Raw genomic sequence first — 52039 nt, forward strand, 5'->3', positions numbered from 1 at the left:
ATCAGTTAAAGGTTAATGAGTTCTGACCCTATAACGAACAGAAAACATCCACCTCTGTCAGTTCGGACCGCAGCATTCGCAAAACCGACCTGTCGGTCAGCTGGAATGTGCTGGATTTTGCCATTGGCTATATGCGCGCCCACCAGCAGGCCGATATGGCCCTGATCGTGGCCGAACGTCGCCGGCAGGTTATTCACAGTGTGGTCAATGAAACCCGTGCCGCCTATTGGCGTGCCGTGGCGGCGGATCGGGCGCTCAAAAGTTTTGATCAGGTGCTTGATCGCGTGCGCGGGGCGCTTGGCCGGTCGCAAAAGCAGATCGACGAAGGCATTGGCGGGCAGCTTGAGGCTCTGAGCTATCAGGAAGATCTGCTGGTTACACTGCGCGAGCTTGAAACCCGTCGCCGGCAATTGATCGAGGCGCGGACCGAACTGGCCGTTCTGATGAATATTCATCCGGACAGCGATTTTACCCTGGTGGACAGTGCCACCGAGGCCCATCCGCTGCCCGCCATTGCCATGAGTTCGGACCAGCTTGAGCTTGAAGCCCTGCATAATCGCTCCGAGTTGCGTTCGGAGGCCTATCAGCTTCGTATCAATCAGCGGGATTCAAAAATCGCCCTGATTCAGATGGTGCCGGGGTTGAATTTTTCTGCCGGGATCAATCATACCACTGACAGTTATAAGGTGAATTCGCGCTGGTATGACGGGGCGCTGAACCTGTCTTGGAATTTGATGCAGGTTTTCAAGGCACCGGCCAATATGAAACTTGCCGATAGCCAGATCGAACTTTCCAAAGTGCGAAGCCTGGCATTGAGCATGGCGGTGATCAGCCAGGTCAATATTGCGCAATTGCGTTATCATCATGCGCTGGATGATTTCAAACTGGCCGACCGGATTTCCGGTGTCCAGGACCGGATCGTGAATAGTATGCAGGCGCAGCGTTCGGCCAATACGGTTGGTGAAAGTGATGCGATCCGTGCTGAAGTGCGTTCTTTGCTGTCCGGCTTGCAACGCGATATGGCCTATGCCGATTTGCAGGCTGCTTATGGGCAGGTTTTTGCCTCGATCGGGGTGGATCCCTTACCCAGGGATGTGGCCGATGATTCGGTTGACAGCATTGCACAGGCCATTCACACCGTTATGAGACAGTGGCAGAACGGCGAATATGATGCCCGGGGCATTGCGGTTGCTGACGACGTGCAACAACAGCCAGCAGAACAGCAAACCGTCATGACCGGAACGGATAAACAGGCGATGCAATGATTTTTGCCCGACATATGGCCCCGCCGAGAGGCAAATTGTCCGGCCTTTTAAAGGTGATCCGGCGGGTATGTGGTGTAATGGTAATGGGTGGCTTTATGCTGCCCATTGCCGTGCTTGCCCAACAGAATGATCCCTATGGCGGTGGTGCTGCCGTTCCGTCTGCATCCGGGGCGTCAGGCACGGGTGATTCTGGTGGCAATAGTGCCTCTTATGGGGGGGATGCCATGTCGCAAGCGGGCGATGACATGTCATCGGCACGGGCCTTGGTGGCGACGCGCAACCGTGCCGTATTATCGGCCGAGATTTCCGCCCGTATTGCCGACATGCCCAAGCGCCCCGGCGAACGGTTTGCCAAGGGCGATGTTCTGGTTGTGTTTGACTGCGCGGCCTATCGTGCGCAGCGGGCTGCCGTGGCCGCCGATTTGCGCCAGGCCGATGCGCAATATAAGGCGCAAAAACGCCTGGCGGAGCTGCGCACCGTGGGCGAACTGGATGTGGTGATGGCACAGGCGGCAATGGAAAGCGTCAAGGCGCAATTGCAGTTGCAGGATGTGTATCTGAACCGCTGTAAAATTACCGCCCCCTATGAAGGGGCGGTGGTTGATTGGCAAAGCCAGCCCTATCAAACGGCGACACCGGGCGATCAGTTGATCGATATTGTCGGTTCGGGGGATTTGGAACTGGAATTGATTGTGCCGTCGCAATGGCTTGGCTGGCTTTCGGTTGGTCAGGGGGTCATGGCCCATATCGATGAAACCGATAAAGATGTTCGGGCAAAGGTCGCCCGCATTGGTGCCCGGATTGATCCGGTCAGCCAAACGGTGAAAATATATGCGGCCCTGGAAAGCTCAAAGGGTCTTCTGCCCGGTATGAGCGGCCGGGCCGTGATGGATGGCAGGCCGGATCACTGACAGATGACGGGCTGGGCAGGTTAAAGACAGGCGCGATTTCCCTATGGTAGAAAACTCTGCACCATCCGAGACCCCGTGGGCACTGTTAATGGGGATCGAACGTTCAATCCGTCATGCGCCGGATCTGGTATCGTTTCGCTTCGCCGTGGTCAGTGAACCGCGCCGTTTGATTGCCTATCAGCAGGCGGTGCTGGTGGCAAAAAACGGCGCGTCGGCTTTTCGGGTGATTTCGGTCTCGAATGTGCCAACACTGGACCGCAATGCCCCCTATATCCGTTTTGTCGAACGGGTGTTAAAGGCCCTGGGCAAACAGGACAGCCTGGAAAAGGCCAGTGTGGTGTCCGCTGCCCAACTACCGGAAAATCTGCGGGGGGACTGGCCCGAATTCTGGCCTGAAGCGGTGCTGTGGCAACCGTTAAAGGCCCCGGATGGCCGGGATATGGGCGGATTGATTTTGGTCCGCACGCACCCCTGGCAGACGGCAGAGCTGGTTTTGCTTGACCAGTTGGCCGATACGGTGGGCCATGCGTGGCATTCGCTGCAAAAACCCTCGGCCCGGTTGCGCAAATCCCGCCCCGGGTTGCGCAAGGCTTTGGGTCTTGTTGCCGTGCTTGTTACGCTGGCGGTGTTGGCCTTTCCGGTATCTCAAAGCGTGATTGCCCCTGCCGATGTGATTGCCCATGACCCGGTCCCGGTGGCGGCACCCATTAATGGTGTGATCCGCGAGGTTAATGTGCGGCCCAATGCCGAAGTTGCGGCAGGGGATATGCTGTTTTCCTTCGAGGATGCCGAACTGCGCGCCAATTATGATGTTGCCCTGCGCTCGGTTGACGAGGCCCGGGCCGAACTGCGCCGTGCCGCGCAGCAGGCCTTTGGCGATGCCAAGGGGCGGGCCGAAGTCGCGCTGAGGCAGGCGCGCTTGGCCCTGCGTGAGGAACAGGCGCAATATGCCGCCTATCAGCTATCCCAGGTGGAGGTGCGTGCGCCCATAGACGGCATTGCCGTGTTTGGCGACCCCAACCGCTGGCGTGGGCGCCCGGTTTCAACTGGCGAACAGGTGATGTCGCTGGCCCGGCCTGATCAGGCGGAACTGGCAATTTTTATTCCGGTTTCCGATGCCATCAATCTGGAACCCGGTGCGGAAGTGCGGCTGTTTCTCGATGTGGATCCGCTTCATTCCATTCCGGCGGCGCTGGAACTGTCATCCTATCAACCTGTTAAAACGGCTGATGGCGTTTTGGCCTATCGTGCCATTGCCCGTTTTGCCGACGAAACCGCGCCGCCGCGCATTGGCCTGAAGGGCTCGGCCAAGCTGTTGGGCGACAAGGTGCCGCTGGTGCTGTTTTTACTGCGCCGTCCCCTTGTTGCGTTGCGCCAGAAAATCGGGTGGTAGGCGATGGTTGCGCTGGCAGGCGGGAGGGCCGCAGGGAATATGGCCGGGGACATGGCAGAAACGGGCAGGGAGGAAGATTTCCCTTTGCCGCCCCTGCGCCAGGACCTGAAATTGTTGCCTGCTGAAAATGACGAATATGGCGCGCCGGGCTGGACCATTCATGACCCGGTGCGCAACCGTTATTTCCGCATTGGGTATGCCGCGTTTGAAATACTGCACCGCTGGTCGGCGGGCATGGCATCGGCCCTGTGCCAGCGCATTGAAAATGAAACCATCCTTACCCCCGATTTTGCCGATATTCGCAATCTGGTCACGTTTCTGCATGGTAATGGTTTGCTGATGCGGGCCGGGCCTGAAGCGATTGCCGAATTTTCCCGAATTGCCAGGGCAGGCAAACCGCCCTTCTGGAAATGGCTGGTTCATAATTATCTGTTTGTGCGTGTGCCTTTGTTCCGGCCCGACCGGTTTTTATCCCAAACCCAGTGGCTGGCCGATTTTTTTGCCTCCCGCTTTGTGACATGGCTGGTTCTGGTTGTCGGGGTGATCGGCATTATCATGACCATTCGCCAGTGGGATGCGTTTTGGGCAACCTTTATGGGTTTTGCCAATTTTCAGGGCATCGTCTGGATGGCTGTTACCTTAACGGCGGTCAAGATTTTGCATGAGCTGGGCCATGCCTATACCGCGCGGCGATATGGCTGCCGGGTGCCGACAATGGGGGTGGCGTTTTTGGTGATGTATCCGGTTTTATATACCGATACGTCCGATGCCTGGCGACTGACAAATCACCGCGAAAAATTGCGGGTGGCGGCGGCGGGGATCCGGGTGGAACTGATGCTGGCCCTGGTGGCGACTTTTTTATGGCATGTGGTGCCTGCCGGGCCTGCCAGAAGTGCGGTATTCCTGATGGCATCCGCCACCTGGATTACGACCCTGGTGATCAATTTAAGCCCGCTGATGCGTTTTGATGGCTATTATCTGCTGTCGGATTATTTGCGCATTCCCAATTTGCAAAATCGGGCCTTTGCCATGACCAAATGGTCGCTAAGGCGGGTTTTATTTGCAATTGATGTGCCCGCGCCCGAACCGGCGACAGCCCATCGTCGCCGGGTTTTGATCACCTATTCCATAGCCGTGTGGATATACCGGTTTTTTCTGTTTCTTGGTATTGCCCTGGTGGTTTACCACCTGTTTTTCAAAGTGTTGGGCATTGTTTTGTTTGCAGTGGAAATTCTGTGGTTCATTCTGCTGCCGATTGTAAACGAGATGAAAATGTGGTGGAAACTGCGTCATCGGGCGCGCTGGACGGTGGCCAATATTATTGTGATGATGCTGTTGGCGGGCGGAATTGTGGCCCTGCTGGTGCCGTGGCGCACAACCATTGCTGCCAGTGCACAATTGCAGGCGGCCGCCGAAGCTGAAATCATCAGCCCGGCGAATGGCCGGATTAACGAGATATTTGTCACCGACGGACAGCGCGTTGCGGCGGGAGAAGTTTTACTGCGGATGCGCTCGCCCGAACTGACCAGCAAACAGCGCGATCTGGAATTGCAATTGCGCGAGGCGGAAATTGTGCTGGCCCAGTCGCGCAGCAGCAACGAATTTTTGGAAGATGTTGCCAGCCAGATGCAGGAAGTGTTGCGCCTTCAGGCCAGTCTGACGGCGATAAAGGCCCGCCAGGCGCAGCTTGATGTGCGTGCACCGATCAGTGGCACCGTGCGCGATGTGGTTGATGCGGTTTATCCGGGGACCTGGATTGCCAGCCGCAAAAATCTGATGCGAATTGTTGACCAGGCGGGGACGCGGCGTTTGGTGGGATATGTTTCGCAGCGCGATGTGATGCTGCTGCCCGAAACGGCTGCGGCGCGTTTTTATCCCGACCAGATTACCCGGCCGGTTTTGAACGTGCAAATTGACCGGGTGGACCGTTTTAATTCCCCAACGCTTGATACCCCGGCCCTGAGTGCCAGCAATGGCGGCCCGCTGGCAACCCGTCCGGACAATAATGGTGCACTTGTTCCGGATGATGCCATTTACCGGGTTTCGGGCTATGTGACCGGGACGGAGGACATCAGGGACGGTCAGGCCCACAGGGAACCGGCAAAACTTGAAACCATTTTGCGCGGCACCCTGGAAATCGAGGCCCCGGCCCAAAGTCTTGCGGTGCGCATGTATCAGGCCGTGGTGGCGGCCCTGATCAGGGAAATGTCGTTTTAAAGAAAAGGCAGAAGGTCGGGGTGGGATCGACCTTCTGCCAGATCATGTTTGCGCCAGTAAAGGCTGCATCTCAAATTGTCTGCGGTGCAGTCGCCTGGCGGAAAGCGGGTTTTCTGCAGCAATTACGCACCCGCCGGGAGGAGGTCCGGGTCACGTTTGCGCGGAAATACCTGTTCTTGGCCCAATGACAGCTGCGGCAAGACGCGCGAGGCATAACAGGTCGCCAGGCCTTCGGCTATGCGCGTTTGGCGTACCCCCTGTTCTTGGTTCGCGAATGCTGGACCAAAGTGCCGGGGTGTTATGTGATCACCCGGATGGGGGCGTTATTCAGCCAGGCCAAAACCGCCTCAACCGTCTGCCCGTAAAAGACCTGCCATGTATGACGCGTGACATAGCCCAGATGTGGGGTCAGCAGCAGGTTTTTGCATGCCCGTAACGGGTGGTCGGCAGGCAGGGGTTCTTCGTCATATACATCAATGCCGGCCCCGGCGATGGTACCGTCATTGGTCGCTTTGATCAGGTCGGGGACATTCACAATCGGCCCGCGCGATGTGTTGATCAAAAAGGCGGTTGGTTTCATTTTGGCGAAATCGGATGCGCTGATCAGGTTGATCGTGCGGTCTGACAGGCGCTGATGAATGGTGATGAAATCGCTGTTTGCCAGCAAATCATCCTTGCGGGCATAGGTGACACCCATTTCGGTACAGCGGGCCTCGGTCAGATTTTCTGACCAGGCAATCACCTTCATGCCAAAAGCCTGGGCGATGTGCGCCACTTTGCCGCCAAGGCGCCCCAACCCGATAATACCGAGTGTAGAGCCCGCCAGGTCCTGCCCCAGGCCAATTTGCCAGCCACCCTGCTTCATGGAGGTATTTTCCGGCACAATGCCGCGGGCCAGGCCCAGCATCAGGGCAAAGGTCAGTTCCGGTGTGGCGGTAGACGGGCTTTCGGTGCCGCAAACGGTGATATTGTTGCGGGCAGCACCCTTCATATCAATCGCATCATTGCGTTTGCCGGTGGTGACAATCAGTTTCAGGTTTGAAAGCCGGTCCAAAAGCGTGCCGGGAAGGGGCGTGCGCTCGCGCATGATGCACAAAACATCAAACGGCGCCAGGCGCGCTGCCAGGTCATCCTCGTTGCGGATCGTGTCGTGAAAAACGGTAATTTCCGCCTGCTTTTGCAGGGCTGACCAGTCGGCCGATTGCAGGGCAAGGTTTTGATAGTCATCAAGAATGGCGATTTTCATGGCTGATCCGCTTTATGGAATTTTTGCAAGGAACGTTCCTGCCTCTATGAACCGATGAAATCGCGCCTTTGTCACGCTTTTTTGCAATCCGCGGTTCCCTGTTTGCGGGCTCCGACATCAAGGAAATGCCGGCGCCCGTGATGTATTGCGCGATTACAGGTTATCGGCAATTTCCTGCATCCAGATGGCAATGGCAATCGCCCCGCCATCGGGCACGCCAACGGCACGTTCGCCAAGGTAACTTGCGCGGCCCAGTTCCGGTTTCATTTCGGCGGTGCCATCCGCCCCTTTGCGCGCCGCATCGCAGGCTGCCTGCCAGGCTTCTTTGCCGGATTTTCCGGCTTTGGCTGCCTCATCAAAGGCCCGCGCCGCAGGAAGCAGCGCATCTAGCATGGTGCGGTCGCCTTCTTTGGCTCCGCCCAGTTCGGCAATCGCGTTGGCCCCGATGTCAAAGGCTTCGGCCCATTCCCTGGGGCCGGGATTGTCACATTCCTGCAAATGCCGCCCGGCACGGATCAGGGCATTGGCATAAAACGGGCCGGAACTGCCCGCAATTGCCTTGCGCAGCGCATTGCCCGTGGCAATCAGCGCGGTGGCCGGGGTGGCCCAGGCTTTGGCAGGCAAATCCAGCATGGCATCGGCACCGCGCTCCAGGCTGGCCCCAAGGTCGCCATCCCCCGCCTTTGTGTCCAGGTCGGTCAGATGCGGTTCCTCATCTTTGATTTTTTGCGCCACAGCGCGACCGATTTTCTCGATTTTTTCCGCCAGCGGACCGGCTTCGGGATAGTTGATTTCGTCACTGCTGCCTTTGGGGTCGGCGATTTCGCGCCGTTTGTGGCTGATACGACCGGAACCGGGCCAGGCCCGGGCCGATGTTTCGGCATCCAGCAACGCGCACCGTTCATCATCGAGTTTTAATAGCGAGAGCGAACAGCCTGGCATATCGAGCGCGCTTAACAGGGTGCCGCACCAGATCCGCTCGATGGTGATATTCTGGTCGCGCAAATAATTAACTGCGCCGCGCGTCATGATCGACAGCTCCAGTGCCGATGTTGCCCCCAGCCCGTTGACCAGAAGGGCCACGCGGTCTGATGTGGTGATGTTGCGATCATCAATGATGGTTTTGAGGATGGTTTTGCAAAGGTCGTCTGCCGGGGCGATTTCGCGGCGTTCCACGCCCTTTTCGCCATGAATGCCAAGGCCCAGTTCGATTTCGTCGCTTTCAAGCTCAAAGCCCGGTCCCTTTGCACCGGGCAGGGTGCAGGCTCCCAGCGCAACTCCCATCGATCCCAGCGCGCCTGCCGCCTTGCGGGCAATCTCTGCGACGTCGGAAAGGGATTTGCCCTTTGCGGCTGCGGCACCGGCAATTTTGTGGATCAAAACGGTTCCGGCAATGCCGCGCCGGCGCTCTTCGCTGACGGTTTCACGCAGCGACACATCATCGGCAACAACGACAATTTCAACCGGAATACCCTCTGTCTGGGCCAGTTCGGCCGCCAGACCAAAATTAAGCCGGTCGCCAGTATAGTTTTTAACCACCAAGACCGCCCCGGCGGGCCCGGCACAGGCACGAATGGCATGTAATACCGCATCGGTCGAGGGGGAGGTAAAAATATCCCCCGCCACGGCAGCACTTAACATGCCCTTGCCGACATATCCGGCATGGGCCGGTTCGTGCCCGCTGCCTCCCCCGGAAATAACCGCGACAGGGCGCTTTTCCGCCTCCGGCAGATCGGCCAGCAGGGCGACATTGGCATGTTCCAGCAATGCCAGTTCATCCGAACTGTCCACCACCCCTTCGAGCATCTCGCGAACAACATTCTTCGGGTTATTGATCAGCTTCTTGGACATGATACCTCACCTGCCTGTGTGTGTTTCCCGTTTAAGACGTTCTTGTACCGAACTTAATCCGTAAATGGCAGATGACCAGTGGGGATATGGACAGTCTCTCCCATCCGGGCGCTTTTTGCGGGGTGAGAGCAGCGGTTTTCAGGCCGCGTTCGATTGTATGGAAGGTGTCTGCGAAGCCGAAATTGTGTCCGTCGAACCGTTCTCCAACCAGGAGTGTTTTGTTATAAGTTATTGACTACGCTTACATATCAGCGTTGCAGAATAAAAACTGTACGCGTGCCGACGATACGTCCATAACACCACGAATGGATGCACATGAGAGTTTTTAAAAAATGGATTGGGTTCCGATCGCTTTTGGTACGTTCAAGGTTGTCGCACTCTGTGTCGCGATGTTTTTTGCCATCAAATGGCACTACGATCAGGGCAAAAAGGGCGACCGCAAAGCCCTTTTGCGCTCTATTGCCAAAATGGCAGCACTGTTGATTCTGGCGGCGGTTGCGGTGGCGCTTATTACCTTTGGGCTTGTCCGGTGGTTCGGGCTGGATATGAGTTACTAATACAGCGTTATGTGCTTGCTTAAGGACTGAAGGGAAAAGGCTAACTTTCTGCCTGCTTTCGTCCGAGGAAAATGACCGACGCAATCGCGGCCAGAATCAAGGCGATTGAGGTGGCGCTGTGAAACAGGAACCAGGGGTCGCCACCTGTTGCAGAAAAAGCCTCGCGCGCGTTCTGTTCCAGCGGTCGTGCAAGAATGAATGCAATGACGAAGGGAAGGACGGGTATGTTGCTGCGGCGGAACACGTAGCCCAGAACGCCGAAGCCCATTGTTACCCAGAGGGCGAAGAATGAGGTCTGCTGGACGTAAATTGCCGTTAAAGTGACCAATAAAACCATAGGCAACAGAATTGGTCCGGGGATTCGGGCGAGTACGCCCATTGCGCGCATGAAGCGGCCACCGAAGGTCCAGTTCAGGATGTTCCCGATCGACATCAGGGTGAAAATGCCGAAGGCTGTAACCAGTTCCGGGTTCACCTGGGGCGAGGTAAAATGGAAAACTTGAGGGCCCGGATTGAAGCCGCCGATGCTGTCGGCCGCAAGGATCAGAAAAACAGCCGCCGCGTTACCGGGAATGCCGAGTGACAGCACCGGGATCAAATTGGCACCGGAGACGGCAGAGTTGGCGGCCTCGGTCGCGGCGATCCCCTCTGGTGCACCCTCGCCAAAGGGCGTGTCGCCAGGTTTGCCGCGTTTGAAATGCCGCCGTGCGCCAAGGCTGTAGCCAAGCGTCGCGGCAAGGGTCGAACCGATACCGGGAAGTGCGCCGATGATCGTGCCAATGAAGGCAGAACGCGCGACATAGGGGGCGATACGGCCGATATCGCCCGGCTGGAGGTCGTCCTGGGCCGGGTCGTGCGGTGCATCTTCTTTCTTTTTGCCAAGGCGGCTTGCCTGCCAGAGACCTTCGATCCCGATCAGGATTTCCCCGATGATCAGAACGCCCAGGATCACCGAGACCAGTGAAAAGCCGCTTGAGAGATCGTTGTTTCCGAATGTCAGCCTTGGGGTCAGGGCCTGTCCCGTCCCGACAAAGGCTGTTGCAAGTCCCAGCGCCACCGCAAGCAGGCCCTTGCCCCTTGAATTGCCCATTACCGCCGCGATGAACGAGATCGAGAGGATCAGAAGGGCGGTTTTCTCGGGCAGGTCAAGATAGGCTTCAACCGCGACAGCAAGGAAGGGCGCGCAGACAAACAGTACAAGGTCCGAGAAGGTATCGCCTGTTACCGATGATAGCTGCGCGATGCGCAGGGCCCGGCGTGGCTGACCGGCCTTTGCCATTGGATGACCATCCAGCGTGGTCATTACGGAATCCGGTGTGCCGGGCATGTTGAACAGGATCGCAGGTACTGCACCCCCGACTGTTGCCCCTTTCATGATGCCGATCAGGAAGCCGAAAACTGGCAACAGTGCATCGGGGGTGAAGCCGAATACCGAGATCAGGATTGGCAGAGCGATCGCCATCGCCATCGGCCCGGCCAGCCCCGGTGTCGCCCCGACCGCGATACCGGTCAAAAGGCCGCCACAAACCATGATCGGGGCAGCCGGGATGGCGATCCCGCCGAGTGTGAATAGCGGGTATCCGTTGAACACAGCAAGGATACCAAGCCAGATATAGTGAAGAACCTCGGTCATACGTCACCATTTGGCGGCAGCAGAAGGTCGGAGAAGGGTACATCGAAGATCAGGATCAGCAGTGCCGTCACCGCCAATCCCACGAGCAGCGCACGCCAACTCAGTCGACGCTCGATCAGTGACATCAGCATCGTGACAAGGAAGGTACCCCCGGTAACGAAGCCTGCATATTTCCAGGGCACGGTGTCTCGCAGATCGCGGTAGCTGGCATCGGTGCTGCCAAGCAGATGAACCAGGCCGACGAGAGCCGGTCCCGTCCAGCGCATCAGGATCACCGATACAAGGAACAGTGCGGCGAACAGCCCCACAAACCGCAGATTGGCCAGTGAGAGATGCGGAACATCATCCTTTCCGTGACCTTCAAAAGCGATAAGAACGCCCGCCACGACCATCAGAACGAAGGCTGCGGTAGGGGCAAGTGCATCACCAATGGAAACCCGCCCGCGCAGTTTTACGATCAGGCCGGTTGCGGTATCATCCGGCACCCAGATGAAGATCGCCAAAAGTGCCAGCAGGACCACGCCAAGGCCAAGCATCACGTCAGTATTCATACGTCGCATGTCCACTGCCTTTCCGGGCCGAACCGCGCGTGCCTGTCACCGGGGCCTAGTTGGCCGAGGCGGCGGCAAGCAGGTTTTGGGAATCGGACATCAGATTGGTTAGCGTATCGTTCAGCGCCGTGCCGGTCAGAACGGCCGGTCCGCCGAAATTCTTGACGACAAGCGCATGGGCCTGGGTGGAGGGATCGTTCAACACCTCGGCAATCGCATCGCCGAGCGCCTTGCGGGCATCGGGATCAAGGCCCTTTGGCGCGATGAACATGAAGTAACCATTTAACGTATACTTGCTGCCCAGATCGGTAATCAGCGGGGCGTCGGGTGAATCCGCCAGCCTGTGTGACACGGCGCTCGCGACATTGACCATTTCGCCCTGTTGCACGGGCTTGGATTGGGCACCGCCGACCCATCCGATGTCGAGGTCGCCGCCGCGCAGCCCATTCATCACGCCAGCGCCACCTTTGACTTGCACGATATTGAAATCGATCCCGTTTTCCTTGCCTAAAAGGTAGGTCACATCGGCCCAGCGGTCGGTTGCAACCCCAAAACGGATCGGCGTGCCTGCCTTGGCCGCCGCCGTGATCTTGTCCCAACTGTCAAAGGCTCCCCCCTTCATGGCGACAAGCCCGGTCTGGAATGCCACGGTCGAGGCAAGCGGGGTAAAATTTTCGGTGGTCAAGCCAGGCTGGTTTGCTGACAATGCGCTGTAGGTGAGCGTTTCAGACACCACCATACCGATCGCAGTGCCGTCGGCAGGTTCGCTCTTGAGCTGCTTGGCAAGATTGAGGCCGCCATTGCCGGTGATCTGCTCGGGCAATATCTTCCAGCCATACTTGTTCTCAATTGCCTGTGCGATCAGTCGGGCCTGGGTGTCGGCCCCGCCGCCAGCAGAGAAACCAATCATCATTTTGATGGGGCCCGGGGGCGTCCAGCTTTCGGCATTTGCGGCAAAGGATAGCGATAAAAGTGCTGCCGCCAGTGTCAGCGGTTTTAGAAATTTTTTCATTTTTTCCTCCCTGATTGCCATTAGGTTTGCAGAGGAAAGTGGACATGTCAACGAACAAGGTTGACATGTCCACTTTAATGAGGGCAGCTTACGTGAAAAGGGGAGGACAAGCATGTCTAAGGACAAGGAGCCAGTGACAGGCGGTTTTGACATTAATCTGTTGCTGCCATTTCAGATCACCCAACTCAGCACCAGGCTTGCGGCTCAAGCACGCCGCATTATCGCGCGGCACGGGGATCTGACACTACCCCAGTGGCGCATTATCCGTATCGTTGCGGCTGGAGTTGCCAGCCGTTCGACGGCTGTGCGTAAAAGTTCCGGAATCGACAAAGGGCAGTTCAGTAAGACGATCAACGTCCTGGTTGACCAGGGTTATATCCTCACCCGACCCTGCGCCGGAGACCAGCGACAGTTCGAAATCGTGCTGACGCCAAAGGGACATGCCGCACATGAACGTCTCGCTCCTGAACTCGACGCACGTCAGCGGCATTTGATGGCGGCGCTCACACCCGATCAGCGCGCGGTGATCTTTCCGGCGATCCGTGCTCTCGCAGAGGCTGCCGAAACTATTGATTTTCTTGAGACACCCAGCACCGAGGACTGATCATCATGCCCCGATCCAAGAACCTTCTCGTCATCATGTCGGACGAGCACCAAGCCCGGGCGATGGGCTGTGCGGGGGCGTTCGTAAAGACGCCGAACCTAGATGCACTGGCCGCGCGCGGTGTGCGGTTTTCCAATGCCTACACGCCATCGCCGATTTGTGTGCCTGCCCGCGCGGCCTTTGCCTCGGGGCGGTATGTTCATGATATTCGGCTCTGGGACAATGCCATGCCCTATACCGGCAAGCCTCGCGGCTGGGGGCATGCGCTTCAGGACCAGGGCACGCGGGTTGAGTCGATCGGCAAGCTGCATTATCGCGCGGCAGAGGACCCGGCGGGGTTCGATGTCGAGCATATTCCGATGCAGGTGGCCGGTGGACATGGCATGGTCTGGGGATCAATCCGGCGCGAGGATGAACGTGTGGTAAAGGATGGCCGCATGCTGGGCGATTATATCGGTCCTGGTGAAAGCAATTACACCCGGTATGATACCTCTGTTGTCGAGCGCACGGAGGAATGGCTGGCGGCTGCAGCGCAGGACCAGCGTCCCTGGTGTCTCTATGTTGGTCTTGTTGCGCCGCATTTCCCGCTGATCGTTCCGCAGGAATATCTTGACCTTTATCCAGCCGATAGCCTGCCTCCGTTGAAGCTGCACCCGCGCGATGGCTACGTTCATCATCCGTGGGTTGCCAAGCAAGACACCGCACTTGCAGGTGATATTGCGATGAAAGACGAGGCAGAGCGGCAACTGGCGCGCGCCTGTTATTATGCGCTTTGCACCTGGATGGACAACAATGTTGGCCGGATTGTTAAAGCGTTACAAGCACAAGGCCTGCTTGATGAGACGACCATCATCTATACCTCGGACCATGGCGACAATGTTGGTGCCCGTGGCCTGTGGGGCAAGTCGAACATGTATGAGGAATCGGTTGCAGTCCCGTTGATCTTGGCCGAACCAGGCTGCACATCTTCGGTCTGTGCCACCCCGGTCAGCCTGCTTGACGTTTCCGAAACCATCGTCAGTCACTTTGGTGCGACATTGGAAGGCGATCGGCCGGGGCGTTCGCTCTATGACATCGCGTCGGAACCCGAGGCTCCTGACAGGGTGATTTTCAGCGAATACCATGCAGTCGGTGCGGTCTCGGCCTGTTACATGTTGCGTAAGGGAGGCTGGAAACTGATCCATTATCACGGTTTCGCGCCCGAGCTTTTTGACCTTGCGGGCGATCCTGACGAAACTGAAAACCGGGCGGAAGATCCGGCCTGCAAGCATATCCTCGATGATCTTTACCGGGAACTGAATGCCATCTGTGATCCTGCGGCGATGAACGATTTGGCCTTTGCCGATCAGGACGCCCTGATCGAAGGTTATGGCGGGCGCGAGGTGGCGATGAATATGGGTGCCCCGGCCGCAACCCCGCCACCGCAGGTGAACTGACGTTCGCAAGATACGTTGCTTCGCTGGTCGCCGGGCGCGCCTTCACCGATATGATCACCGCGCAGCCGTTACACCTGCTGTGTCGCGATGTTTTTTGCCGTCAAATGGCACTACGATCAGGGCAAAAAGGGCGACCGCAAAGCCCTTTTACGCTCTATTGCCAAAAGGGCAGCACTGTTGATTCTGGCGGCGGTTGTGGTGGCGCTTATTACCTTTGGGCTTGTCCGCTGGTTTGGGCTGGATATGAGTTATTGAATTATTGCGTTATTGACTGCGCAATTTAGGGCCGGTCAGTCTCTCGTGCCATCTGTTCCGCGACCTGTTTCAGATAATCTTCAAGTGTTTTGCCGTATTCGGGCTGGAAGCTCTTTCCGGTAGGCTCACAGCTTTGCATCCGGTCAATTCGGAAGGCTCGAAAGCTGTTGCGCATTTCGCACCAGGCAGAACATGTCCAGACCTGGCCCCAATATTCGATTTGCAAAGGGCAAATGACGCGGGTGGAGGCCCGGTCATCCAAAGATCGATAGTCGATCTGAAGTTTATGCCCTTCCCGAATGGCGCGACGGATTAGGGGCATATGTTTGAAGCCTGTCTGTGCGCGCTTGAACGCATAAACGCCAAACCCCCAGGATTTTGGTGCCTGCCGGCGGTTTGACGCTTGTTCGCCGACTTTTTTCATGACCGAAGCCGCAGCGGCTTGCAGTTCGTTATCGGCAGCTTCCTGTACAATGGCCATGCCCAGGCTCAGGGCCTCAAGCTCGGTAAATGACAGGGCGATGGGCGGAAGAAAGACCGGTTCGCGCAGCAAATAGCCCACACCGCGCTCTCCGTCTATCGGGACGCCAGAGGCAACCAGCGTGTCGATGTCCCGATAGACGGTGCGGATGGAAACGCCAAGCGCATCGGCGATGTCACGGGCAAGGTGGAGCCGCCCGTCCCGGACGATCTCGACAATTTCCGCAAGTCGCTCGCTACGCCGCATGATTGTGTCAGCTAAGGGCTACTTCCAGCTCGGAATGCGTGAGCTGAACAGTCGGCCCGTTAATGGCGGAAAGGAAGGCGGCGTTGCCGCGGATTTTACCAATTTCGGCGGCAGCAGATTTTGCTGCGTTCATATTTTCCCACTGAACATGCTCGATCCATGTTCCATCCTCGGTGCGGGAAAGACGGCGGCATATGAAACCCGGACAGGTTTGAAGCCAGGAACTCATTTCCCTGGCGGCGGCAATAAAATCTTCGCGGCGAACACCGTCATTGAGCGTGAAGGTGACGGTTTCGATGACATTCTTCGACATTGGATACTCCTGTTTGTCTAACCAAGCGGTCGTGCATCATTACGTCATCCCAACTGCCAGAATATGTCAGTTGGGATGACAGGTCCAGAAGTAGCGCGCTTGAGACGCGGATGACGGAGAAAACACGGTTTCAAACGGAGGCGTCGTTTTGAAGTCCTGCTACCTGCTGTTAAACAGGTTGTGCCGCGCAACGCCTTTTAGCCTCAGAAACAGGCGCGATTTTCCCCATTGAACGGGGGCGAGGGATCGCTCTTAATACGAGCAGCGCCATAAAAGGCGTGCGGTTGGTGAAGGCAGTGTATGATGCGTATCAGAAACATCCTGTTCGTTATATTTCTTGTGATCGTTATTGTGGCATCTTTGCTGCTTTGGCGATTAAATGATCTCGACCTGGATGGACGCCGCCACGAGGATTTTTCTTTTACCGCCAATGGACTGCATTTGGCCGGGACATTATGGCTGCCCGATCGCCCCGCATTGGCAGCACTGGTTCTGGTGCATGGCGATGGCCCGCAGGATAGAACCTCGCAGGGCGGCTATGCGCCTTTGGTCAATAGCTTGCTCGATGCCGGTATTGCCGTCGCGTCCTGGGATAAACCCGGCATTGGTGCGTCGCAAGGGAACTGGCTTGCACAATCGATGGAAGACCGGGCTGATGTCGTGCGCAAAGCACTGGTGATACTTAAGGGGCATTTCACGCATATATCTGTTGGCGCGATGGGGTTTTCACAGGCGGGATGGGTGATACCAAAGCTCTCGCATCGCGAGGCTGACTTCGCCGTTCTCATCGGCGGTGCCGTTTCCTGGCAACAGCAGGGCGATTATTACACCGATACGCGGCTGCGGCTGGCAGGGGTACCAACAGAGGAGCGCAAGCGTGAGGTGGCACGGTTATCGCGCAGCGATGATGGTTTGTTTGGAAAACAGCAGGTTAATCGTGTGGATCTTCCACCTGACCTGACGCCAGAGCGTTGGGCCTTCATCCGAAAAAAACGTCATGCGGATGCGACAAAAGATCTGCGCGGATTTGATGTGCCCTTGCTGGCCCTCTGGGGGGCGAATGATCTGAATGTTGATGCCGCGCATGATGCCGCGATCTATCGTGAAACCGTCCTGTCCAATAACGCGGCAAATCGTATCATTGTCGTACCGAACGCCACACATGGCCTGTTAAAATCAGCGCCATATAACGCGCAACTTACCCGTCAATGGCCGTGGTATGTGACATTAAGATTTCTTCTTGAAGGTCGCCATGCCTGGGCGCCGCGTGTTCTGGATACGATCTGTAACTGGATTGCGGCGCGCGGGACAGGATGGTAATTTACCGGGAGCTGGTTGGGATCAGATCCTGCAAAACTATATTGACATATTCAAGCAATACTGAACAGTTAGAACTATTCACCGTCCCGTTTAGCATCTCATGAACAATACTTCCCGGATTATTGAGCCGCTTCTTGTACGTTCAAGGTTGTCGAGCTCTGTATTATACTGTTTTTTGCCATAAAATGGCACTACGAACAGAGTAAAAACGGGGTTCTATGCTAAAATGGCAGCTCTTTTGATCCTGATGGCAGTTGTGGTGGTGTTTGTTTGGGTTGGATATGAGTTATTGGTGATGATATGCGTTTGCGAACGCCTCGGGTCTAAACTCTGATTGTCGTTAGGTCATAATTTTAAGGGAGCACAATAGAGAAGCGCAGCATACAAAACGTTAAAGTGACAATAAAAAAATGTGAAATTTAGGAAAAGTGGGCTATCGAGGAATAGCATATGAAAGTACTCTGGGAACGGGTAATTAAATACGTTAAAAATCTTCCTGGATGTCGTTAGGTTTTTTGAAGCAGTTGTGAGCAACAAAAAGTGCGTATGTAATCTGGGACTTTAATAAAGTATCTATCATGAATAAGAAAAACCTACATTTTGATGTGAGTTCTGGCCTTAAACGTGTACTTGGTCAAGAGTTAATTACGGATGACGAAGTCGCAATTTTTGAATTGGTCAAAAATTCTTTTGATGCAGGCGCTACCACTGTAAAGATCTTATTTGATTGTGATCGGATTGTTGTGGCCGATAACGGATCGGGTATGTCGTATGATGATCTGATAAATAGATGGCTTTTTGTAGCATACTCTGCCAAGCGAGATGCGTCGAAAGAAGGCTTTCGTGACAAGATAGCAAGCAGAACGCACTATGCAGGTAGCAAAGGTATCGGTCGTTTTTCAACAGATCGTCTTGGTGAAGATATAACTCTTCAGACACGATCTTTGCAAAATGGGCAAAGTGTTCATCGTCTTGATATAAATTGGTCGCTTTTTGATAAAAATATTAAAGAAAAATTTGAAGCTATTCCCGTTTCTTATGAGCAAAATAGTGATTTTGATTCTACTGACGATTTGAGAGAATTCGTAGCAAGTATTCGTAACGGAACAGTGATTGAGATTAGAAACCTCAGATTCGAGTGGAATAGAGATGATATCAAAAATTTAAAGTCATCCCTTGCAAAGCTTATAAACCCTTTTGGCTCGGATGTTGATGAGTTTTCCATTGAGATTATCGCTCCGCACGAGAAGGTTGGCGATGCTGAAGTCATAAGAAAGGCAGAGGAAAAGGGTAATGAACCCACTAGCCGAGATATTTTAAATGGGAAAGTGGGGAATTTTATTTTCAGTGACCTTCAAGAGAAAACAACATTTATAGCAGTTGAGATACATGGTGATAAACTACAAAGTAAATTGATGGACAGGGGGGAGCTCGTTTATCATATTCGGGAGCCAAACCCCTATCATGAATTAAATGATTCTGGCTTTAGATGTGAGATTTACTATCTGAATTTCTCTGCAAAGTTGACGTTTGCTCGTCGTGTTGGGTTGCCGTCTGTGCAATTTGGTTCTGTTTTTTTGTTCAGGAATGGATTTCGGGTTTATCCGGTAGGTGAAAACGGAGATGACTGGTTTGGCTTTGCACGGCGTAAGCAACAAGGACATAGTCGATATCTCGGTACTCGTGAAGTTATTGGGCGTGTGGACGTGTATGGAACCGATGAGAATTTTCAAGAATCCTCTAGTCGAAATCAGGGACTAATTGATACTCCGGCAGTTCGGCAACTTCAAAAATGCGTAATGGACCACTGCCTGAAGCGGCTTGAAAAATATGTGGTTCCGGTTTCTTGGGTGGACAAGGCCGACGGTGAAACTGACGACCTATCACGTCTTTTAACTGATCCTGGTCGTGCGCGCGTTTCGGCAGCTGTGGCGTCATTGATCGATAATGATGACGTAGAACTTATGGAATTTAGCCACCGACTTATTGGTCTCCTGAATGAACGATCATCTCAGTTTGAGAAAAGCCTAGTTAATTTACGTGCTATTGCAGGGAAAGTCGGAGATAGGAGCTTTTTAGATAGTATTGATCAGGCTGAGAAACGCTTTGATGAGCTGAGAAAGTCTGAGATTGAGGCGAGAAAGGTTGCCGATCGGGAGCGAGAAATTGCTCTCAAGGCGACAGAAAGAGCGGAAGTAGCAGAAGCCGCTGTGGAGGTCGAGAAGCGTAGGGCTCATTTCTTAGAGTCCACGGTGAATTTAGACACTGCAACTATATTAAATTTACATCACCAGGTGACGATCTACTCCGTTGATATAAATCAGCAAATAGAAAACCTGATTGTTGATACTGAGGGGCAGAAAGAGATTTCGCGTGAACGTTTACTTCAGGCGCTGGAACAAATGGCATTTCTCAATCGAAAAATTCAAGCCATCACAAGGTTTGCTACGAAAGCTAACTTCCAGTTAGACTCAGAGAAGATCGAAGTTGATCTAGCTTCTTTTATTGAAGAGTATATTGAAGGTGTCGCTAAAGGTGCAGGAGGAGCTAGACTGAAGGTATCAGTTGAGAATGAACATCCTGGATTCTTAGAGCGATTTAATCCGATCGATGTTTCAATTATTGTTGATAATTTGGTTAGTAATGCACGAAGAGCAAGATCATCTGAAATAAAATTTAAGCTGAGCCAAACACAGAGCAAGGGGTTGGCTATTTTGGTATCAGATAACGGGCGTGGTTTTGGACGTGGTGTAGACAAAGAGCGTATATTTGAGATGGGCTACACGACAACGCATGGTTCCGGCCTTGGGCTATATCATGTTCGACAGGTGTTGGGACAGATGGGGGGGAGTATTGAAGTATTGGAAGATTATTCATTGGCTGGTGTTGGGTTTTCTATAGTGATTGCAAAGTCAGGGAAGAAGAAATGAGGCTCGATTTCAACGTTCTATGGGTTGATGATCAGCCTGACCGGATTGATGCGCAGATTAAGGCAATAAAAATTGCTATGCTTGATGAGGGGTTTGAGTTTAATCCAACGAAGTGCCAATCCGTCGATAGAGTGAAAGAAAAAATAGCGGATAATGTGTTCTGTGATGAAATAGACTTGGTTCTTGTAGACTGGGACTTGGGTGGTGGGGTGCAAGGTCAGGAAGCTATTCGTGAAATTAGAGAGAGAGTCCCATATAAGGATGTTGTGTTCTATTCAGCGATGACTGAAGCTGACGAGCTTCGAAAATTAGTGTTTGACAATAACCTTGAGGGGGTGTTCTGCGTTCGTCGTTCAGAGCTGGTTGACGAGGTTAGTGGGGTATTTGAATCTTTGGTCAAAAAGGTACTTGATCTGGATCACACGCGTGGAATTGTTATGGGGGCGACCAGTGACATTGATCTGTTAGCTGGGCAATGCTTAATTGCAATGTATCGTGCGCTAGATGAACAGGCTAGAATGGAGTTTGTTAAGGATGCGCTTAGTCGCATAGCCAAGAAAGTTGAAAGGATGAGGGAGTGCGCTGATAAACTGCATGTAGACGCCGAGTTTGCGAGTATACTAAAGGAGCACATGTTATTCACAGCGATTGATCGGTTGCGAATGCTAAGTACGGCGCTTAAGAGCAGTGAGAAAGGGAAAGCCTACCGAGTTGCTGTTACCGAATATATTGAGAAGGTTGTTCCAAAGCGTAATAGTCTTGGTCATCAGGTTTTAAATCCAACCAGTAGAGAGCTTGCTGATGTGGTTGAGGGAAGTTCACCAATCACGGTCGAGGAGATGCGAGAACTTCGTTGTGCTCTTCTGTCTCTACGCAGTCAGTTTCGGGATCTCCATGCGGCTTTGATTGATTAAAGTGTTGGCTGCTTTCGTAGTTTGTTGCACTTGATCGGTAAGTTCCATTAAGGCAATACCGAAAACTTCGGCCACAATCGGAGGAACAGCATTGGCAACCTGAGTGAATCTCGGAACCTCATATTTCCTACGTTCGCCACCTGTCGTATATTTTCCTTTGAATGCAAAGGAGTCGGGAAATCCCTGAAGTCGCGCGTTCTCACGGACAGTTAATGCCCTGGGTTCTGAGTAATGCAAGAGGTCATCAGGCATGCTGGTAATTGTTGGCGCTGGCCGATCTGGATCCAAAACGCGTAGCGCCTTTTTCTTAATCCCTAATTGTTCCCTTAGATCGCCGTCAATAGCGGTATTAAGTCTCCCCATCTTATGACTGTTGTCGATAATGGTCTGGAAACGCTTTGCTACAGCGTCTGAGTGTCTTGCTAGACGTAAGTCATGGATATCAGAACCGTCTAGCGCTAGGTACTTTTGGTATGACGTTGTGGGAGGTGTAGGGCAAATTTCCATAAAACCATTTGTTTCGCAGGAGGGACGGACGCCTCCTTTACTCAATTCAAGACTTGATAGTGCCTGTTTAGCGGAGACCGGTACTCTTAAGTTGTTTTTTTGTAAGAATTTAGGAAGCGCGGCGTTTACGAACTCAAATGGGTTCCGTGAATTTGTACCTTTGAGAATTGCGATTAAAAAGAACCGCACACGAGATTGCGGCACACCAAATTCAGATAAATTACAAAGTTGGAAATACACGTCGTAGTTAGCAGATAGTCTATCTGCTAACTCGACCGAGTAATTTTTAATGCTCGATGTTTTGGAGAAGTCAGAAGTGAATCCTCTAACATTTTCTATTAGAATGGTTTTTGGGTTTAGTAAATCAACTACTTCCAGATAGCTTTCAAAAAGCCGATTTCTTGGGTCATCGTGCTGCCGTCTCCCGGCAGATGAAAAACCTTGGCAAGGAGGTCCGCCTGCAATTAGATCAATTTTTCCGTTTAGACTTTGAAGTCGTTCCCTGTGATTTTCCAGAAGTTCATCAATGTCGTGGGCTGATCGATCAAGCCATTCGGGCCAATCAAAATTGCTTGCGTATTTGCCCTCTAACAAATTGTGTTTGTAGGTTAAAAACGCATCAGAATTCTTTTCGATTGCGAATGCACATTTCCATCCAGCGCGTATCAATCCAAGAGATAGTCCGCCACAACCGGCGAAGATATCTATGAATCGATTTGAATTAGTTTTCTGCTGCATTATTGCATTGTGCCTCGTTCCGATGACAAGCGCCAGGCTCTTTTTTGGGTCTGAAGCGCGTCTACCTCGGAGAAAGCCAGCAAGTCATTGTTTCTTTACACTGTTGATATAGCAAGTCTTTAGTGTAAACAACGATGTAATCAGTTGGTGTTGCATGTAACCTTTGGGAGGGCTTAATGCTCAACCAACTCTAAGTGCAGTATTTAGAAACTATGTCTTGCGGTGTGATTTTGCTAATCTGAGTCAGTGGCTACTTAGCATCAAACAGATATGGCGGAGAGGGTGGGATTCGAACCCACGGTACTGTTGCCAGTACAACGGTTTTCGAGACCGCCCCGTTCGACCACTCCGGCACCTCTCCGCATGTGTGGTCTGGCGTTCGACGCGGTGTTTAACGGTCTGTGCGCGAGATTGCAAGAGGGAAAACGCAAAACTTTCATTCTTGCGGTGAAAATCTTGTTTTGGGCAGGGGCAGGCGCGTTAGTGGTGGGGGGGACAGGGCGGTGTGTGCTTCGGGCCGGGGATGTTCCTGGCTGGTAGGGCCGGTATGGGGTGCTCCGGGCGGACCGGTTTTGGGTTTGCAGGGTTGCCATGCGTGCAGGGCGGGTGAATTTGCAGGGCATTGAGCCGCTTTGGAGTTGACATTTGCGGGCTAAAACGGTAATTCACCCGTCTCTCGCAGCGGTCCGGTTTCAGTTTGCAGCGACACCGGGCTGCGCGTTTGCGTTTCCGAATTCTTTTTTCAGGAACTATTTAGATGTATGCAATCATCAAAACCGGTGGCAAGCAGTACAAGGTTGCCGCCAACGACGTTATCAAAGTCGAAAAGATCGCTGCCCAAGCTGGTGAAACCGTGACCCTGGATCAGGTTCTCATGGTTGCTGGCGACGGTGCGCCGAAGGTTGGTGCTCCGTTGGTCGCTGGTGCTTCTGTTAGTGCGGAAGTTCTGGAACAGGCCAAGGGCGACAAAGTGATCGTTTTCAAGAAAAAGCGCCGGCACAATTACCGTCGCAAAAATGGTCATCGCCAGAACCTGACCGTTCTGCGCATCACGGGCATCAACGCCTGATTTATCAGGTGGATGCAGTTTTAGGAGGGTTTCATGGCTCATAAAAAAGCTGGTGGTAGCTCCCGTAACGGTCGCGACTCCGAAGGTCGGCGCCTCGGCGTCAAGAAATTCGGTGGCCAGGCGGTTGTTGCAGGTAACATTCTCGTTCGTCAGCGCGGAACCAAGTTCCATGCCGGTGACAATGTTGGCGTTGCCAAAGACCACACTCTGTTTGCAACTGCTGGCGGCAGCGTCCAGTTCAAATCGGGTTTCAAGGGTCGCACCTTTGTAAGCGTCGTCCCGGCCGAGGCGTAAGCCTCCCGTTCCGGGCACAACGTGCCAAGAATTTGCAGGGGAGGAATGAGCAATCATTCCTCCCCTGTTTTATATGTTTCAGGCAAAATAATTTTTTGATGCCCAGGCGGGCATGACGGGGACCTATCCCCATCGAATGGATCCCAAAGGACGGGTTATGAAGTTTCTGGATGAAGCAAAGATTTATGTGCGAAGCGGTCGCGGCGGCGCCGGATCCGTCAGCTTCCGGCGGGAGAAGTTCGTGGAATATGGCGGCCCCGATGGCGGCGATGGCGGCCGGGGCGGCGATGTCATACTTGAGGCCGAAGAAAACCTCAATACCCTGATCGATTTTCGCTATCAGCAGCATTTCAAGGCTGAAATCGGCATGCACGGCATGGGCCGCAACCGCACCGGGCGTGCGGGGAAGTCGGTTATCATTAAGGTGCCGGTCGGAACGCAAGTGTTGCAGGAAGACCGCGAAACCCTGATTGTCGATATGATCGAACCCGGCCAGCAATATGTTCTGTGCCACGGTGGTGATGGCGGGCGGGGCAACACGCATTTCAAATCATCGACCAACCAGGCCCCGCGCCGGGCCGAAGAAGGCTGGCCGAATGAGGAAATGTGGGTTTGGCTGCGCTTAAAGCTGATTGCCGATGCCGGGCTGGTGGGCCTGCCCAATGCCGGTAAATCCACCTTCCTGGCCGCATCATCGGCCGCCCGGCCCAAAATTGCCGATTACCCGTTTACCACCCTGCATCCGCAATTGGGTGTGGTCAGTGTCGATGATGGCGAGTTCGTGCTGGCCGATATTCCCGGCCTGATCGAAGGTGCATCGGAAGGCAAGGGCATTGGCACACGCTTTTTGGGCCATATCGAACGCTGCGAGGTTTTGCTGCATCTGATCGATTGTGCCGATGAAGACCCGGTAGGTACTTATCGCACCGTGCGCGAAGAGCTTGATAACTATGCCGAAGAACTTATCGACAAACCTGAAGTGGTTGCCCTGTCCAAGGCCGATCAGCTTTTGCCGGAAATGGTCGAGGAACAGCGCCAGATTCTGGAAAAGGGCATTGGCAAGCAGGTATTTGTGGTATCGGGCGCGACCCAGCAGGGTGTGACCGAGATACATCGCAAATTGCGCGCGCATATTCTTGAAGAACGCCGCCGCCGGGCCGAAGAAAACCAGGATGATGAGGGGTTCCAGCCTTGAGCCTTGCCGATGCAAAACGCCTGATTGTCAAGGTTGGTTCGGCCCTGCTGGTGGATGAAACCACCGGCAAGCTGCGCCGCGCCTGGCTGGAGGCTCTGGCGGACGATATTGCCGCCCTGCGCGAACGCGGGACCGAGGTGATTATCGTCTCTAGCGGCGCGATTGCGATGGGGCGGCGTATCCTGGGCCTGGATCATCGCACCATCAGCCTGGCCGATAAACAGGCCGCCGCCGCAACCGGGCAGATTTCGCTGTCGCAAGTGTGGCAGGAGGCCCTGCATCGCAATGGTCTGGTCATGGCCCAGGTGCTGGTGACGCTGGAAGATATGGAAGCGCGTCGCCGGTATCTCAATGCGCGTGGTACGCTCAATGCGTTGCTGGCGCGGGGGGCGGTGCCGCTGATCAACGAGAATGACACGGTGGCAACGGCGGAAATCCGCTTTGGCGATAATGACCGGCTGGCGGCCAAGGTCGCACATATGATTTCGGCCGATATGCTGGTGCTGCTGTCTGACATTGACGGGCTTTATACCGCCGATCCGCGTAAAAACCCGGATGCCGAACTGATCCCCGAGGTGGGCGAACTGACCCCGGAAATTATGGGCATGGCTGGTGCCGCGCCCACCATGTATAGCTCCGGCGGGATGGTGACGAAACTTCAGGCCGCCGAAATTGCCATGAAGGCCGGGTGCCGCATGATGATTGCCCGGGGCACGATTTATCATCCGTTGAAAGCACAGCTTGAGGGTGGTTTGCATACCCTGTTTAAACCCTCCGAAACGCCGCTGGCGGCCCGGCGTCACTGGATTGCGACCTCGCTTTCGGCACGCGGTGCGATTGTGATTGATGGCGGGGCGGAACGCGCCCTTCGCGCCGGGAAAAACCTGCTGGCACCGGGTATTGTGTCCTTGCAGGGCAGCTTCAAGGCAGGCGATGCCGTGCGGGTTCTGTCGGCCGAGGGGGCAGAAATAGCACGCGGTATTTCATCCTATTCGGCCGAGGAAACCCGGCAATTGATGGGCCATAACAGCCACGATATTGAACCGATTTTGGGTTTTAGCCGGGGCAATGCCATCATCCATTCCGATGATCTGGTATTGGCCGGAGCGTAAAGCCGCCGGACGGCCAAAATGTCAAATGCCGCGCAAAAACCGGATTTGCGCGGCATTTTTGTTTTTGGTTTATTCGCCGCTTACCAGCGTTTGGGTGCTGGCGATGGTGGCAAAAATATCACCCAGCATGGTCAGTTCGGCCTGATGCAGTTTATCGGCGGCGATGAAGGATGCTGTACTGTCGGCCTGTTCCGCCCCGGCGATGGCGTTTGGCAGCGGCAGGTCGCGGGTGGCGGTGGCATCGCTGACCACGGTGACGCCATAGCCCAATTCATGCCCGGCCCGCGCGGTGGTGGAGACACATAAATGCGTCATGAAACCCGCCAGCACGATGTTTTTCCGTCCGGCCTTTTCCAGGCTTTCCTGAAGCCCGGTGCCGCCAAAGGAATTGGGCACGTTTTTGATATGGATGGCTTCGTCGTCCTGCGGGACGACTTCGGGCAGGATGGCAACAAAATCGCCGTTCGGGTCAAAAATAACGTCGCCGGGGCCACTGTGATGGACAATATGTACCACCAGCCCGCCCTTTGCCCGCCAGTGCGCCAGCAGAGAGGCGGCGTTTTCAAGCGCACCCTTGATACCGGGCAGGGGCAGTGCGCCGGAACGGTATTCTTCCTGGGCATCAATCAGGATCAGGGCGGCGTTTTCGGGGGTGCCGGGGGCCGGGTTGGCATTGGCAAGCGACAGCAATGTTTGTGCAGACATGGCATTTTTCCTTGTGATGAGATGGCATGATGTTAATCCTGCATCAATGCAGTTGGAATGCGCATATATGCGGCTATAATCTGCAAAAATGCAGAAAGGACGTGCCGTGAAAACACCGGACTGGGATGGGTTGCGCACCTTTGTCGTGCTGTGCCGCGCGGGTACTATGAGTGCTGCCGCCCGTGAGTTGGGCATTAACCAAACCACGGTCAGCCGCCGCCTGGCCCGGCTGGAGGAAGCGTTGGGCCATGACGTTCTCAACCGGGAGGACGGGCATTTAAGCCCGACAGTCCAGGGGCAGCACTTATTGGCAACGGCAGCGGCAATGGAACAAAACCTTGCGGCCTATCTCGACAGTTTACCGGTGCTGGCCGACGGAATAGATAAAACCGCGCCGTCGGGTGTGGTCCGCCTTTCGGCGGTGGATGCGATCCTGGATGGTTTGCTGGTGCCCGCCTTTGCCGATTTTCACCTGAATTATCCGGCGGTGCAACTGGACCTGACCGGCGAGAATCGCAATTTGAACATTGCCCAGCGCGAAACCGACATCGCCATCCGCCTCGCCTTGCCTGAAAGCGGGGTGTTTCGCAGCCGCCGTATTGGCTTCATGCGATTTGCCATTTATGCGCCGCGCATGGATATGGATGTGCAGCGTGCCAACTGGGTTGAACTGGCAGAAGGTTTGTCAGACAAACCCGAACAGCAATGGCTGCAATATGTTTTTGGGCCGCGCACCATCATTGGCCGGGCCAATCGCGCGACCCTGCTGGCGGGGATGGCGCAGGCGGGCGATGCGTGCTGTTTATTGCCGGTATGTATTGGCGATCGTGTCGCGGGGCTGCATCGGCTAACGCAATATGATGTAAGTGCCGGGCGCGAGGTGTGGTTGCTGGTGCATCAGGACATGGTGCATTTGCCCCATATCCGCGTGGTGATGGATTGGGTGGCGGACATTATGAAACAGTCCGGTGTTGTGTAAGGCAGGACTAGGAGGTAATGCCGGGCTGAAAGATATGATCCGCGCCGACAGACTGGCTTTGTACGACACGGGCATTGGGAATGTCGTTTTCAAGCGCGCGGCGGGTCGCGGTTTCGCTATCAAACCCGTGATCAAGCCAGCGTTGGATCAGGCGTTGTTCCAGCACGGCAACCGGCACGTCGAGAAACAGTTTGAGATCGAACAGAGGAGCCAATTGCTGCCACGGAGCCTGATTGAGCAGCAGGTAATTGCCTTCTACCAACACCAGCCGGTGACGCTGGCCAATGCAGCGGGCGGAGCCACGGGACAGTTCCAGCTTGCGATCAAAGACCGGGACAAAAACATCCTCGCCATCCTCGCGAATGGCGGCAAGGTAGCGGGCAAAGCCACCGACATCAAAGGTATGCGGGGCCCCCTTGCGGGCAAGGTCGCCCCGGTCACGCAGGATGGCATCATCGAAATGAAAACCATCCATCGGAAAAATGGCAACCCCGGCTTCATCACCCCCCAGATGGTGATGAAGCCGTTCGGACAGGGTTGACTTGCCCGAAGCAGGGGCGCCGGCAATTGCCACAATCATCCGGCTGTTCCCGGAACGACGGTTGGCAATAAGCGAAGCGATGTGATCAAGATCGATGGTCATTCTTTCCGGGGTCCGATCTTTATCTGGTCTTATGCCGCTTCCGGGGCTTCAAGTGCTCCGGTCATAAAGGCAACGGCATCGGACATGGAGTAATCATCGGGTTTGATGGTGCAAAGCCGTTTGCCCAGGCGGTGGATATGAATGCGGTCCGCCACCTCGAACACATGGGGCATATTGTGCGAAATCAGCACAATGGGCATCCCGCGCGAACGTACATCCTGGATCAGTTCCAAAACCCGGCGGCTTTCCTTGACGCCAAGGGCAGCCGTCGGTTCATCCATGATCACCACGCGCGAGCCAAAGGCCGCCGCACGGGCCACGGCCACCCCCTGGCGCTGTCCGCCCGACAGGGTTTCAACTGCCTGGTTGATGTTTTGGATGGTCATCAGGCCCAGCTCATTCAGCTTTTCCCGGGCGATGCGCTGCATTCCCGGATGATCCAGCATTTTCAGGAACTTGCCGGCAAAGCCGGGGCGGCGCAATTCGCGGCCCATGAACATGTTATCCGCAATCGATAGCGCCGGGGACAATGCCAGGGTCTGATAAACCGTTTCAATCCCGGCATCGCGCGCATCCATCGGCGATGAAAAACTGACCGGCTTGCCTTCGAGCAGGATTTCCCCTTCATCAAGGGTAATCGCGCCGGAAAGGGCCTTGATCAGCGAGGATTTCCCCGCGCCGTTATCGCCAATCACGGCCAGAATTTCACCGGGATAAAGGTCAAAATCGGCATGATCAAGGGCTGTTACCCGGCCATAACGTTTGACCAGCCCACGGCCTGACAGAACCGGTTGAGGGGTGTTTTGTGTGTTGGTCATGACGATACCTTTCTGATCCACTGGTCAATGGCAACGGCAATGATGGTCAGCCAGCCAATGGCAAACAGTTGCCAGAGCACATCCACGCCCACCATACGCAGGCCGGAATTGAAAACACCGACAATCAGCGCGCCAATCAGCGGCCCGGCAATCGAACCACGCCCACCAAACAGCGAAATACCGCCAATCACCACAGCGGTGATCGATTGCAAATTGGCTTCCTGGAAACTTTGCGGCGAGACGGAGCCCACACGGCCAATCGAGGCCCAGCCGCCAATCGCACAAACAAGACCGGCGAGAATATAAACCGAAATCAGGGTGCGGTTGGTGCGAATGCCCGAAAGTTCGGCCGATTCCTTGTCATCGCCCAGGGCATAAACATGGCGTCCCCAGGCGGTATGATTAAGCAGGAACCACAATACGGCAAAAATCGCCAGCATCAGGATGGAACCATAGGTGACACGCGCGCCACCAATGGCGATGCTTTCGCCAAAAAATTTCAAGAGCGGGGCGACTTCATCGAGCGTCTGGCTGCGAATGGATTGCGCGCCGGACAGCCACAGATTAAGGGCAAAGAAAATATTCCACGACCCCAGCGTGACAATGAAAGGCGGCAGTTTGATACGGGTGACAAGAAAACCGTTCATGCCGCCCGCCAGGGCCCCACAGCCAAAACCGATCAGAACGGCAAGCGGGCTTGGCACACCCAGGGATACGGCAAGCTGCCCCATGATCACCGAGATCAGCACCATGATGGCGCCGACCGAAAGGTCGATGCCCGCCGTCAGGATAACAAGGCTTTGGGCGGCAGCAAGAATACCGATCACCGATACCTGTTGCAGAATCAGCGACAGGTTAAAGGGCGAAAAAAACTTTGGCCCGGCAAGTGCGCCAAAAATGATAATCGACATAATCAGCACAATGACCGGAACCATTGTGGGATTGCCGTGAAGCAGGTGTTGGGCTGATTGCAGGAAAGTACGCTGTTTGGGGGCAAAAGAGGCGACATTGGTGTCGCTGCGCCCCAGCGTTTCTTCAAAATCCTGTTTTTTGCGTGGCGTACGGTTTTCGTCGCTCATCGCTTCCTCCGGGGTCCTGGTTGTGTGGCCCTGGTCAATAATACCGGGCAACACAGGTCATGATGCAGGGTTTTGCCTGTCTTGAAAGGCTACGGGACCGTTTGATATGGCAGGGATTGATTTATCGAGAACCGGGGCAATGCACCTGGTGCCCTTGCCCCGGTTTCGGGTTCGTCTGTTTGGCGGGATTAACCCCAGCAGCGGCTCATGCCTTCATCCACACCGATCGAGGGCACGCCTTCGGCCGGAGAATCGGTGACAAGGTTAACGCCGGTGTCATAGAAGTTCAGGCCTTTGGTATTTTCCGGCTTGGTGCCGTTATCGGCCCAGGCGCGGATGGCCTCGATGCCCTTATAGGCCATATCAACCGGATATTGCTGCGAGGTGGCACCAATGACACCGTCCTTGACGTTCAGGACGCCCGGGCAACCGCCATCAACCGATACAATCAGCACACCCTTTTCCATGTTAAAGGCTTTCAGGGCTTCATAGGCCCCGGCGGCGGCCGGTTCGTTGATGGTGTAAACAACATTGATGCCCGAATCACGCTGAAGCAGGTTTTCCATCGCCTTGCGGCCACCTTCTTCATTGCCGTTGGTCACATCGTGACCAACGATGCGTTTGTCGTCTTCGTCACCAATTTTGTTTTTGTCTTTGATGTCAACGCCAAAACCGTCAAGGAAACCCTGGTCGCGCAGAACGTCAACAGACGGGGCCGACGGGGTCAAGTCCAGCATGGCAATTTTGGCATCGGCGGCTTTGTCGCCCAGTTTGGCCTTGGCCCATTCGCCAATCAACTGGCCTGCCTTGAAATTGTCGGTAGCAAAGGTGGCATCGGCGGCGTCAATCGGCTCAAGCGGGGTATCAAGCGCAATGACAAGGATACCGGCATCGCGGGCCTTTTTCAGAACCGGAACAATGGCCTTGGTGTCCGATGCCGTGATCAGAATACCCTTCGCCCCCGATGCAATGCAGGATTCAACCGCCTGAACCTGGGTTTCATGGTCGCCATCAATTTTACCGGCATAGGTCGAAAGGTCGATATTCATCGCCAGCGAAGCAGCGGTGGCCCCTTCCTTCATTTTAACAAAGAACGGGTTGATATCGGTTTTGGTGATAAGGCAGGCACCGATTTCGTCGGCTTTGGCCTGATGGGGGGCGATGGTGGCAATGGAAAGGGCAAGCGCACCAAGGGTGGCGCCAAGAAGTGCTTTCTTCATCTATATTTCCTCCCAGGGAGTTCCCTGATAACTGGCAATTTGTCAATTTTTGTCCTGGATACATCCGGCGCAGCTTTTCTTCGCAGCCTTTACCGGCGTCCGTCGCATATACACCACACGAAATTGATGAAGCTGTCAATTAATAAATCCATTTGATTTATTAATTAAAATTGTTGATGCTGGCGGGCACAACAAATAAGGCCAATGTGCCGTTCGGGAGGACTTAATAATGTCTGAACATATTGATCCGGTTGAGGAAATGCCGGGTGCATCCTCTATGTCGGTCGGGGCACATGCAGGCGGCGGTGCGAATCAGGTGCGGGTCCGGGCCTATAATGAACGGCTGTTATTGTCGCTTGTGCGTCGCACGGCAGGACTTTCCAAGGCCGATATTGCCCGGATTTCGGGCCTGTCGGCGCAAACGGCGTCGGTGATTATCCGGGCACTGGAAAAAGACGGACTGTTGATGCGGGGCGAACCGGTACGCGGGCGGGTGGGCAAACCTTCGGTGCCAATGGCGCTTAATCCCGACGGGGTTTATTCGCTGGGTCTTAAAATTGGCCGTCGCAGTGCCGAACTGGTGTTAATGGATTTTGTCGGCAATGTGCGCGACAGCAATATTGAAACCTATAAATACCCGACACCCGAAAATATTCGCCGTTTCGTGCGCGAGGCAACCAACCATTTGACGGCCCCTTTAACACCGTCACAGCGTTCGCGTATCGCCGGGCTGGGCATTGCCCTGCCGTTTGAATTGTGGAACTGGGTTGATGAAATGGGCGCGCCGGAACAGGACATGGCCGCCTGGAAGAATATCGATTTGGCGGAGGAAATTGGCGAAATCGTTCCTTTTCCGGTTTTCATCCAGAATGATGCGACGGCGGCCTGCGGGGCAGAGCTTGTTTTTGGGCAGGGGGCCAATTACGACGATTTTGCCTATTTCTTCATTGGGTCCTTCATCGGCGGTGGTGTTGTTCTTAATCAGGCGGTATATGCCGGGCGCACGGGTAATGCGGGCGCCTTTGGCTCGATGCCGGTGGTGGATGACCAGGGGAAACCCTCGCAATTGATTGATCAGGCCAGCCTTTTTGCCCTGGAAAAAATGCTTGAGGAATCGGGTTTTGAACCGATTCGCTTATGGCGCGATCCTCAAAGCTGGGACGAAATAACCCCGCATCTGGATTGCTGGATTGCGCAGGCTGCACGCAGCCTTGCCCTGGCGATCACGTCGGTCTGTTCCGTGATTGATTTTGAAACCGTGATCGTTGATGGCGGTTTCCCGACATTTGTTCGCGACCGGATTGTCGCTGAAATTGTGAAAGAGTTTGGCGGGCTCGACCTGCAGGGCATTGCCATGCCCCGTGTTCAGCCCGGCGCGGTTGGTCGTGGGGCACGCGCCATCGGTGCCGCCAGTCTGCCCCTGTTTTCGCGCTACCTGCTTGATCAGAATGTCCTGTTCAAGCAGGTGGACTCCTGAGGGGCGACCGCCACCCTTGCAAAGGTCCAAACCGCTTTGGGGTACGATAGGGGCCTTGATAAGAGGGGTCAGAAATTGTCTTTGCGATGGCGGATTTCGGTAAAAACAATTGCCGCTGGTGCACCGGACATGCCCAGCGCCTGGCCGAGTGCGGGAACATCCGCCCGAAGAAACGGGTTGGTATCGATTTCTTCGCCAATCGTGGAGGGGATGGTGGGACGCCCGGCCTTGCGCAGGGTTTCAATCGCGCTGGCCCGGGCCTGAAGGGCGGCGTTTTCCGGTTCGATGGTCAGCGAGAAACGGGCATTGGTCAGGGTATATTCATGGCCGCAATAAACCCGTGTATCGACAGGCAGAGTGCGGAATTTGACCAGCGAATGCCACATCTGTTCCGCTGTGCCCTCAAACAGGCGTCCACAGCCCAGCGCAAACAGGCTGTCACCGGAAAACAGGGCGGAAATGGCCGGAAAATAAAACGCGATATGACCGGCGGTGTGACCCGGTACATCGTAAATGCGGGCTTCAAGATCGCCGACCTTAACCATATCCCCCTCGGCAACGGTTTCATCGAGATTGCCAATTTTGGTGGCCTCTGCCGCCGGGCCAATGATTTTTGCCCCGAACTTTTCCTTGAGTTCAGCGTTTCCACCCACATGGTCATTGTGATGATGGGTGTTTAATATGATATCAAGCGACCAGCCACGTTTTGAAAGTTCTTCCATCACCGGTGCGCTATCGCCCGGATCAATCACGGCGGTAACGCCGCTATTGGGGCAGCGCAGCAGATAAATATAATTGTCCGAACGGTTCGGGATCAGGATGATGTCGTCTGCTGGCATATTTGGCCTCGCTTGTTTGGGATATGCCAAAGCCTAACAGGCTGGCGCGGGGGAAACAATTGTGCTGCAATTTGTTTCGCCCTTCCGTCCGACAATGATAGGGTTTGACCATGCGTCAGGATGTTGTTGATTTACACCGCTTTTATGCGACAAGCCTGGGTCAGGCGGCCCGGCGGCTTATTCGCCGCCGGCTGCGACTGATGTGGTCGGATGTCCGGGGAATGCGGGTGCTTGGGTTTGGCTATGCCACCCCCTATTTGCGCCCGTTTCTGGGCGAGGCGGAACGCGTGATGGCGTTTATGCCCGCCCCGCAGGGATGCGTGCATTGGCCCGCAGGAGAATCCAACCGCGTTGCCCTGACCGAAGAAACCATGTTGCCGCTGCCCGATAGTTCGGTAGATCGCATTTTGCTGGTGCATTTGATCGAACATTCCGATTCGCAACGCCGCCTGATGCGCGAATGCTGGCGGGTGCTTACGCCCAATGGCCGCATTGTGGTGCTGACGCCCAACCGAAGCTCGCTTTGGAGCTGGTCGGAAAACACGCCGTTCGGCTTTGGGCATCCCTACAGTGTCAGCCAGCTTCAGAATCTGATGCGTGAAAACATGTTCCTGCCCGTGCAACACAGCCGGGCGCTGTTTTTGCCGCCCACGCGCAACCGCTTTTTGCTGCGCTGGTCCCAGGGCATCGAAAATGTGGGGTCGCGCCTGTTCAAGGCCTTTGCCGGGGTCAGCATTGTCGAGGCCGGCAAGCAGCTTTATGCCAGCACCGGCACCCCGCAGCACAAACGCAAGCTGGTGCATATTCCTGTTACGGTGCCGCCGATGCGCCCGGTGGATGGCAATCATGTTGGCACCCGTTCCCATGCGCAGGATGAACTGGAAGGGCGTGTAACATCCCGTGCGGCACCGCCAGGGGAAAAGACAGCGCAAATCGCACCGCCCGAAAAGGTCGATTGTGCGTGATTTTCACGCTATATCCGTGTTTTCCCTGACACGCCAAGGTTTTGTTTTCCCAGACAAAAAATGCCCGTTTCCCATCGTTTTCAAGGTGATTTCAGTACTTTTCATCGGCCCTGTTCCAGGTTCATCGCCTTACAGTTGTGCATGGCTCTGTCTCGCCCATAGCAATGGTACCCGATGCGTTTTGCTGTTAGAGCACGTCGCGTTTAATCTGCACCATTTTGTTTGTTTTTGGCGAACCGTTTGGCAAGGCACGGCGTGCAGAGCGATGCGGCGCATCGTTCAAACGGTGTAACGCCGCGAAACGTCGCCAAAAACAAATCCTTCGGGCCGAGACAGTCTTCCGCCCCACTGCGTCAGGATCCTTGACCGTAGCCCCGCTACGCTCTGCGGATCTTTCCTTGTGCGACAGAAGACTGTCTCCGGCAAAATGGTGCAGATTAAACCCGACGTGCTCTCGTTGGTGCTACCCTTTCCTGTAAATCGCCCTTATGTGAAGCGGACATTGTTATGTCGATGCGCCCTGCATTTGTCTTTTTCCTGGTTTTCTGTGTGCTGACAGCATTTGGCGGGGCTGTTTTTGCGCAATCCGTGGTGCAAAAACGCAATGCACCCCAGCATGTTGTTCTGTATGGCGAGGAAAATAATCCGCCCTACGCCTATTTGCAGGGCAATGTCATGATGGGGATTTATTCCGATATCCTGCGTCGGGCCGCCTTGCAGATGCCGCAATATGACATTGAATTTTCGCCGGTACCGTTCAAGCGCGGCATTGACTTGCTCAAGCGCGGCAAGATCATGGGGTTTTATCCCCCTTATCTGAAACCAGCACGCGACTGGGTGGAACGGTATTCGGTTCCGGTCGTAACCCAAACACCTGTTGTGCTGTGTACCGATGACTTTGCCCGCTATCGCACATTGTTAAACTATCCTTATGATTATATTGGCGCGCGGTTTGGCAACACGTCGGGTTATAAAATGGCGGGTCAGGCGCTTTTTGATATGGCAAAACGGCATGAAGTGACTCTTGAGGAAGCGCATACGACGGAAATCAATTTGCGCCGCCTGCTTGCCGGGCGCATTGATTGTTATGTCAATGATCGCCGGGCGATTGATGTTGCCTTGCGCGCGATTGGCCCGGCTTCCGATGAAGGCTATTATCATCTCAGGGAAACCGCCCTGTTGGGATCGCATCAGGGCGGCATTGCCTATGGCCCCGATGATGCGGGAAAGTGGCCTTTTCGCGACGATTTTGCCAATGCGCTGGATGACGTGTTACGCAAGATGCACGCAAATGGCGAAATTGATGCGATATTGAAAGGGTACATGATGTAGGCGTTTTGCCGCATTTCTGTGCTGCTTGTGTTTGGCCGCCAGAGCGCCCCTGTGTGGCAATACTGCGTTTAGCGACGGCTGACAGCCAGGGCAACACCAAAGCTGACAAAAACACCCCCGGCAATACGATCAAACCATTTTCGGGCAGAGCCCAGCAAAAAACTCTTGCTGCGGGCTGCCAGCAGCGAATAGCCCATGATCCCGGAAAAAGACAGGACCATAAAGGTGCCATCAAGAACCGCGAATTGCGTCAATAGCGGCGCATTCGGAGCCAGGAACATCGGGAACAGGGCGGTGAAAAAGGCAATGGCCTTGGGATTGCTCGCAGAAACAACGAAACCGCGCAGATAGATGCGCATATAACCGGGATGGGCCATTGCCGGGTTGGCAGAGACAGTGACCGCCCCCTTGCCGGTTGCCCGCCACATTTTGAGCCCCAGCCAGATCAGATAGGCCGCACCGGCAAAACGGACGATATCAAATAAAATGGCCGATGCCATGATCATCGCGCCCAGTCCCATCGCCGAGAGGGCGCCCATCAGGCCGGTCGCGGTAACGCAGCCCAGGGCACCAATCATCGCAGTTATGGTGTTGTGGCGAACGGTATTGGTGATCGCCAGCATCACGGCCGGGCCAGGCGTTAAAACGGCAATCAGGACCGCGATGATATACAGGCCATATTGGTCAAGCGACATAAAACACTCTGTAAATTGGGTCGGTGTAAATTGGGCCAGATGGGGCACTGGTTGAGGCGGTGAAGACGGGCATGGTCGCGCATGAATTTGTTATGGCAACGGGCATGAAAATTGACGGCATCTTTTGTCGGTCTTTTGATTATGACAATATCTTTTTGAAAGAAAACAAAAAAGGCCGCCAGCATGAAGCCAGCGGCCTTTGATTTTCAAGGTATCAGGATCGACTTAATGTTCGATCTTGGCCCAGATTTTACGCTTCACGGCATACAGCATTGCTGTCAGCACGATCAGGAACAGCAGAACCTTCATACCCATTGCCTTGCGGGCTTCCAGTTCCGGCTCGGCAATCCAGTTCAGGAATGCGGTAACGTCAAGAACTTCCTGGTCAACTGTGGCCTCTGTGCCGTCAGTATATTCGACGTCGTTACCATAAAGGGGCGGGGGCATCGAAATTTGATGGCTGGGGAAGTAATGGTTGTAGTATTTCCCGTCTGCCATTTCGACACCGGCCGGTGCCTCTTCTTCATAGCCGGTCAGCAGGGCATGGATGTAATCCGGGCCATGCGGGCGGGCTTTTGCCATCAGCGACAGATCGGGTGGTGTTGCCCCGCCATTGGCAGCGGCGGCTGCCTTGTCGTTTGCAAAAGGATGCGGGAAGTGGTCAGACGGTTTTGCCGTACGGGTGAACATTTCACCATCGTCATTGGGGCCGTCCTGGACTTCGTATTCCGCGGCAATCGCCTTGATCTGGTCTTCGTTAAAGCCAATACCTTCCAGATTGCGGAAAGCAAGGTAACGCATGCTGTGGCAGGTTGCACAGACCGTTTTGAACACCTGGAAACCGCGCTGCAATTGTGCACGGTCATAGGTGCCAAACAGGCCCTGCCAGCTCCATTCCATTGCGGGCGGCACTACGCCTTCCGCAGCCTTTGACGATGTGTTGGCAAAAGCGGTCAGCGCGAAAGCAGCAGCAATTGCGGTGAGAGCAAATTTACGCATTTGCACCTCCCTTGAGAACAGATTCGCTGATGCTGGCCGGAAGCGGTTTGGGCCGTTCCATTTTGCCAACCACAGGCATGACGACAAGGAAATGCAGGAAATAATACAGGGTTGCCAACTGGCCAACCGTAATCACCTGCAAGCCATGCAGCCCCATGAACGGATCCGACGGGGCCTTTGCACCACAATAGCCCAGTACAAAGCAGTCAATGATCAGCACGACAAAGAACCATTTGTAAACCGGACGGAAACGCGAGCTGCGCACCTTGGAGGTATCGAGCCAGGGAATGACAAACAGCACGATAATGGCCGCGAACATCGCCAGCACGCCCAGCAGTTTTGCCGGCATACCAAGGAATTCAAAGTCGATCGAACGCAGGATCGCGTAGAATGGCAGGAAATACCATTCCGGAACGATATGGGCCGGCGTCGATAACGGGTTGGCCATAATGTAGTTGTCCGGCTCGCCAAAGAAGTTCGGCGCGAAGAACACGAAATAGAGATAGATGATCAAAAACACACCCATCCCGAACAGATCCTTGATCGTGTAGTAAGGATGGAACGGAATGCTGTCCTGCGGCGTTTTGATTTCAACCCCGGTCGGGTTGTTCGAGCGCACGGTATGCAGTGCCCAGACATGGAGGACAACAAGGCCCAGAATGACAAAAGGCAGCAGATAGTGCAGGGAGAAGAACCGGTTCAGCGTCGGGTTGCCAACCGAGAAACCGCCCCAAAGCCACGTCACCAGCGGATCGCCAATAACCGGGAAGGCCGAGAACAGGTTGGTAATCACCGTTGCCCCCCAGAATGACATCTGGCCCCAGGGCAGAACATAGCCCATGAATGCCGTTGCCATCATGGCAAGCAGGATCAGGATGCCGATCCACCACAGAACTTCACGCGGGGCCTTGTATGACCCGTAATAAAGACCACGGAAAATGTGAATATAGACAGCGATGAAAAACATCGATGCGCCATTCATATGCAAATAGCGGATCAGCCAGCCATAATTCACGTCACGCATGATGCGTTCGACGGAATCAAATGCCATATCGGCATGTGGCGTGTAGTTCATCACCAGGAAAATCCCGGTAAGGATCATCGTCACCAGAACCAGACCGGCCAGGGAACCGAAGTTCCACATATAGGACAGGTTTTTCGGTGTCGGATATTCGTAAGCGGAATGGTGCAGCATCGAAAAAACCGGAAGGCGGTCATCGACCCATTTTACCACTTTGTTATTCCATACAGGCGCGCTCATCTTACACTCCCTTAGCCGATCTTGACCGACGTGTCGGTGAGGAAGGTATAGGTCGGCACAACAAGGTTCCTTGGTGCCGGACCCTTGCGGATGCGGCCTGAACTGTCATAGTGCGACCCGTGACACGGGCAATACCAGCCGTCAAAGTCACCGCGGGGTTCCCCGGTTGCGGTGCCCATTGGAATGCAGCCCAGATGGGTGCAAACGCCGACGACGATCAGCCATTCTTTTTTCTTCACACGGGCATCGTCGGTCTCGGGATCGACCAGCTGGTTCAATGCCACGTCTTCTGCTTCTTTGATTTCGCGTTCCGTGCGGTGCCGGATAAAAACCGGTTTGCCGCGCCACATGACCTTGATGGCCTGTCCGACAGGAATGTTTGACAGGTTCACTTCGACCGAGGCCAGTGCCAGAACGTCCTTGGACGGGTTCATGCTGTCCACGAACGGCCACAGTGCCATGCCGGTGCCGACAACACCGACCGCTGTGGTCGCAAGGGTCAGGAAATCCCTGCGGTTCTCGTCCGGGTTCTCCCCGGATGATTGCGCCGTTTGCGACATGATGTATTCCTCTTTCTGCCCCCAAAACAGGCATGCGGAATGCCTGAATTCATCGCCGGGATCATTGACTTACTTCAATTCGAAAAAAGTTTTCTTCTCCCGCGCCCTTCAGGCCTGAATCGAATTTCGTATACTAACAATAACGGCCTTTGTTAAGGAGAAGTTGGCGGGAAAGGTGTGCATTAATAAACGCTGTGGTTTTGGAAGCACTCTAAAAACCTTACGTCAAACAAGGCTTTTGCTGGCACTGGTACCCCTGCGCGATACCCGCTATAACAAACTCCCTAATTAAAGACCCGGTCCCAGAAGCGGGAAACTCCTGTAACGCTATGAAACTTTTGGTAACATTTTTTACGGCATTTTCACACAAAATTGCGCGAGTCTGTTGATCCATCATGAGAATTTGTTTGTTCGAGCCCGATATTCCGCAGAATACCGGGACAATTTTGCGTATGGCGGCTTGTCTGGGTGTCGGGGTTGATATTATCGAACCCTGTGGTTTCCTTTTGACATCGGCCAGCCTGAAGCGTGCCGGGATGGATTATCTTGAAGCGGCAAATTATCAGCGTCATGCGGACTGGCAGACTTTTCAGGACGCGCGCGCGGCGGGCGATCTGCCGGGTCGGCTGGTGCTGATGACGACCAAGGGGGCGGTGCCCTATTGCGATTTTAATTATCGCGCCGATGATATTTTGATGCTGGGGGCAGAAAGCCGGGGTGTGCCTGACCAGGTGCATGAATCGGTTGATGCACGGGTGGTTATTCCGTTGCGTCCGGGCATGCGATCCTTGAATGTGGCAATGGCGGCGGCTATGACCGTCGGTGAAGCCCTGCGTCAGACCAACAGTTTTCCGGGAACCCCTGAATGAGTGATGAAACAGCCCGCCAGACCGAAGCGCGTCAAAAACAGGCCGCTGACTGGTTTAAATCCCTGCGAGACCAGATTTGTGAACGTTTTGAACAGCTTGAAGATGCCTGCACCGGCCCGTTATCGGACCGCCCTGCTGGCCGGTTTGAGCGCACCCGCTGGGATCGCGGCGAAAACCAGGGCGGGGGTGAAATGTCGGTCATGCGCGGCCGGGTTTTTGAAAAGGTGGGTGTTAATATTTCCACCGTTTACGGCGAATTTTCCGAAAAATTCCGCAAGGAAATACCGGGGGCCGATGAAAACCCCAATTTCTGGGCGGCAGGCATTTCGCTGGTGGCCCATCCCTGTTCACCGCTGGTACCCGCCGTGCATATGAATACCCGCCATATCGTGACATCCAAGGCATGGTTTGGCGGCGGGGCGGATTTAACCCCCGTTTTTCCCGACGATACCGATACCGCCGATTTTCACGAGGCCTTCAAAGCCGCCTGTGACGCGCATGGCGAGGATTATTACGATCGGTTTAAAAAATGGTGCGACGACTATTTCTGGCTGCCGCATCGCAATGAACCGCGCGGCGTTGGTGGTATTTTTTACGATTATCTGGAAGATGACTGGGAGGCTGACTTCGCCTTTACCCAGGATGTCGGCAAGGCGTTTCTTGACGTATATCCCACCCTGGTGGAGCGCCATTACAACGATGACTGGACGATGGACCAGCGCGAGGCGCAACTGGTCAAACGCGGCCGGTATGTTGAGTTTAACCTCCTGCATGACCGGGGCACGCGCTTTGGTTTGATGACGGGTGGCAATACCGAAGCCATCCTGATGTCCCTGCCGCCAATGGCGAACTGGCCCTAGGCTGTGGGCATGTTGATCACCTGACAGGATGCCAAAAGGCCTGTGTGATGCAGGCCTTTTGTGCGTCTGATACGCGGGTGTGTTTTGTTACCATGCAGGCGGGCTTGCGCCCAAAAGCCCGGCGGGCAGGGACCAGCGCATCGGGATCCCTTCAATGTCAAGCGGTGGTCGCAATCGCTGCACATTTCCGCTGCCGGATGGTTCGGTGGCCTGCATGTAATCGTTATCTGCAAGCCCGGCGAAGGGTGGAGATGATACGACGTCCGGACTTGCGGGGGGATGTTGGCACAGCAATGCGGCGACCCGGGCCAGCGACGTGCGGTAGCATGTGCCGTGTCCGTTTTTGTGGCGCTTGATCAGGCCACGAATGGCGCAGGTCGCCAGGATATACCCCGCCGCATGATCCAGCGCCTGTACCGGCAAGGGTGTGGGTTTATCCGATTGGTACCTTTTCATGCCGTGATCGGCGATGCCGCTGCTCATTTGCACCAAACTGTCAAAGCCGCGCCGAAACCGCCACGGTCCGGACCAGCCATAGGCATTCAGGGCCACATCAATCAAACCGGGATTAAGGGCGCGGCGGGCCGCGTCCCCCAGACCGAGACGTTCCAGCGCGTCGGCGCGATAGCCATGCACGAGAATATCGGCCTCGGCCAGGAGGGCGCGAAAGGTCTTGCGATCGTGATCGTTACGCAAATCAAGCCGCGCACAGCGTTTGCCCAGGGTCACGTCGGGCAATATCGTCGGTTCATCCCAGCCGGGCGGATCGATGCGCAACACATCGGCGCCAAAACCTGCCAGAAACCGGGTGCCAACCGGCCCGGCGAGAATGCGGGTTAGATCCAGCACCTTTATCCCCGCAAGCGGACGGTCAATCGTGCCGGTAAAGGGGGAATTTGCGTTTTTGTGGGGTTCCGAAGCGGGAAGCGGATGTGTTTCCACATGCACCAGCGGTTCGCTGGCAACGGCCTGACCCTGGGGATGCTGTTGCCATGCCGTGATGGAACGCATGGCAGCAGCACAGCCCCCTTTTTCGACAATCGCGGTTTCCAGCGCATTGATCGGCCAGTTTTTGACGGTCGCGGCAACGGTTTGCCGGGTGGCATCATCCGGTGCGATCCCCAGCACGGCAAGGGCGGCCTGTCGATGATGCGGGGCATTGGTATGCAGCCTGATCCAGCCATCCTGCCCGTGATAATCTCCGGCAATCGCATCCCACTTGGGTGCGGGGGCCCAGCCAACCGGTCGATAGCTTGTTGAAAACCAGGCCGAGGCCAGCCGTCGGTCAACGCTCACCGCAGGGACCGGGACGTTATGCCCGCCCGGATCACCAATTAGCGCCGAAAGCTCCGCGATTGCCAGCCCGGCACAGGCGACCGAAGACGCCGCAAGGTCACTTACCGCAAAGACCGAAGGCAGCGCGCCAGACCCGGTTTGTGAGATGGCGATGGTCATGGCCGGATCACCGCCGGCGGCGGTCCAGATTTCGCGCACAAATTCATTGAACGGCACCGGAGCATCCGGCTTTCCACCGGAAGAGAACGGGCTGTTGGAAGACGGGGCGTTGGCACCAGTCATGGCGGCCTCCTTGGCGGTCGTGTTTGTCTGATAAACAGATCTATACAACATGCCAGAATCAATATATCGTCAATATTGATTCTATAAATCAACATATATTGGTCATGAAGAATCAGCATATCGATAGGTCCCGTTTTATCAGTGCCGCGCAGGCTGCCGATCAGTTGGGGGTGTCGCGGGCAACGCTATATGCCTATGTCAGCCGCGGGCTTTTGCGTGCACACCCCGTAGAGGGCGACAGCCGCCGCCATTGTTATGCCCGCGATGACGTGGCTGAACTGGCGGGCAAACGCAGACGCGGGCGCAAACCGGTTGATATTGCCAAATCCACCCTGGATTGGGGGATGCCGGTTCTCGAATCGGGAATCACGCTGATCCGGGACGGGCAGCTTTATTATCGTGGCAAAAGCGCGGTTGACCTTGCCGACCAGGCCAGCCTGGAGGAGGTGGCAAGTCTGCTGTGGGACTTGCCATGCTTTGACGGTGCCGATATTTCAGCAACGGTTCTGCCTGACGGGTGGGCGCAATTAAAAACGCATTATGGAAAAATTCCGGTGATCGAGGCGCTGTTGCCCCTGTTTGCCATTGCATCGGAGGATGGCGAAACCGGGATCTGGCAGCGCGACGAAACGCGCCTTGCCGCCGGTGCCGCCCGGTTGCTGGGCGCATTATTTGCCTGTGTGACCGGGCAGGGTGGGGATCGGCATCCGTTACATATGCAATTGGCGCGGGCCTGGGGCCTGGATGCCATCGGGGCCGATCTGGTACGCCGCGCACTTGTGCTGTGTGCGGATCATGAATTGAATGCCTCGAGCTTTACCGCCCGCTGTGTCGCCTCGACCGAGGCCAGTCTGCGCATGGCGATTATGGGCGGGCTGGCGGCCCTGAGCGGTGGTTTGCATGGTGGCATGACCGAACGGATTGAAACGGCCTGGCAGGCCCTTGAGCCACGGCAGATAGCGCAACAATTGCGCCGCCAACTGGCCGCGGGGATGGAATTTCCCGGTTTCGGGCATCCGCTTTATCCGGCGGGGGATGTGCGGGCAAAGGCCCTGCTCGATTTGATTGAACCGGAATTTCATATGGCCGGTGACATTGCCGAAACCATGACAGAGCTGACAGGGAAGGCCCCCGGCATTGATTTTGCCCTGGTGGCGATGCGGCGGTATTTGACCCTGCCCGAAGGTGCTGCATTTTGTGTGTTTGCCCTGGGAAGGGCGGTGGGCTGGATCGCCCATGCCCTGGAGCAACGCCGCCAGGGACAGTTGATCCGGCCCCGTGCCGTTTATGTAGGGCCAGAACCCCAATAGGCGAACAGGCTGGCGCGGATGTGGTTTGCGGCGCGGGTGTGTTTTCTAGTTCCAACCTGTCGTTGCGGAAGTGGCGCACTGCCGGGCGTCGGCTTTGGCGTGGTGCACTGCAATATGTGGTGATACTTATATTATATAGTATGTCGCGCCGGGATGATTTCGCTTTGGGTGGAAATTTCGCTGGCGCTATGCACGGTTTCGCGCAGGCGGCGAATATCGCGAATGGGCGGTGCGCCAAACATGCGGGTATATTCCCGGCTGAACTGCGATGCGCTTTCATAACCGACATGGAATGCGGCACTGCCGGCATCAACGCGGTCATTCAACATCAGTTGCCGTGCTTCAAGCAGGCGGATCTGTTTTAGATATTGCAGCGGGCTGATACCCGTGACCGATTTGAAATGCTGGCGAAAGGTCGAGCCGCTCATATTGGCGCGGGTGGCAAGGTTGGCAGCGGTTATGTCCTGGGTAAAGTTTTCACGCAGCCAGGACAGAATGCGCGTGATGCGCTGTATTGGTGATTCCTGGGCCAGATGATGGCGCAGGCAGGCACCCAACGGGCCGTGCAACAGGCGAATGGTGATTTCGCGCTGGATCACCGGCAAAAGGTGCGTCGCTAGTTCCGGCGTTTCATGCAGTTCAAGCAGGCGGATAACGGCATCGTTAATGCCGCTATCAAGGGTGATGACATTCACGCAGGAAAGTTCGTCACCCGGTGCAGGTTTGGGAGCCGGAATTTCGATAGCCAGTTCGCCCATCAGGCGGATGTCAAGATCGATCCATAAACCCAGATAGGGCTGATCGGGCGTGGCATGGGTGACGGAGGTAATAACCGGCAGGTCGGCGGGCGGCAGCATGACCTGGCCGGGCTGCATTGGATAAACCGTATTGCCGATCATGATATCCTTGCGGCCCGATGCCGTGATGCCCAGGCCGAAAAAATACATGCAGGGCATGGGCCGAGACGGGTCCGAGCTGCGATAAAGCCGCATATGCGATTGCAGGATGGGATATTCCCCGTCCTTTTGGGCAATCTTTGCAATGGCTTTTGCCAGCTTTTGGGCATCCTCGGACATGATGTTTTCCTTTGCGCCTGATAGGGTAATCGCTGCTTTGTGCCTGCCATCATAGATAAAGGATATTGCCTGCGAACCATAGCATGGATGAGGGTGTTTTTTGTGCTCTCGGCGTTTTGGGCAAAACTGGCATCACAACCGGCAAACAGAATTTGGCCAATGCCCTTACCTTGTTTTCATCACAACGGATCGCCGCAGGTTGCGGACAAGGATGGAGACAAACATGGCGAATATTCTGATCATCAATGCGCATAAACGTTATGAGGGCTGGTCCGAAGGGACGCTGAACCGACACCTGGCCAATGAAATTGATGCCAGCTTTGCCGGTGCCGGGCATGACGTGCGGCATTCACATATCGACGGGGGCTATGACATTGGCGAAGAGGTCGACAAGCATGTCTGGGCGGATGTGATTGTTCTGCAATGCCCGGTGAACTGGTTTGGTGCACCCTGGATTCACAAAAAATACCTTGATGAGGTGTTTAATGACGGGCTGGCGCAGAAAAAGCTGATTACCGACGATGGCCGCAGCCGCAAGGACGCGTCGCGCCAATATGGAATGGGCGGCAATATGCAGGGCAAAAAATTCATGATGTCGCTGACCTGGAATGCCCCCGAGGCCGCGTTTGGGAACCCGGACCAGGTGCTGTATCAGGGTAAAACGGCGGATGATGCCTTTTTGCATATCGCCGCCTGCTACCGGTTTTGCGGGGCGGAGATCGTACCGTCATTTTCCTGCTATGACGTGATCAAGGCACCGCAAATTGAAAATGACGTGGTGCGTCTGCGTGCACATCTGGCAGCGCATTTTGCCCTGAAAGCCAAAAATCAGACGGCATTGAGCGCCTGATCACCAAGCCGCAGGCATAAAGAGGCTACGACGACAAAAACGAAAAGCCCGTCCTGAAATCCCAGGGCGGGCTTGATGTTTATGGAACCGGCAAACGTGGGTTTATTCAGCCGCAACCGCGTCTTTCTGGCCGGTAACAAGGGCCATGTAATCTTCCATCAGGGTTTTGCAGATCTGACCCGGGGTGAAGGTGTACTGGCCGATTTCCGAAACCGGGGTGACTTCGGCGGCCGTGCCGGTCAGGAAGCATTCTTCAAAATCGGCCATTTCTTCGGGCAGGATCGTCCGTTCAATGACTTCAATACCGCGTGCCTTGGCAAGGTCGATCACGGTGCGCCGCGTAATACCGTTTAAGAAGCAATCCGGGGTCGGGGTGTGCAATTTGCCGTCTTTGGCAAAGAAAACGTTGGCCCCGGTGGCCTCGGCCACATGACCGCGGTAATCCAGCAGCATGGCATCGGCATAGCCTTTGCGTTCGGCATCATGCTTGGACATGGTGCAGATCATGTAAAGGCCGGCGGCCTTGGCATCGGTCGGTGCCGTGTTCGGTGCCGGGCGCGCCCATTTTGACAGGTCAAGGCGAATGCCTTTGAGGCGCTCTTCCGGTTTGAAATAGCTCGGCCATTGCCAGGTGGCGATGGCAACATTGATTTTGGTGGTCTGGGCGGCGACCCCCATCATTTCGCTGCCGCGCCAGGCAATGCGGCGCACATAGCCATCAACAATGTTGTTGGCCTTAAGCGTTTCAAGAACGGCAGCGTCCAGCTCGGCTGCGCTATAGGGAATGGTCATGTCGAGAATTTTGCCCGATTTGATCAGGCGTTCGCCATGTTCGGCAAGTTTGAAGACTTTCCCGTTATAAGAGCGTTCCCCTTCAAATACGGCGCTGGCATAATGCAGGGCATGGCTGAGAACATGCAGCGTGCTGTCACGCCAGGGTTTGAGTTCGCCATTAAACCAGATAAAACCGTCGCGGTTATCAAAGGTGGGAGTCGTCATTTGCCAAATTCCATTTAAAAGGGTCGCTTGAACGTAACTTTATGTCCCTAAACATGTAGCCGAAGTAACATTCATAGATTAATATGTCAATAAAACTGACATAACGGAACAGCATGGCAGATATCTCGACACGCAAGGTCAATCCGCTTTTCCTGCGCGAGGAAGAGCTTCGTCAGGGCATGGAACTGCTGTTTTATGCCTATCGTGATTTTACGGCCGAAGCCGATTTGATTTTGGAGCAATATAATTTCGGCCGCGCCCATCACCGGGTCATTCATTTCGTCAGCCGCAATCCCGGCATTAATGTGAGTGACCTTTTGGGAATCCTGCAAATTACCAAGCAATCCCTGTCACGGGTGCTGGGCCAGCTTGTGCGCGAAGGGTTTATTGAACAGAAAACCGGCGTGCAGGACCGTCGCCAGCGGTTGTTGACCGTGACGGAAAAGGGCGAGGAGCTGGAACGCAAACTGTCGGAAAACCAGCGGGTGCTGATTGCCAATGCCTATCGCGAGGCCGGTGCGGAAGCGGTTGAAGGTTTTCGCAAGGTGTTGCTGGGTATGTTGGGGCCAAATGACCGGGCCCGGTTTGAAGACGAATTGTTGCCCAATGGCCTGCGTCGCCGTATGGGATAAGGCAGGCTCCTGTGCGGCAAAAGGTTGGGCGCGTGATCATGGATTGCGCGCAAGGGCCGGGCAGCTATAGTGCCGGATGCTTGAAAGTTTTTTGGATGGGGTGAATGGTCGATATCGGGTTGCCGCATATCCTGGTTGTTGACGATGATGACCGGCTGCGCGATTTGCTTAAACGCTATCTCGGTGAAAACGGGTTTATGGTGACAGTTGCGCGTGATGCCCTCGAGGCGCGGGCGCGCCTGGAGGCATTTACCTTTGACCTTCTGGTGATTGACGTGCTGATGCCCGGGGAAAAAGGGGTTGATCTGGCACGGTCCCTTCGCGATGGCGGTATGACGGTGCCGATCATGATGTTAACCGCCCTTTCCGAAACCGATGACCGTATTGCCGGGCTTGAAGCCGGGGCGGATGATTATCTGGCAAAACCGTTTGAACCGCGCGAACTTGTTTTGCGGATCGAGGCGATTTTGCGCCGCTATGGCACCCGTCCGGAACAGGATATGCCCGGCAAGGCCGAAACCAGTGACGTGAAGTTTGGTGATTTTTGCTTTGATATGGACCGCATGATCCTTCAGCGTGGCGAAGAGCATATTTATCTGACCACGGCAGAGCAGGACCTGCTGGCGGCCCTGGCGCGGCGCACCGGGCAAACCACCTCGCGCGAACAGCTTTTTGAGTTGACGGGCGGCACCGGCAGTGCTGATCCTGCCGCGTCACGCAGCATTGATGTGCAGGTAACACGATTGCGCCGGAAACTGGAAGATGACCCAAAACAGCCAAGATACTTGCAGACAGTACGTGGTCGGGGATATGTCCTTTATACAGATTGAACTGCTGCATTGCAGCGGGACGCATAATGGTCGATCACGTCGATAAAAGGTGACGGTTTTGGGCAACGCACTTTCCGGATGGGTCAAATCCCTGCTGCCGACAGGCCTTCTGGGCCGGTCTTTGCTGATCCTGATGACGCCGATGCTGCTGTTGCAGATCGTGACCGTGCTGATCTTTTTCGAGCGGCACTGGGACACGATTGCCAAGCAACTGAGTCGCGGGCTGGCGGGCGATGTGGCCTATGTGGTGGATTATATCGGCCAATATCCCGATCAAAGCCATTTTGATGCCCTGGTGGAAAATGCCCGGCGCCGGATGCAGCTTGATATTGTGTTTGAACCCGACGCCATTTTGGAAAAACAGATCACCCAGCCGCCCTATGGCCTGGTTTCTGAGGAGCTGTTTACAGCCTTGAAGGAACGCCTTGACCGTCCGTTCTATTTTGATCTGGCGATTGATGACCGTTTGCTGGAAATCCGGGTGCAGTTGCGTGACGGCGTGTTATCCGTGGTGGCCCCGCGCAAGCGGCTTTATACCTCGACGACCTATATCTTTTTCATGTGGATCGCGGGCACTGCACTGATCCTCTATGGGGTGGCGGTTTTGTTCATGCGCAACCAGGTGCGCCCCATCCGCCGTCTTGCCAAGGCGGCCGACCAGTTTGGCCGCGGCGTGAATGTGGATGATTTCAAACCCGAAGGTGCCTCCGAAGTGCGCATGGCAGCCACATCCTTTATGGCGATGCGCGACCGTATCCAGCGCCACCTTTCGCAACGAACCGCCCTTTTGGCCGGGGTGTCGCATGATTTGCGCACACCACTGACCCGGATGAAACTGGAACTGGCGATGCAGGGATCCTCGCCCGGGGTGGATGCCTTAAAGCAGGATGTTTTGGATATGGAACGCATGGTGGATGCCTACCTGGCCTTCGCCCGTGGCGAAGAGGGCGAACAGGCGGTTGAAACCGATATTGGCAAATTGCTGACGGAACTGGTGGGCGAGGCCCTGCGCGAAGGCCAGCAGATTGACCTTCATATTGAAGACAATCAAATGATGGATCTTCGCCGACAGTCGGTCCGGCGCTGTGTTGCCAATATTATTGGCAATGCCGGGCGTTATGCCTCCAACCTGTCGATCCGGGCCGGACGGCGGGGGACTGATTTCGAGATTGTCTTCGATGATGACGGGCCAGGGATTCCGCCAGAAAAACGCGAAGATGTTTTCAAGCCGTTTTACCGGCTTGAAGAATCGCGCAATCAGGCGACCGGCGGGGTTGGTCTGGGCATGACGATTGCCCGGGATTCCGCCCGTGGTCATGGTGGTGATGTGTTACTGGAAGAGTCGCCAGGCGGCGGTCTTCGTGTACGGCTGATCCTGCCGATCGGGCATCGGTAAGCGCAAACTTTTCGGTTGCGTGCTGTGGCGGCGGAACCGGCGGGCACTTTGCGGGGTTACAAAACCGGTCTTTATTGCGGCGGGGCAAAACAGGAATCATCAAGCCACTGGATCCGTTGACGGGAGTGGTCGATATGATCGGCCATGAGACGGGCGGCGTCCTCGTTCCGGCCTGCCAGAATGGCGGATGTGATGTCCTGATGGGCACTGCTGAGATGCCCCGTCTGTTGATCTTCGATCAACGCCTTTAATTGCAGTCCATAAATCAAACTGGCAATCCGGTTGAGGATGGATTGCAGCAGGCTGTTGCCGCTGGTTTTGGCAAACAGCTGATGAAATGCGTGATTATAAAAGGCGATGTCCGCCCCGTTTCCATCCTGTTCTGCCTTGTTGAGATGGTCCTGAAGCGTGAGCAGCGGGGCAGGTGCCTGTTGGAGTATCGGTGCTGCCAGACGCACGGCCAACACCTCCAGATTGGCGCGAATCATAAAATGTTCGTCAACGTCTTGCCGGGTAAGGTGGCGTACGCACACCCCGCGATGGGGCTGGGAATGCAGTAGGCCATCAACGCAAAGCTGGCGAAAGGCCTCGCGGATGGTGGGACGGCTGACAGAAAGCTTGCGGCTTAATTCCAGTTCGGTCAGGCGTTGTCCGGGAACAAGGCGCCCCTCGTGAATGGCCCGGGTCAGGGTTTGGCAAACATGTTGAACGGTCGGGATAGTGTGTGGCGCGGGCATGGGTGTTTTCCGTTTGGCAGAGCCGTGTGGACCGGGTTGGACTTGCCATGATGGCCCCCTGGCCACATATTGCAGTGCAAGATGACATGAAATGCCTGCGAGATTGTCAGACAATATTTTACACAAAATTGATATGGATCAAAGTTGGTTTCGATAAAAATACACCTTCAGCGAATGTTTTCTTGCGATATACGGTGTATTGATGTTAAATCGCCTCAACTTGGCATCCATATCGGGCCGGGAACCGTGTATTGCTTTCCCGCCACGGTCTGACTGAAAGCTACTGTCGAAACGGATTGATGCAGCACTATGGCTAGCAATTTTAACGAAGAAACCGTCACTTACGTTCATCACTGGACGGATACCCTGTTCACTTTCAAAACCACGCGGGACCCGGGTTTCCGGTTTCTCAATGGTCAGTTCGCCATGATTGGACTCGAAGTCGAGGGCAAGCCGCTTGTTCGCGCCTATTCGATGGTCAGCGCCAATTATGACGAGGAACTGGAGTTTTTCTCGATCAAGGTACCCAATGGTCCTTTGACCTCGCGGTTACAGCATATCAAGGTGGGGGATAAAATTCTGGTCGGGCGCAAGCCGACGGGAACCCTGATCCATGACAATCTGTTGCCGGGCAAAAATTTGTGGCTGCTTTCCACCGGGACAGGCCTTGCCCCGTTCATGAGCGTTATTCGCGATTACGAGACCTATGAACGCTATGAAAAGGTGATTCTGGTACATGGCTGCCGCGAAGTGCGTGAATTGGCCTATCAGGAATTCATCCATAATGAATTGCCGCATAACGAGTTCTTTGGCGAGGAAGTGCAGAAAAAGCTTCTGTATTATCCGACCGTCACCCGTGAAGAATTTACCCATCAGGGCCGCATTACCGAATTGATGGCCTCGGGCAAGATTTACGATGATCTGGGGCTGGAAAAGCCGACGCTGGAAAATGACCGTTTCATGCTGTGCGGTAATCCGCAAATGATTGCCGATACAAGGGCGATGCTGCTGGAATGGGGCGGCAAGGAAGGCAATATGAATGAACCCGGGCATTTCGTGATCGAAAAGGCCTTTGTCGAGAAATAATCTTTTTTCTTCGGCGTAAATGGCGCAAAAATAACGTGTCGGGGGCATCGTTTTGAACGATGCCCCGTTCTTTTTTGGGGTGGGTTTCGGATTAAGAATAATAATAAGTCATTGAAAATAAAGAATTTTTATAGAAAATTGTACTTTCAGGATGTTGTTTTTTCGATTATCCCTATTTGAGGATATGTGAACAT

Annotated in this window: 49 protein-coding genes and 1 tRNA gene; 27 read left to right on the forward strand and 23 right to left on the reverse strand. The window is 54.9% G+C overall.

Features of this window, described 5'->3' with window-relative positions:
- Nucleotides 1-107: 107 nt before the first annotated feature.
- The 4 genes from TH25_RS21870 to TH25_RS21885 are packed head-to-tail and all read left to right on the forward strand — an operon-like array spanning nucleotide 108 to nucleotide 5786.
- Nucleotides 108-1265 (forward strand): TolC family protein, encoded by a 1158-nt coding sequence (locus tag TH25_RS21870; protein ID WP_114090400.1) that lies wholly within the window; start codon nucleotides 108-110, stop codon nucleotides 1263-1265.
- Entirely contained in the window at nucleotides 1262-2176 is a 915-nt protein-coding gene (locus TH25_RS21875) for an efflux RND transporter periplasmic adaptor subunit (protein ID WP_114090401.1), read from the forward strand. The genes TH25_RS21870 and TH25_RS21875 overlap by 4 nt, the downstream gene beginning before the upstream one ends.
- 43 nt (nucleotides 2177-2219) lie before the next feature.
- Nucleotides 2220-3569 (forward strand): efflux RND transporter periplasmic adaptor subunit, encoded by a 1350-nt coding sequence (locus TH25_RS21880; protein ID WP_114090402.1) that lies wholly within the window; start codon nucleotides 2220-2222, stop codon nucleotides 3567-3569.
- Between the two features lie 51 nt (nucleotides 3570-3620).
- Nucleotides 3621-5786, forward strand: coding sequence for a site-2 protease family protein (locus TH25_RS21885; RefSeq protein ID WP_181847775.1), 2166 nt, complete (start codon nucleotides 3621-3623; stop codon nucleotides 5784-5786).
- Between the two features lie 298 nt (nucleotides 5787-6084).
- On the opposite strand, the gene TH25_RS21890 is transcribed toward TH25_RS21885, so the two are convergent.
- Both TH25_RS21890 and TH25_RS21895 read right to left on the reverse strand, forming a co-directional pair.
- Nucleotides 6085-7032 carry a D-2-hydroxyacid dehydrogenase family protein gene (locus TH25_RS21890; RefSeq protein ID WP_114090404.1) on the reverse strand — a complete coding sequence of 316 codons (948 nt, stop codon included), beginning with the start codon at nucleotides 7030-7032 and terminating at the stop codon, nucleotides 6085-6087.
- A gap of 153 nt (nucleotides 7033-7185) precedes the next feature.
- The gene (locus TH25_RS21895) at nucleotides 7186-8883 is read right to left on the reverse strand and encodes a dihydroxyacetone kinase family protein (protein ID WP_114090405.1); all 1698 of its coding nucleotides are present in this window, start codon (nucleotides 8881-8883) and stop codon (nucleotides 7186-7188) included.
- Nucleotides 8884-9215: 332 nt separating this feature from the next.
- Between TH25_RS21895 and TH25_RS21900 the strand changes: the two genes are divergently transcribed.
- Nucleotides 9216-9440 (forward strand): hypothetical protein, encoded by a 225-nt coding sequence (locus TH25_RS21900; protein WP_114090406.1) that lies wholly within the window; start codon nucleotides 9216-9218, stop codon nucleotides 9438-9440.
- Nucleotides 9441-9480: 40 nt separating this feature from the next.
- Here TH25_RS21900 and TH25_RS21905 read toward each other — a convergent pair whose 3' ends face one another.
- The 3 genes from TH25_RS21905 to TH25_RS21915 are packed head-to-tail and all read right to left on the reverse strand — an operon-like array spanning nucleotide 9481 to nucleotide 12636.
- Nucleotides 9481-11073: a tripartite tricarboxylate transporter permease gene (locus TH25_RS21905; protein WP_114090407.1), complete on the reverse strand. Its 1593-nt coding sequence runs from the start codon at nucleotides 11071-11073 to the stop codon at nucleotides 9481-9483.
- Complete coding sequence (locus tag TH25_RS21910; RefSeq protein WP_114090408.1) at nucleotides 11070-11624, reverse strand: hypothetical protein; 555 nt, start codon at nucleotides 11622-11624, stop codon at nucleotides 11070-11072. Before TH25_RS21910 ends, TH25_RS21905 begins: the two co-directional genes overlap by 4 nt.
- Nucleotides 11625-11679: 55 nt before the next feature.
- Nucleotides 11680-12636 carry a tripartite tricarboxylate transporter substrate-binding protein gene (locus tag TH25_RS21915; RefSeq protein ID WP_114090409.1) on the reverse strand — a complete coding sequence of 319 codons (957 nt, stop codon included), beginning with the start codon at nucleotides 12634-12636 and terminating at the stop codon, nucleotides 11680-11682.
- A gap of 112 nt (nucleotides 12637-12748) precedes the next feature.
- Here TH25_RS21915 and TH25_RS21920 point away from each other — a divergent pair, with 112 nt between their 5' ends.
- The 3 genes from TH25_RS21920 to TH25_RS25150 all read left to right on the forward strand — a co-directional run bounded on the left by TH25_RS21920 (nucleotide 12749) and on the right by TH25_RS25150 (nucleotide 14931).
- On the forward strand, nucleotides 12749-13240 hold the full coding sequence (locus TH25_RS21920) for a MarR family winged helix-turn-helix transcriptional regulator (protein ID WP_114090410.1): 492 nt from the start codon (nucleotides 12749-12751) through the stop codon (nucleotides 13238-13240).
- 5 nt (nucleotides 13241-13245) lie between these two features.
- On the forward strand, nucleotides 13246-14676 hold the full coding sequence (locus tag TH25_RS21925; RefSeq protein ID WP_114090411.1) for a sulfatase family protein: 1431 nt from the start codon (nucleotides 13246-13248) through the stop codon (nucleotides 14674-14676).
- Between the two features lie 87 nt (nucleotides 14677-14763).
- Nucleotides 14764-14931, forward strand: coding sequence for a hypothetical protein (locus TH25_RS25150; RefSeq protein ID WP_181847777.1), 168 nt, complete (start codon nucleotides 14764-14766; stop codon nucleotides 14929-14931).
- A gap of 25 nt (nucleotides 14932-14956) precedes the next feature.
- Here TH25_RS25150 and TH25_RS21930 read toward each other — a convergent pair whose 3' ends face one another.
- Together TH25_RS21930 and TH25_RS21935 are read right to left on the reverse strand one after the other, a co-directional pair.
- On the reverse strand, nucleotides 14957-15658 hold the full coding sequence (locus TH25_RS21930) for a helix-turn-helix transcriptional regulator (RefSeq protein ID WP_114090412.1): 702 nt from the start codon (nucleotides 15656-15658) through the stop codon (nucleotides 14957-14959).
- A 7-nt stretch (nucleotides 15659-15665) separates the two neighbouring features.
- Nucleotides 15666-15971: an antibiotic biosynthesis monooxygenase family protein gene (locus tag TH25_RS21935; RefSeq protein ID WP_114090413.1), complete on the reverse strand. Its 306-nt coding sequence runs from the start codon at nucleotides 15969-15971 to the stop codon at nucleotides 15666-15668.
- Nucleotides 15972-16271: 300 nt separating this feature from the next.
- Here TH25_RS21935 and TH25_RS21940 point away from each other — a divergent pair, with 300 nt between their 5' ends.
- The 3 genes from TH25_RS21940 to TH25_RS21950 all read left to right on the forward strand — a co-directional run bounded on the left by TH25_RS21940 (nucleotide 16272) and on the right by TH25_RS21950 (nucleotide 21135).
- Complete coding sequence (locus TH25_RS21940; protein ID WP_220151480.1) at nucleotides 16272-17291, forward strand: alpha/beta hydrolase family protein; 1020 nt, start codon at nucleotides 16272-16274, stop codon at nucleotides 17289-17291.
- Nucleotides 17292-17869: 578 nt separating this feature from the next.
- Nucleotides 17870-20221, forward strand: a complete 2352-nt coding sequence (locus TH25_RS21945; protein WP_114090415.1) for a sensor histidine kinase — start codon at nucleotides 17870-17872, stop codon at nucleotides 20219-20221.
- The gene (locus TH25_RS21950; protein WP_114090416.1) at nucleotides 20218-21135 is read left to right on the forward strand and encodes a DNA-binding transcriptional response regulator; all 918 of its coding nucleotides are present in this window, start codon (nucleotides 20218-20220) and stop codon (nucleotides 21133-21135) included. The genes TH25_RS21945 and TH25_RS21950 overlap by 4 nt, the downstream gene beginning before the upstream one ends.
- Here TH25_RS21950 and TH25_RS21955 read toward each other — a convergent pair.
- On the reverse strand, nucleotides 21091-22380 hold the full coding sequence (locus TH25_RS21955) for a DNA cytosine methyltransferase (protein ID WP_114090417.1): 1290 nt from the start codon (nucleotides 22378-22380) through the stop codon (nucleotides 21091-21093). The genes TH25_RS21950 and TH25_RS21955 overlap by 45 nt on opposite strands.
- A gap of 271 nt (nucleotides 22381-22651) precedes the next feature.
- Nucleotides 22652-22741, reverse strand: a tRNA-Ser gene (locus tag TH25_RS21960).
- A gap of 396 nt (nucleotides 22742-23137) precedes the next feature.
- Here TH25_RS21960 and rplU point away from each other — a divergent pair.
- From rplU to proB, 4 genes are all read left to right on the forward strand, one after another.
- Nucleotides 23138-23449 (forward strand): 50S ribosomal protein L21, encoded by a 312-nt coding sequence (rplU, locus tag TH25_RS21965; RefSeq protein ID WP_114090418.1) that lies wholly within the window; start codon nucleotides 23138-23140, stop codon nucleotides 23447-23449.
- Nucleotides 23450-23482: 33 nt separating this feature from the next.
- Entirely contained in the window at nucleotides 23483-23743 is a 261-nt protein-coding gene (gene rpmA, locus TH25_RS21970) for a 50S ribosomal protein L27 (RefSeq protein WP_073955689.1), read from the forward strand.
- A 157-nt stretch (nucleotides 23744-23900) separates the two neighbouring features.
- Entirely contained in the window at nucleotides 23901-24938 is a 1038-nt protein-coding gene (gene obgE, locus TH25_RS21975) for a GTPase ObgE (RefSeq protein WP_114090419.1), read from the forward strand.
- Nucleotides 24935-26050 (forward strand): glutamate 5-kinase, encoded by a 1116-nt coding sequence (proB, locus tag TH25_RS21980; protein ID WP_114090420.1) that lies wholly within the window; start codon nucleotides 24935-24937, stop codon nucleotides 26048-26050. Before obgE ends, proB begins: the two co-directional genes overlap by 4 nt.
- Nucleotides 26051-26119: 69 nt before the next feature.
- Here proB and TH25_RS21985 read toward each other — a convergent pair whose 3' ends face one another.
- Nucleotides 26120-26755 (reverse strand): cysteine hydrolase family protein, encoded by a 636-nt coding sequence (locus TH25_RS21985; RefSeq protein ID WP_114090421.1) that lies wholly within the window; start codon nucleotides 26753-26755, stop codon nucleotides 26120-26122.
- A 106-nt stretch (nucleotides 26756-26861) separates the two neighbouring features.
- Here TH25_RS21985 and TH25_RS21990 point away from each other — a divergent pair, with 106 nt between their 5' ends.
- A complete protein-coding gene (locus TH25_RS21990) occupies nucleotides 26862-27734 on the forward strand; it encodes a LysR family transcriptional regulator (protein WP_258549267.1) in 873 nt (290 codons plus the stop codon).
- Nucleotides 27735-27741: 7 nt separating this feature from the next.
- Here the strand turns inward: TH25_RS21990 and TH25_RS21995 are convergent, their stop codons facing one another.
- The 4 genes from TH25_RS21995 to TH25_RS22010 form a co-directional block, all read right to left on the reverse strand.
- On the reverse strand, nucleotides 27742-28377 hold the full coding sequence (locus tag TH25_RS21995; RefSeq protein WP_114090423.1) for a nucleoside triphosphate hydrolase: 636 nt from the start codon (nucleotides 28375-28377) through the stop codon (nucleotides 27742-27744).
- Nucleotides 28378-28406: 29 nt separating this feature from the next.
- Nucleotides 28407-29195, reverse strand: coding sequence for an ATP-binding cassette domain-containing protein (locus TH25_RS22000; RefSeq protein WP_114090424.1), 789 nt, complete (start codon nucleotides 29193-29195; stop codon nucleotides 28407-28409).
- Entirely contained in the window at nucleotides 29192-30274 is a 1083-nt protein-coding gene (locus TH25_RS22005) for an ABC transporter permease (RefSeq protein WP_114090425.1), read from the reverse strand. Before TH25_RS22005 ends, TH25_RS22000 begins: the two co-directional genes overlap by 4 nt.
- Nucleotides 30275-30462: 188 nt before the next feature.
- Nucleotides 30463-31494, reverse strand: coding sequence for a sugar ABC transporter substrate-binding protein (locus TH25_RS22010; RefSeq protein WP_114090426.1), 1032 nt, complete (start codon nucleotides 31492-31494; stop codon nucleotides 30463-30465).
- Nucleotides 31495-31723: 229 nt separating this feature from the next.
- On the opposite strand from TH25_RS22010, the gene TH25_RS22015 reads away from it, so the two are divergent.
- Nucleotides 31724-32971, forward strand: a complete 1248-nt coding sequence (locus TH25_RS22015) for an ROK family transcriptional regulator (protein WP_114090427.1) — start codon at nucleotides 31724-31726, stop codon at nucleotides 32969-32971.
- Between the two features lie 68 nt (nucleotides 32972-33039).
- Here the strand turns inward: TH25_RS22015 and gloB are convergent, their stop codons facing one another.
- Complete coding sequence (gene gloB, locus TH25_RS22020; RefSeq protein WP_114090428.1) at nucleotides 33040-33810, reverse strand: hydroxyacylglutathione hydrolase; 771 nt, start codon at nucleotides 33808-33810, stop codon at nucleotides 33040-33042.
- A gap of 110 nt (nucleotides 33811-33920) precedes the next feature.
- On the opposite strand from gloB, the gene TH25_RS22025 reads away from it, so the two are divergent.
- Both TH25_RS22025 and TH25_RS22030 read left to right on the forward strand, forming a co-directional pair.
- Nucleotides 33921-34775: a class I SAM-dependent methyltransferase gene (locus TH25_RS22025; protein ID WP_258549268.1), complete on the forward strand. Its 855-nt coding sequence runs from the start codon at nucleotides 33921-33923 to the stop codon at nucleotides 34773-34775.
- Nucleotides 34776-35282: 507 nt separating this feature from the next.
- On the forward strand, nucleotides 35283-36107 hold the full coding sequence (locus TH25_RS22030; RefSeq protein ID WP_114090429.1) for a substrate-binding periplasmic protein: 825 nt from the start codon (nucleotides 35283-35285) through the stop codon (nucleotides 36105-36107).
- 68 nt (nucleotides 36108-36175) lie between these two features.
- On the opposite strand, the gene TH25_RS22035 is transcribed toward TH25_RS22030, so the two are convergent.
- From TH25_RS22035 to petA, 4 genes are all read right to left on the reverse strand, one after another.
- Complete coding sequence (locus tag TH25_RS22035) at nucleotides 36176-36802, reverse strand: LysE family translocator (protein ID WP_114090430.1); 627 nt, start codon at nucleotides 36800-36802, stop codon at nucleotides 36176-36178.
- A gap of 225 nt (nucleotides 36803-37027) precedes the next feature.
- The gene (locus TH25_RS22040; RefSeq protein ID WP_114090431.1) at nucleotides 37028-37801 is read right to left on the reverse strand and encodes a cytochrome c1; all 774 of its coding nucleotides are present in this window, start codon (nucleotides 37799-37801) and stop codon (nucleotides 37028-37030) included.
- Complete coding sequence (locus TH25_RS22045; protein WP_114090432.1) at nucleotides 37794-39062, reverse strand: cytochrome b; 1269 nt, start codon at nucleotides 39060-39062, stop codon at nucleotides 37794-37796. Before TH25_RS22045 ends, TH25_RS22040 begins: the two co-directional genes overlap by 8 nt.
- An 11-nt stretch (nucleotides 39063-39073) precedes the next feature.
- Nucleotides 39074-39622: a ubiquinol-cytochrome c reductase iron-sulfur subunit gene (gene petA / locus TH25_RS22050; protein ID WP_114090433.1), complete on the reverse strand. Its 549-nt coding sequence runs from the start codon at nucleotides 39620-39622 to the stop codon at nucleotides 39074-39076.
- A 395-nt stretch (nucleotides 39623-40017) separates the two neighbouring features.
- On the opposite strand from petA, the gene TH25_RS22055 reads away from it, so the two are divergent.
- Together TH25_RS22055 and hemF are read left to right on the forward strand one after the other, a co-directional pair.
- Entirely contained in the window at nucleotides 40018-40491 is a 474-nt protein-coding gene (locus TH25_RS22055) for a tRNA (cytidine(34)-2'-O)-methyltransferase (RefSeq protein ID WP_114090434.1), read from the forward strand.
- On the forward strand, nucleotides 40488-41351 hold the full coding sequence (gene hemF / locus TH25_RS22060) for an oxygen-dependent coproporphyrinogen oxidase (RefSeq protein ID WP_114090435.1): 864 nt from the start codon (nucleotides 40488-40490) through the stop codon (nucleotides 41349-41351). The genes TH25_RS22055 and hemF overlap by 4 nt, the downstream gene beginning before the upstream one ends.
- An 87-nt stretch (nucleotides 41352-41438) precedes the next feature.
- On the opposite strand, the gene TH25_RS22065 is transcribed toward hemF, so the two are convergent.
- On the reverse strand, nucleotides 41439-42929 hold the full coding sequence (locus TH25_RS22065) for a CoA transferase (protein ID WP_258549269.1): 1491 nt from the start codon (nucleotides 42927-42929) through the stop codon (nucleotides 41439-41441).
- A gap of 104 nt (nucleotides 42930-43033) precedes the next feature.
- Between TH25_RS22065 and TH25_RS22070 the strand changes: the two genes are divergently transcribed.
- On the forward strand, nucleotides 43034-44239 hold the full coding sequence (locus TH25_RS22070) for a citrate synthase family protein (protein ID WP_114090436.1): 1206 nt from the start codon (nucleotides 43034-43036) through the stop codon (nucleotides 44237-44239).
- 131 nt (nucleotides 44240-44370) lie between these two features.
- On the opposite strand, the gene TH25_RS22075 is transcribed toward TH25_RS22070, so the two are convergent.
- Nucleotides 44371-45315 (reverse strand): AraC family transcriptional regulator, encoded by a 945-nt coding sequence (locus TH25_RS22075; protein ID WP_101285439.1) that lies wholly within the window; start codon nucleotides 45313-45315, stop codon nucleotides 44371-44373.
- A gap of 223 nt (nucleotides 45316-45538) precedes the next feature.
- Here TH25_RS22075 and TH25_RS22080 point away from each other — a divergent pair, with 223 nt between their 5' ends.
- The gene (locus tag TH25_RS22080) at nucleotides 45539-46165 is read left to right on the forward strand and encodes an NAD(P)H-dependent oxidoreductase (RefSeq protein ID WP_114090437.1); all 627 of its coding nucleotides are present in this window, start codon (nucleotides 45539-45541) and stop codon (nucleotides 46163-46165) included.
- 102 nt (nucleotides 46166-46267) lie between these two features.
- On the opposite strand, the gene TH25_RS22085 is transcribed toward TH25_RS22080, so the two are convergent.
- On the reverse strand, nucleotides 46268-47164 hold the full coding sequence (locus TH25_RS22085; protein WP_114090438.1) for a branched-chain amino acid aminotransferase: 897 nt from the start codon (nucleotides 47162-47164) through the stop codon (nucleotides 46268-46270).
- A gap of 113 nt (nucleotides 47165-47277) precedes the next feature.
- Here TH25_RS22085 and TH25_RS22090 point away from each other — a divergent pair, with 113 nt between their 5' ends.
- The 3 genes from TH25_RS22090 to TH25_RS22100 all read left to right on the forward strand — a co-directional run bounded on the left by TH25_RS22090 (nucleotide 47278) and on the right by TH25_RS22100 (nucleotide 50022).
- Complete coding sequence (locus TH25_RS22090; protein WP_114090439.1) at nucleotides 47278-47796, forward strand: MarR family winged helix-turn-helix transcriptional regulator; 519 nt, start codon at nucleotides 47278-47280, stop codon at nucleotides 47794-47796.
- A gap of 104 nt (nucleotides 47797-47900) precedes the next feature.
- On the forward strand, nucleotides 47901-48626 hold the full coding sequence (locus tag TH25_RS22095; RefSeq protein ID WP_114090440.1) for a response regulator: 726 nt from the start codon (nucleotides 47901-47903) through the stop codon (nucleotides 48624-48626).
- Nucleotides 48627-48684: 58 nt separating this feature from the next.
- A complete protein-coding gene (locus TH25_RS22100) occupies nucleotides 48685-50022 on the forward strand; it encodes an ATP-binding protein (RefSeq protein ID WP_258549270.1) in 1338 nt (445 codons plus the stop codon).
- Nucleotides 50023-50093: 71 nt separating this feature from the next.
- On the opposite strand, the gene TH25_RS22105 is transcribed toward TH25_RS22100, so the two are convergent.
- Nucleotides 50094-50759: a GntR family transcriptional regulator gene (locus TH25_RS22105; protein ID WP_114090441.1), complete on the reverse strand. Its 666-nt coding sequence runs from the start codon at nucleotides 50757-50759 to the stop codon at nucleotides 50094-50096.
- Between the two features lie 309 nt (nucleotides 50760-51068).
- Here TH25_RS22105 and TH25_RS22110 point away from each other — a divergent pair, with 309 nt between their 5' ends.
- Nucleotides 51069-51845 (forward strand): ferredoxin--NADP reductase, encoded by a 777-nt coding sequence (locus TH25_RS22110; RefSeq protein WP_114090442.1) that lies wholly within the window; start codon nucleotides 51069-51071, stop codon nucleotides 51843-51845.
- Nucleotides 51846-52039 lie beyond the last annotated feature (194 nt).

The organism is Thalassospira profundimaris, assembly GCF_003326755.1.
Lineage (GTDB): Bacteria > Pseudomonadota > Alphaproteobacteria > Rhodospirillales > Thalassospiraceae > Thalassospira > Thalassospira profundimaris_B.

Excerpts from the sequence above, each read along its gene's own strand:
- TH25_RS22090 (WP_114090439.1), top strand. The coding sequence starts at position 47,278 with ATGGCAGATATCTCGACACGCAAGGTCAATCCGCTTTTCCTGCGCGAG.
- TH25_RS22015 (WP_114090427.1), top strand. The coding sequence starts at position 31,724 with ATGTCTGAACATATTGATCCGGTTGAGGAAATGCCGGGTGCATCCTCT.
- TH25_RS25150 (WP_181847777.1), top strand. The coding sequence starts at position 14,764 with ATGTTTTTTGCCGTCAAATGGCACTACGATCAGGGCAAAAAGGGCGAC.
- TH25_RS22080 (WP_114090437.1), top strand. The coding sequence starts at position 45,539 with ATGGCGAATATTCTGATCATCAATGCGCATAAACGTTATGAGGGCTGG.
- TH25_RS22040 (WP_114090431.1), bottom strand. The coding sequence starts at position 37,801 with ATGCGTAAATTTGCTCTCACCGCAATTGCTGCTGCTTTCGCGCTGACC.
- TH25_RS22070 (WP_114090436.1), top strand. The coding sequence starts at position 43,034 with ATGAAGAATCAGCATATCGATAGGTCCCGTTTTATCAGTGCCGCGCAG.
- TH25_RS21875 (WP_114090401.1), top strand. The coding sequence starts at position 1,262 with ATGATTTTTGCCCGACATATGGCCCCGCCGAGAGGCAAATTGTCCGGC.
- TH25_RS21905 (WP_114090407.1), bottom strand. The coding sequence starts at position 11,073 with ATGACCGAGGTTCTTCACTATATCTGGCTTGGTATCCTTGCTGTGTTC.
- TH25_RS21900 (WP_114090406.1), top strand. The coding sequence starts at position 9,216 with ATGGATTGGGTTCCGATCGCTTTTGGTACGTTCAAGGTTGTCGCACTC.
- TH25_RS21940 (WP_220151480.1), top strand. The coding sequence starts at position 16,272 with ATGATGCGTATCAGAAACATCCTGTTCGTTATATTTCTTGTGATCGTT.
- TH25_RS21950 (WP_114090416.1), top strand. The coding sequence starts at position 20,218 with ATGAGGCTCGATTTCAACGTTCTATGGGTTGATGATCAGCCTGACCGG.
- TH25_RS22010 (WP_114090426.1), bottom strand. The coding sequence starts at position 31,494 with ATGAAGAAAGCACTTCTTGGCGCCACCCTTGGTGCGCTTGCCCTTTCC.
- petA (WP_114090433.1), bottom strand. The coding sequence starts at position 39,622 with ATGTCGCAAACGGCGCAATCATCCGGGGAGAACCCGGACGAGAACCGC.
- hemF (WP_114090435.1), top strand. The coding sequence starts at position 40,488 with ATGAGTGATGAAACAGCCCGCCAGACCGAAGCGCGTCAAAAACAGGCC.
- TH25_RS22025 (WP_258549268.1), top strand. The coding sequence starts at position 33,921 with ATGCGTCAGGATGTTGTTGATTTACACCGCTTTTATGCGACAAGCCTG.
- TH25_RS21925 (WP_114090411.1), top strand. The coding sequence starts at position 13,246 with ATGCCCCGATCCAAGAACCTTCTCGTCATCATGTCGGACGAGCACCAA.
- TH25_RS21915 (WP_114090409.1), bottom strand. The coding sequence starts at position 12,636 with ATGAAAAAATTTCTAAAACCGCTGACACTGGCGGCAGCACTTTTATCG.
- TH25_RS21930 (WP_114090412.1), bottom strand. The coding sequence starts at position 15,658 with ATGCGGCGTAGCGAGCGACTTGCGGAAATTGTCGAGATCGTCCGGGAC.
- TH25_RS21945 (WP_114090415.1), top strand. The coding sequence starts at position 17,870 with ATGAATAAGAAAAACCTACATTTTGATGTGAGTTCTGGCCTTAAACGT.
- TH25_RS22095 (WP_114090440.1), top strand. The coding sequence starts at position 47,901 with ATGGTCGATATCGGGTTGCCGCATATCCTGGTTGTTGACGATGATGAC.
- TH25_RS21885 (WP_181847775.1), top strand. The coding sequence starts at position 3,621 with ATGGCAGAAACGGGCAGGGAGGAAGATTTCCCTTTGCCGCCCCTGCGC.
- TH25_RS21895 (WP_114090405.1), bottom strand. The coding sequence starts at position 8,883 with ATGTCCAAGAAGCTGATCAATAACCCGAAGAATGTTGTTCGCGAGATG.
- TH25_RS21935 (WP_114090413.1), bottom strand. The coding sequence starts at position 15,971 with ATGTCGAAGAATGTCATCGAAACCGTCACCTTCACGCTCAATGACGGT.
- TH25_RS21920 (WP_114090410.1), top strand. The coding sequence starts at position 12,749 with ATGTCTAAGGACAAGGAGCCAGTGACAGGCGGTTTTGACATTAATCTG.
- TH25_RS22065 (WP_258549269.1), bottom strand. The coding sequence starts at position 42,929 with ATGACTGGTGCCAACGCCCCGTCTTCCAACAGCCCGTTCTCTTCCGGT.
- TH25_RS21995 (WP_114090423.1), bottom strand. The coding sequence starts at position 28,377 with ATGACCATCGATCTTGATCACATCGCTTCGCTTATTGCCAACCGTCGT.
- TH25_RS22000 (WP_114090424.1), bottom strand. The coding sequence starts at position 29,195 with ATGACCAACACACAAAACACCCCTCAACCGGTTCTGTCAGGCCGTGGG.
- obgE (WP_114090419.1), top strand. The coding sequence starts at position 23,901 with ATGAAGTTTCTGGATGAAGCAAAGATTTATGTGCGAAGCGGTCGCGGC.
- TH25_RS22035 (WP_114090430.1), bottom strand. The coding sequence starts at position 36,802 with ATGTCGCTTGACCAATATGGCCTGTATATCATCGCGGTCCTGATTGCC.
- TH25_RS22030 (WP_114090429.1), top strand. The coding sequence starts at position 35,283 with ATGTCGATGCGCCCTGCATTTGTCTTTTTCCTGGTTTTCTGTGTGCTG.
- TH25_RS22085 (WP_114090438.1), bottom strand. The coding sequence starts at position 47,164 with ATGACGACTCCCACCTTTGATAACCGCGACGGTTTTATCTGGTTTAAT.
- TH25_RS21890 (WP_114090404.1), bottom strand. The coding sequence starts at position 7,032 with ATGAAAATCGCCATTCTTGATGACTATCAAAACCTTGCCCTGCAATCG.
- rpmA (WP_073955689.1), top strand. The coding sequence starts at position 23,483 with ATGGCTCATAAAAAAGCTGGTGGTAGCTCCCGTAACGGTCGCGACTCC.
- TH25_RS22075 (WP_101285439.1), bottom strand. The coding sequence starts at position 45,315 with ATGTCCGAGGATGCCCAAAAGCTGGCAAAAGCCATTGCAAAGATTGCC.
- TH25_RS22045 (WP_114090432.1), bottom strand. The coding sequence starts at position 39,062 with ATGAGCGCGCCTGTATGGAATAACAAAGTGGTAAAATGGGTCGATGAC.
- TH25_RS21880 (WP_114090402.1), top strand. The coding sequence starts at position 2,220 with ATGGTAGAAAACTCTGCACCATCCGAGACCCCGTGGGCACTGTTAATG.
- TH25_RS21955 (WP_114090417.1), bottom strand. The coding sequence starts at position 22,380 with ATGCAGCAGAAAACTAATTCAAATCGATTCATAGATATCTTCGCCGGT.
- TH25_RS22005 (WP_114090425.1), bottom strand. The coding sequence starts at position 30,274 with ATGAGCGACGAAAACCGTACGCCACGCAAAAAACAGGATTTTGAAGAA.
- TH25_RS21910 (WP_114090408.1), bottom strand. The coding sequence starts at position 11,624 with ATGAATACTGACGTGATGCTTGGCCTTGGCGTGGTCCTGCTGGCACTT.
- TH25_RS22110 (WP_114090442.1), top strand. The coding sequence starts at position 51,069 with ATGGCTAGCAATTTTAACGAAGAAACCGTCACTTACGTTCATCACTGG.
- TH25_RS21985 (WP_114090421.1), bottom strand. The coding sequence starts at position 26,755 with ATGTCTGCACAAACATTGCTGTCGCTTGCCAATGCCAACCCGGCCCCC.
- TH25_RS22055 (WP_114090434.1), top strand. The coding sequence starts at position 40,018 with ATGAGAATTTGTTTGTTCGAGCCCGATATTCCGCAGAATACCGGGACA.
- gloB (WP_114090428.1), bottom strand. The coding sequence starts at position 33,810 with ATGCCAGCAGACGACATCATCCTGATCCCGAACCGTTCGGACAATTAT.
- rplU (WP_114090418.1), top strand. The coding sequence starts at position 23,138 with ATGTATGCAATCATCAAAACCGGTGGCAAGCAGTACAAGGTTGCCGCC.
- TH25_RS22105 (WP_114090441.1), bottom strand. The coding sequence starts at position 50,759 with ATGCCCGCGCCACACACTATCCCGACCGTTCAACATGTTTGCCAAACC.